Source organism: Pseudomonas sp., from assembly GCF_035554175.1.
Lineage (GTDB): Bacteria > Pseudomonadota > Gammaproteobacteria > Pseudomonadales > Pseudomonadaceae > Aquipseudomonas.
This window is the reverse complement of sequence record NZ_DATMIV010000010.1, coordinates 279786-337456: the sequence shown is the minus strand read 5'-3', so window position 1 is coordinate 337456 and position 57671 is coordinate 279786. Positions and strand designations below refer to the sequence as shown.

General features: G+C 60.6%; 43 protein-coding genes (1 of these 43 only partly in view). 18 read left to right on the top strand and 25 right to left on the bottom strand.

Annotated features, from left to right (window positions below; translation table 11 throughout):
• From zapE to VNV36_RS05080, 3 genes are all read right to left on the bottom strand, one after another.
• Positions 1-1000, bottom strand: the 5' portion of a protein-coding gene (gene zapE / locus VNV36_RS05090; protein ID WP_325716791.1) for a cell division protein ZapE. Its footprint begins 131 nt before the window's first position; the window shows 1000 of its 1131 coding nt (coding positions 1-1000); its start codon is at positions 998-1000; the stop codon falls past the left edge of the window.
• Positions 1001-1208: 208 nt separating this feature from the next.
• Positions 1209-1964 carry an anti-sigma factor family protein gene (locus tag VNV36_RS05085; protein WP_325716790.1) on the bottom strand — a complete coding sequence of 252 codons (756 nt, stop codon included), beginning with the start codon at positions 1962-1964 and terminating at the stop codon, positions 1209-1211.
• Entirely contained in the window at positions 1961-2467 is a 507-nt protein-coding gene (locus VNV36_RS05080) for a sigma-70 family RNA polymerase sigma factor (protein WP_325716789.1), read from the bottom strand. Before VNV36_RS05080 ends, VNV36_RS05085 begins: the two co-directional genes overlap by 4 nt.
• 337 nt (positions 2468-2804) lie before the next feature.
• Between VNV36_RS05080 and VNV36_RS05075 the strand changes: the two genes are divergently transcribed.
• From VNV36_RS05075 to VNV36_RS05055, 5 genes are all read left to right on the top strand, one after another.
• A complete protein-coding gene (locus tag VNV36_RS05075; RefSeq protein ID WP_325716788.1) occupies positions 2805-4331 on the top strand; it encodes an amino acid adenylation domain-containing protein in 1527 nt (508 codons plus the stop codon).
• Positions 4328-5662, top strand: coding sequence for an FNR domain-containing protein (locus VNV36_RS05070; RefSeq protein ID WP_325716787.1), 1335 nt, complete (start codon positions 4328-4330; stop codon positions 5660-5662). Before VNV36_RS05075 ends, VNV36_RS05070 begins: the two co-directional genes overlap by 4 nt.
• Before the next feature lie 50 nt (positions 5663-5712).
• Positions 5713-6477: an enoyl-CoA hydratase-related protein gene (locus tag VNV36_RS05065; RefSeq protein WP_325716786.1), complete on the top strand. Its 765-nt coding sequence runs from the start codon at positions 5713-5715 to the stop codon at positions 6475-6477.
• 119 nt (positions 6478-6596) lie between these two features.
• On the top strand, positions 6597-7703 hold the full coding sequence (locus VNV36_RS05060; protein WP_325716785.1) for a catalase family peroxidase: 1107 nt from the start codon (positions 6597-6599) through the stop codon (positions 7701-7703).
• The gene (locus VNV36_RS05055) at positions 7700-8245 is read left to right on the top strand and encodes a cytochrome b (protein WP_325716784.1); all 546 of its coding nucleotides are present in this window, start codon (positions 7700-7702) and stop codon (positions 8243-8245) included. The genes VNV36_RS05060 and VNV36_RS05055 overlap by 4 nt, the downstream gene beginning before the upstream one ends.
• A 59-nt stretch (positions 8246-8304) precedes the next feature.
• On the opposite strand, the gene VNV36_RS05050 is transcribed toward VNV36_RS05055, so the two are convergent.
• Positions 8305-9456, bottom strand: coding sequence for a M14 family metallopeptidase (locus VNV36_RS05050; protein WP_325716783.1), 1152 nt, complete (start codon positions 9454-9456; stop codon positions 8305-8307).
• Positions 9457-9550: 94 nt separating this feature from the next.
• Between VNV36_RS05050 and VNV36_RS05045 the strand changes: the two genes are divergently transcribed.
• A complete protein-coding gene (locus VNV36_RS05045; protein ID WP_325716782.1) occupies positions 9551-9769 on the top strand; it encodes a hypothetical protein in 219 nt (72 codons plus the stop codon).
• Positions 9770-9873: 104 nt separating this feature from the next.
• Here VNV36_RS05045 and VNV36_RS05040 read toward each other — a convergent pair whose 3' ends face one another.
• A complete protein-coding gene (locus tag VNV36_RS05040) occupies positions 9874-10272 on the bottom strand; it encodes a DUF6124 family protein (protein ID WP_325716781.1) in 399 nt (132 codons plus the stop codon).
• 130 nt (positions 10273-10402) lie between these two features.
• On the opposite strand from VNV36_RS05040, the gene VNV36_RS05035 reads away from it, so the two are divergent.
• Complete coding sequence (locus tag VNV36_RS05035; RefSeq protein WP_325716780.1) at positions 10403-11059, top strand: LexA family protein; 657 nt, start codon at positions 10403-10405, stop codon at positions 11057-11059.
• A gap of 42 nt (positions 11060-11101) precedes the next feature.
• On the opposite strand, the gene VNV36_RS05030 is transcribed toward VNV36_RS05035, so the two are convergent.
• The 4 genes from VNV36_RS05030 to VNV36_RS05015 all read right to left on the bottom strand — a co-directional run bounded on the left by VNV36_RS05030 (position 11102) and on the right by VNV36_RS05015 (position 16838).
• Positions 11102-13051 carry an acetyl/propionyl/methylcrotonyl-CoA carboxylase subunit alpha gene (locus VNV36_RS05030; RefSeq protein ID WP_325716779.1) on the bottom strand — a complete coding sequence of 650 codons (1950 nt, stop codon included), beginning with the start codon at positions 13049-13051 and terminating at the stop codon, positions 11102-11104.
• Positions 13051-13863 (bottom strand): gamma-carboxygeranoyl-CoA hydratase, encoded by an 813-nt coding sequence (locus VNV36_RS05025; RefSeq protein ID WP_325716778.1) that lies wholly within the window; start codon positions 13861-13863, stop codon positions 13051-13053. Before VNV36_RS05025 ends, VNV36_RS05030 begins: the two co-directional genes overlap by 1 nt.
• Before the next feature lie 107 nt (positions 13864-13970).
• A complete protein-coding gene (locus VNV36_RS05020; RefSeq protein WP_325716777.1) occupies positions 13971-15575 on the bottom strand; it encodes a carboxyl transferase domain-containing protein in 1605 nt (534 codons plus the stop codon).
• Positions 15576-15674: 99 nt separating this feature from the next.
• The gene (locus VNV36_RS05015) at positions 15675-16838 is read right to left on the bottom strand and encodes an isovaleryl-CoA dehydrogenase (RefSeq protein ID WP_325716776.1); all 1164 of its coding nucleotides are present in this window, start codon (positions 16836-16838) and stop codon (positions 15675-15677) included.
• A gap of 299 nt (positions 16839-17137) precedes the next feature.
• On the opposite strand from VNV36_RS05015, the gene VNV36_RS05010 reads away from it, so the two are divergent.
• The gene (locus VNV36_RS05010; RefSeq protein WP_325716775.1) at positions 17138-18835 is read left to right on the top strand and encodes an AMP-binding protein; all 1698 of its coding nucleotides are present in this window, start codon (positions 17138-17140) and stop codon (positions 18833-18835) included.
• Between the two features lie 656 nt (positions 18836-19491).
• On the opposite strand, the gene VNV36_RS05005 is transcribed toward VNV36_RS05010, so the two are convergent.
• From VNV36_RS05005 to VNV36_RS04995, 3 genes are all read right to left on the bottom strand, one after another.
• Positions 19492-20391: a hydroxymethylglutaryl-CoA lyase gene (locus tag VNV36_RS05005; protein ID WP_325716774.1), complete on the bottom strand. Its 900-nt coding sequence runs from the start codon at positions 20389-20391 to the stop codon at positions 19492-19494.
• 146 nt (positions 20392-20537) lie between these two features.
• Entirely contained in the window at positions 20538-20936 is a 399-nt protein-coding gene (locus VNV36_RS05000) for a MerR family transcriptional regulator (protein WP_101159136.1), read from the bottom strand.
• A gap of 199 nt (positions 20937-21135) precedes the next feature.
• On the bottom strand, positions 21136-22065 hold the full coding sequence (locus VNV36_RS04995; protein WP_325716773.1) for a LysR family transcriptional regulator: 930 nt from the start codon (positions 22063-22065) through the stop codon (positions 21136-21138).
• A 171-nt stretch (positions 22066-22236) separates the two neighbouring features.
• Here VNV36_RS04995 and VNV36_RS04990 point away from each other — a divergent pair, with 171 nt between their 5' ends.
• Positions 22237-23466, top strand: coding sequence for an acyl-CoA dehydrogenase (locus VNV36_RS04990; RefSeq protein ID WP_186622458.1), 1230 nt, complete (start codon positions 22237-22239; stop codon positions 23464-23466).
• Between the two features lie 183 nt (positions 23467-23649).
• On the opposite strand, the gene VNV36_RS04985 is transcribed toward VNV36_RS04990, so the two are convergent.
• Entirely contained in the window at positions 23650-24984 is a 1335-nt protein-coding gene (locus tag VNV36_RS04985) for a substrate-binding domain-containing protein (protein WP_325716772.1), read from the bottom strand.
• A 153-nt stretch (positions 24985-25137) separates the two neighbouring features.
• On the bottom strand, positions 25138-25950 hold the full coding sequence (gene xthA, locus VNV36_RS04980) for an exodeoxyribonuclease III (RefSeq protein ID WP_325716771.1): 813 nt from the start codon (positions 25948-25950) through the stop codon (positions 25138-25140).
• Between the two features lie 297 nt (positions 25951-26247).
• On the opposite strand from xthA, the gene VNV36_RS04975 reads away from it, so the two are divergent.
• The 3 genes from VNV36_RS04975 (at position 26248) to VNV36_RS04965 (ending at position 32363) form a co-directional block, all read left to right on the top strand.
• Complete coding sequence (locus VNV36_RS04975) at positions 26248-26898, top strand: GNAT family N-acetyltransferase (protein WP_325716770.1); 651 nt, start codon at positions 26248-26250, stop codon at positions 26896-26898.
• A gap of 66 nt (positions 26899-26964) precedes the next feature.
• Positions 26965-28692, top strand: a complete 1728-nt coding sequence (locus tag VNV36_RS04970) for an autotransporter assembly complex protein TamA (RefSeq protein ID WP_325716769.1) — start codon at positions 26965-26967, stop codon at positions 28690-28692.
• The gene (locus VNV36_RS04965; RefSeq protein WP_325716768.1) at positions 28689-32363 is read left to right on the top strand and encodes a translocation/assembly module TamB domain-containing protein; all 3675 of its coding nucleotides are present in this window, start codon (positions 28689-28691) and stop codon (positions 32361-32363) included. Before VNV36_RS04970 ends, VNV36_RS04965 begins: the two co-directional genes overlap by 4 nt.
• A 185-nt stretch (positions 32364-32548) precedes the next feature.
• Here VNV36_RS04965 and VNV36_RS04960 read toward each other — a convergent pair whose 3' ends face one another.
• The 8 genes from VNV36_RS04960 to VNV36_RS04925 all read right to left on the bottom strand — a co-directional run bounded on the left by VNV36_RS04960 (position 32549) and on the right by VNV36_RS04925 (position 45642).
• On the bottom strand, positions 32549-35038 hold the full coding sequence (locus tag VNV36_RS04960; RefSeq protein ID WP_325716767.1) for a fimbria/pilus outer membrane usher protein: 2490 nt from the start codon (positions 35036-35038) through the stop codon (positions 32549-32551).
• Between the two features lie 85 nt (positions 35039-35123).
• The gene (locus tag VNV36_RS04955; RefSeq protein ID WP_325716766.1) at positions 35124-35873 is read right to left on the bottom strand and encodes a fimbrial biogenesis chaperone; all 750 of its coding nucleotides are present in this window, start codon (positions 35871-35873) and stop codon (positions 35124-35126) included.
• 72 nt (positions 35874-35945) lie between these two features.
• The gene (locus VNV36_RS04950; protein ID WP_325716765.1) at positions 35946-36533 is read right to left on the bottom strand and encodes a fimbrial protein; all 588 of its coding nucleotides are present in this window, start codon (positions 36531-36533) and stop codon (positions 35946-35948) included.
• 109 nt (positions 36534-36642) lie between these two features.
• Positions 36643-37290, bottom strand: a complete 648-nt coding sequence (locus VNV36_RS04945; RefSeq protein WP_325716764.1) for a response regulator — start codon at positions 37288-37290, stop codon at positions 36643-36645.
• 22 nt (positions 37291-37312) lie between these two features.
• Positions 37313-40474 (bottom strand): hybrid sensor histidine kinase/response regulator, encoded by a 3162-nt coding sequence (locus tag VNV36_RS04940; RefSeq protein ID WP_325716763.1) that lies wholly within the window; start codon positions 40472-40474, stop codon positions 37313-37315.
• 87 nt (positions 40475-40561) lie between these two features.
• On the bottom strand, positions 40562-41749 hold the full coding sequence (gene pvrR / locus VNV36_RS04935; protein WP_011334436.1) for a response regulator cyclic di-GMP phosphodiesterase PvrR: 1188 nt from the start codon (positions 41747-41749) through the stop codon (positions 40562-40564).
• Positions 41736-44546, bottom strand: coding sequence for an ATP-binding protein (locus tag VNV36_RS04930; RefSeq protein ID WP_325716762.1), 2811 nt, complete (start codon positions 44544-44546; stop codon positions 41736-41738). The genes pvrR and VNV36_RS04930 overlap by 14 nt, the downstream gene beginning before the upstream one ends.
• Positions 44547-44640: 94 nt before the next feature.
• On the bottom strand, positions 44641-45642 hold the full coding sequence (locus VNV36_RS04925) for a fimbrial protein (protein ID WP_325716761.1): 1002 nt from the start codon (positions 45640-45642) through the stop codon (positions 44641-44643).
• A gap of 354 nt (positions 45643-45996) precedes the next feature.
• Between VNV36_RS04925 and VNV36_RS04920 the strand changes: the two genes are divergently transcribed.
• From VNV36_RS04920 to VNV36_RS04905, 4 genes are all read left to right on the top strand, one after another.
• Positions 45997-46479, top strand: a complete 483-nt coding sequence (locus VNV36_RS04920) for a MarR family winged helix-turn-helix transcriptional regulator (protein ID WP_325716760.1) — start codon at positions 45997-45999, stop codon at positions 46477-46479.
• Complete coding sequence (locus VNV36_RS04915) at positions 46469-47938, top strand: efflux transporter outer membrane subunit (protein ID WP_325716759.1); 1470 nt, start codon at positions 46469-46471, stop codon at positions 47936-47938. Before VNV36_RS04920 ends, VNV36_RS04915 begins: the two co-directional genes overlap by 11 nt.
• Before the next feature lie 15 nt (positions 47939-47953).
• Positions 47954-49156, top strand: coding sequence for an HlyD family secretion protein (locus VNV36_RS04910; RefSeq protein ID WP_325716758.1), 1203 nt, complete (start codon positions 47954-47956; stop codon positions 49154-49156).
• 182 nt (positions 49157-49338) lie between these two features.
• Positions 49339-50868: a DHA2 family efflux MFS transporter permease subunit gene (locus VNV36_RS04905; protein ID WP_325716757.1), complete on the top strand. Its 1530-nt coding sequence runs from the start codon at positions 49339-49341 to the stop codon at positions 50866-50868.
• Between the two features lie 102 nt (positions 50869-50970).
• Here VNV36_RS04905 and lpxH read toward each other — a convergent pair whose 3' ends face one another.
• Together lpxH and VNV36_RS04895 are read right to left on the bottom strand one after the other, a co-directional pair.
• Positions 50971-51723, bottom strand: coding sequence for a UDP-2,3-diacylglucosamine diphosphatase (gene lpxH, locus VNV36_RS04900; protein ID WP_325716756.1), 753 nt, complete (start codon positions 51721-51723; stop codon positions 50971-50973).
• Positions 51720-52226 carry a peptidylprolyl isomerase gene (locus VNV36_RS04895; RefSeq protein ID WP_253503322.1) on the bottom strand — a complete coding sequence of 169 codons (507 nt, stop codon included), beginning with the start codon at positions 52224-52226 and terminating at the stop codon, positions 51720-51722. Before VNV36_RS04895 ends, lpxH begins: the two co-directional genes overlap by 4 nt.
• A 251-nt stretch (positions 52227-52477) precedes the next feature.
• On the opposite strand from VNV36_RS04895, the gene VNV36_RS04890 reads away from it, so the two are divergent.
• A complete protein-coding gene (locus tag VNV36_RS04890) occupies positions 52478-54175 on the top strand; it encodes a glutamine--tRNA ligase/YqeY domain fusion protein (RefSeq protein WP_325716755.1) in 1698 nt (565 codons plus the stop codon).
• An 18-nt stretch (positions 54176-54193) separates the two neighbouring features.
• Positions 54194-55576 carry a cysteine--tRNA ligase gene (gene cysS, locus VNV36_RS04885; protein ID WP_325716754.1) on the top strand — a complete coding sequence of 461 codons (1383 nt, stop codon included), beginning with the start codon at positions 54194-54196 and terminating at the stop codon, positions 55574-55576.
• 129 nt (positions 55577-55705) lie between these two features.
• On the opposite strand, the gene VNV36_RS04880 is transcribed toward cysS, so the two are convergent.
• On the bottom strand, positions 55706-57544 hold the full coding sequence (locus tag VNV36_RS04880) for a sigma-54-dependent Fis family transcriptional regulator (RefSeq protein WP_325716753.1): 1839 nt from the start codon (positions 57542-57544) through the stop codon (positions 55706-55708).
• Positions 57545-57671 lie beyond the last annotated feature (127 nt).

The following is a 57671-nucleotide window of genomic DNA, read 5'->3' as shown; positions in this document are numbered from 1 at the left end:
AAAGCACGTCGATCAGGTTGATGAACCGCTGTTGCACGGCGATCGGACACTCGCCCAGTAGCGGCAGCTCATCGATGACCCACTGGTCGAAGCGCTGGCATAGCTGCAGGTAATCCATGACTGCCGTCGGCTGTTCGCACAGGTCGTTGAAGGTGAAAGCGACTCGCCGGCCTTCGCACAACCGCGCCTGAAGCTGGCGGTTACCCACCTCCAGGGGCAGCGCTGGCGTACCTTGCGCCGGCAGGTTCAGAGCCTGACGCTGGGCGTGTGTGGCCGGCCATACGTAGTGCCCTTGCGTGAACACTTGATGCGTGTGCTTTCGGTTGAGCGTGCGGTAATCGTGCGCGCCACCGACTTCCATCACTTGCATGCGCGTGTTGATCAGCTCGATCACTGGTTTGAAGCGAGCGTGATACAGGGGATTGGGCAGCAACCCTTCAGGCGCATAGTTGGATGTCACCAGCAGCATGATCCGGCGTTTGAACAGGGCCTTGAACAAGCGCGTGATGAGCATCGCGTCGCCGATGTCATTTACATGAAATTCGTCGAAACACAGCACCTGACAATCTTCGAGCAACTCGTCGAGGGTGATTTCAAGGGCGTCTTCCTGCTGACGATGACGGAACATGCCTTCGTGCAACCGGGCGAAGAACTGATGGAAATGCAGGCGACGTTTGCGCGTGATGGGCAGCGCCTGGAAAAAACCGTCGAGCAACCAGCTCTTGCCCCGCCCGACGGCGCCGTACAGGTAGAGACTCGGGGCGGTGTGGCCGCTGTCGCCGAGCAGTACGCTGGCCTGCTGCGCCATGCAGTCGATCGCTTGCTGCTGGCTGTGACTGAGGGTGTAGCCCTGGCGGTGGGCCTTGTTGCGAAAGTAATCGCGGATTGTCGCGGCATGCACATCGTGCCCGACGCTGGCGGGCAGACCTTTGCCGAACAGGCGGCGCAGCACCGGCCAGCGTTGGCTCAGGCGTGATCGTTTCGGCGGTCGGGCGGGCACGCGGGACAGGCTCCTTGTGGGTTGAGCCGGCTCCACCGGGAGCGCGGCAGTCCAAGTTTAACCAGACCTCGGGCGCCGGCTCCATGAAATATGCACGATCCCCAATGTAGGAGCTGACGAGTGCAACGAGGCTGCGATCTTTTGATCTTGGGTTGGCCGCCAAAAGATCGCAGCCTCGTTGCACTCGTCAGCTCCTACAGGGCCGGTTTCAGAATGGTGGCGATTGCTTGAGCAACGGCGCCGCCGGTGAATCCTTCGGGCTGACCATCGCATAGTTATAGCCCGGCCTCGACCAGTAATCAGCCTGCAGATCGCCGTCGCTACGCGAACCGCGCGGCAGCAAGGTGTTTTTCGGCCCTGGCGGGCGTACGTAGAAACTCACTTTCTGGCCGTTGCCATCCTCATACATGACCATCGCCGCCGGTCCCTCATCGGTGCTGAGCAAGCGCCCGCTGACCGGCTCGAACCCGGCAGCTTTCAGATCCGGCAAGCGCCCGGCGCGGGTGAAATACCGGTCAAGCCAACGCTGCATATCGCCTTCGCCGTCGACCGTGTAATCCGCTGGCAGCAAGCCTTGCTGGGCAATCAGGCGATAGGCTTGCAACGCGTCGGTCATCGGCAGCTGGGAGGGGCGCCCGAGGGTCATTTCCCGCGCCTGCCAGCCACTGAAACCACCGAGGCTCACGGCGATCAGCAACATCGCAGCGCTGGCCAGGTGCCGACGTGACCTGTGGCGACGACGCTGGCGAATCGTCGCCGGATCCAGTGCCGGATTGGCCGGTTGCTGCAATGCACCACTCAGCGCTGCGCGCAGCTGCTGGGCATCGCGTTGCCAGGCGCGAACCTGCGCCGCTTGCTCGGGGTGGCTGGCCAGCCAGGTCTCGAGCACGCGCCGGTCGGCGTCGCTGAGCTGGTGGTCGATGTAGGCGTGCAAGTCACGCTCGCTGGGAGGCAGACTGATCATTTGAGTATCCGCAAAGAAGGGCTGCTGATTTCGCCGTCGCTGAGTTGCCGCAGCGCCTGGCGGGCGCGAGACAGGCGCGACATCACGGTGCCGATCGGGGCGCCGAGGATCTCGGCGACCTCTTTATAGGACAGGCCTTCAACCGAAATCATCAGCAGCAGGGCGCGCTGTTCGGTGGGCAAGCGTTCGAAGGCTTGCAGAGTCGACTGGGCGATCACGGCGCGTTCCACCGACGGTTCGGCGTCGTCGCGCCCGCTGAAAAATTCCAGCATCCGCGCGTAGCGCCGCGAGCGCCGGTGCGCGTCGAGAAATTGCCGGTAGAGGATCGCGAACAGCCAGGCACGCAAATCGCCCTCGGCGCGTTTCTCACCCCACGCCGACAGTGCCCGTTCAAGGCTGGCCTGGACCAGATCGTCAGCGCTGCTGCTGTTACGCGTCAGTGACACGGCGAAGCGGCGCATTCGGGGGATCAGTTCGCGCAATTGTTCATCGAGAATGCTCATGCACAGGTCTTCAAAAAGTGGGAGACGCTCAGAACCGCCATTCAGCGTTCACAGGCGAGACGCTGCTCAAGGCAGGTTATTCCCTGCGCAAAGCTGAAAGTCTTTATACCCTTGCTCGTAGGATAGTTCGCTGCAATTTGTAGGTCGTGTAACGGATTCGGTTTTCCCAGCTCAACCCGATTGTCCAGAGCGTTTGCTGACCGGCCTTGCCGAGGCAACAGAGTTACAACGCGAATGGAAAAATTCTTTGAGTGCAAGAAAGGGAAATTCCATGCAAGCATGCGTAAACACAGCGCGCAGAACATCGACTGTAAAACCTGCCAGCGTTGCTCAAACCATGGCGTGGCAACATTTCGGCTGCGGTCCACAGGTCGCGCCGGACGCGACATTGATCCACCGTGCGATCGAAGCGCAGGCCGCCGCCCGGCCTCAGGCCACTGCGGCCGAACATCAGGGCGAATTCATCACGTACGGCGAGTTGAATCGTCAGGCCAATCGGCTCGCCGCCACACTACTCAGTCACGGTGTAGTCCCGGGCGATCACGTCGCGCTGTTCGTGGAGCGTTCGATTCCGATGCTGGTGGGCATGCTCGCGGTACTGAAAATCGGGGCAGCCTACATTCCACAGCACGTCGGTATTACCCCAGCGGCGCAACTGCGTCACATCATGGACATCGCCCGGGTGCGAGTCGTTCTGACCTTGTCGGAACTGGCTCCACGCTTGCCGCTGACGGCGGAGCAACAATGCATCCACCTCGATGCATTTATCCGTGACCAAAGTGTCATCGGCGACGATTCGAACGTTGGCAGCATGGATGCATCGCCTGATTCAGTGTGTTTCGTACTGTTCACCTCCGGAACTACCGGGCTGCCAAACGGCGTGCGCGTGACTCAGCGAAATCTGTGCAACATCTTGTTGACTGCGCCCGGAGATCTCGGCATGAAGCCGGGATTGAAGGTCGGCCAGATACTCAACATCGCATTTGATATGTCGGCGTGGGAGGTGCTGGGATGCCTCACGCACGGTGCCACGCTGCTGATTCGCGGCAAGGATATCGCGCAGACCGCCGAGCGCTGCGATGTGCTCATCGCCACGCCATCGATTCTCGCGACGCTGGATCCGGCCCGCTGCAGTCGGGTGCAAGTGGTAGCGCTGGCCGGTGAGCCATGCCCGCAACCACTGGCCGAGCGCTGGTCGGCATTCTGCACGTTTTATAATGCCTGCGGGCCGACCGAGACCACCATTGTCAACACCATGCAGCACTATCATGGCAGCGGGCCGTTGACGATTGGCAAGCCGACCCCCAACAACACGGTTTATGTGCTCGACGAGGCGGGGCAACTCTGTGCGCCGGGTGAGCAGGGCGAGATGTGGGCCGGAGGCGAATGCGTCACGGCGGGTTATCTGGGCAACCCCGAACTGACCGCTGAACGCTATCAGCCCGATCCGTTTCTTGGAAACGGGCGTCTGATGTTTCGCACGCGTGATCTGGGGCGCTGGACGACGCAGGGGGAGCTTGAGCATCTAGGCCGCGTCGATGATCAGGTCAAGGTTCGCGGCTTCCGGGTTGAGCTCGATTCAGTGTCAGCGGCGCTGGAAGCTGCCCCGAACTGCCAGCGCGCAGTGACGCTGAAGCTCGATAACCGAAATCTGGTGGCATTCGTCTATCCCGCTTGCACCGACATCGAAGTGGCGCGCGCCTGTTGTGAAGAGCGACTCGCTTACTATTGCGTGCCATCACTGATCCTCGCTGTGGATCACATTCCACTGACGTCGCGAGGCAAGATCGACAAGCGCTTGTTGCTCGAATGGGCGCTGGCGCATCAGGCGCCAATCGCCAATGCCGAGCAGGTGATGGCATGAACCGCGCCGAATCAAACGTCGAGTTGCCGGCCAAACGTGCATGGTGGCGGCGACTGGGGACGCTGCCGATATGCTCGCATTACAACCGCCTGGTGGTTCTGGTGTTTGTCGCCAACATCGCGATGCTGGGGTACGGCTTAAACGCCGGTCAGTGGTGGACTTCGTCCGGTATCGATCTGTCGGCCTTGTCCGCGATGGTGGTGGCGAACCTGTCGATGGCGATCCTGATACGCCAGCAGTACCTGATTAACCTGTTGTTCTGGCTGGTGACCCGCGTCCCCACTACGTGGCCGCTGTCGATTCGCCGTTCGCTGGCCAAGGTCTATCACTTCGGCGGGCTGCACAGCGGTGGCGCAATGGCAGCCATTGCCTGGTTTGCGGTGTTGCTCGGGTCGATGATCTGGCAGCGTTACGCAGGTCGCGGGGGGATTTCCCTGGCACTGATCGGCCTTGGCAGCGGTTTGTTCGGCTTGCTGTTGCTGGTTGCCATCATGGCGCTTCCCGGTATACGTGCGCGGTTTCACAACGCATTCGAGCGCACGCACCGGTTCGCCGGTTGGGCGGCGCTGGCGATGTTCTGGGCGATGACACTGTTGTTCGCTATTGAGCTCAATCCCGGTCAGGCCCTGACGGATGTACTGTCGCGCTCGGCCTCGCTCTGGATGTTGCCGGTTTTGACCTTGAGCATCGCAGCGCCGTGGCTGTTCTTGCGCAAGGTAGCGGTGAGCGTGGTCACACCGTCTTCTCATGCGGCGATTGTTCGCTTCACCCACCACACGCCTTTTGCCGGTTCGTCCACGGCGGTCAGTCTCCGTCCACTGTGGGAGTGGCACTCGTTCGCCAATATCCCCGCACCTGGCCAAGAGGGGTTTCGCTTGATCATTTCCCGGGCAGGTGACTGGACTGGCGCATTCATCGAACAGCCGCCGACCCACGTCTGGGTCAAGGGCATCACAACTGCGGGCGTCGCGCACATCGAAACATTGTTCAAATCCGTGGTGTACGTCGCCACGGGCAGTGGCATCGGCCCGGTCCTGCCGCATCTTTTGGCGGCGCAGGTGCCGATTCGGTTGATCTGGTCAACTCGCAGCCCGCGAGACACCTATGGCGATTCATTGGTGGATGAAATTCTCGCGGCGCAGCCCGACGCCCTGATCTGGGACACCGCCGTGTCAGGCAAGCCTGATCTGGTGAAGCTGGCGTATGCGGCGGTCCGATCATCGGGGGCGGAAGCAGTGATCTGCATTTCCAATCAGACGCTGACCCGGCACGTCGTTGAAGAGATGGAAGGGCGGGGCATCGCGGCCTATGGCGCGATCTGGGATTCCTGAGTTGGCGCTTCGGCTCTGCAATAAATATTTTACTCAAGGAAGGTGATGACATGAATTTGTTGGTTGAACGACTGGGACGCGTGGTGGTGATACGGTTGAACCGCCCGCACGCACGCAATGCGTTGAGTACGCAATTGATGACCGAGTTGCTGGACACCTTGCGACGGCTTGATAACGACCCGGGCATCGGTTGTTTCGTCATCACCGGGACGGCGGAGTATTTCGCCGCCGGTGCCGATATCAAGGAAATGTACGCAAAAACCTGCCATGAAATGATCGAGCAGGATTATTTCGCCGGGTGGGATGCTTTCGCCGCATTCAAGACGCCAAAAGTGGCGGCCGTTGCAGGGTACGCCTTTGGCGGCGGTTGTGAGTTGGCAATGATGTGCGACGTGATCGTGGCTGCAGAGGACGCCCGGTTTGCCTTACCGGAAATCACCTTGGGGGTAATGCCCGGGATGGGCGGAACCCAGCGCCTGACACGCGCGATCGGTCGAGCCAAAGCCATGGACATGATCCTGACCGGGCGCTCGATCTGTGCCCGGGAAGCCGAGCAGGCCGGACTCGTGTCGCGAGTGACCGCCGCCGGGCAACTGATGGAACACGCATTGGCTGTTGCCCAGCGCATTTCCGAATTCCCGCGCAGCGCAGCATTGGCCGCCCGCGAAGCAGTGGACCGTGCCATGGAAACCGGGTTGCGCGAAGGCATTCTGTTCGAGCGTCGTGTGTTCCATGGCTTGTTTGCCACCCCGGGGCAAAAGGAAGGGATGGGGGCATTTCTGGAAAAGCGGGCACCGCGTTTTGAGCTGACCTGATCGGCTCAATGCGACTTGCTCCATGTGTGGTGAAAGAAACTACAGTACAGGGGGAATAATCCTACGAGGCGTGCGTCTCATAGCACCTTTCCCTACGGCCGATGGCCCTGGAGTCTTTCATGGTTGATCGCTCATCTCTCGACACTGCGCCGCCCGGCAGATCGCCGCGCCCGCCCCTGAGCGCTGCGAGTCTGGTTTTACGTCTGGGCGGCATTGGCGTGATTGTCGCCGCCGTGGCCGGGGCGTTTGCCTACGTGCATGGCAACCTCGACCCACAACGCCTGACGCCAAAAGCGCTGGTCGATGTGCTGGAAAAGAACAACGGCGTGCATCCCGGTTTTCGGCGCAATCACGCCAAGGGTGTCTGCGTGATCGGCCATTTCGAGAGCAGCGGCGAGGCGCGAGCGTTTTCCACCGCACAGGTGTTCAGTCAGCCGCAAACCCCGGTGGTGGGGCGTTTCGCGTTGCCGGCAGGCAGCCCCTACGCGCCGGACAGCGCCGTGCCGATCCGCAGTCTGGCGCTGCGCTTCACTCAGGCTGACGGCCAGCAGTGGCGCACCGGGATGAACAGCATGCCGGTGTTCCCGGTTGGCACGCCTGAAGCGTTCTATCAGTTGCAGCAGGCGCAGTCGCCGGATCCGGCCACGGGCAAGCCTGATCCGACGAAGGTGCCGGCGTTCTTTGCTGCGCACCCCGAAGCCGTGCCATTTTTGACCTGGATTAAAACTGCCAGGCCTTCAGCCAGCTACGCCACTGAAACCTATAACAGCGTCAATGCGTTCTATCTGGTTGATGGCAACGGTAAAAAACAGGCCGTACGCTGGAGCATGACGCCGCTGGCCCGGGACGCCGCAGGGGCAACGGCAGCGGAAGGCGCCGATTTTCTCGAGAAAGATCTGGTGCAACGCCTCGCCGCCGCACCATTGCGCTTTCAATTGAATATCACCCTGGCCAACGCCGACGACCCGGTAAACGATGCGAGCAAATCCTGGCCCACAGAGCGCAAGGTGTTGAACGCCGGTACGCTGGTGCTGGAGCGAACCCAGCCGCAACTCAGTGGCGAGTGCCGCGATATCAACTATGACCCGCTGGTGCTGCCGGCCGGGATTCAAGGCTCGGAAGATCCTTTACTGGCCGCGCGTTCTGCCGGTTACGCCGATTCCTACCTGCGGCGCACCAGCGAAGTCAGCCAGTTGCCCGCCGCCCGACAGGAGGCTCGCCCATGAGCACTCGACCGACTCATTTCGTTCTACTGGCGCGTCTGCTGCATTGGCTGATGGCGCTGATGATCATCGCCATGCTGTTTATCGGCGCGGGCATGGTGACCTCGGTGTCCTCTCGCCATGAATGGCTGATTCATCTGCACAAGCCGCTGGGCATCGCGATTCTGGCGCTGGTGATCGTGCGCCTGCTGGTGCGCTTTACCACGCGCCAGCCGCCGCTGCCGGACGATTTACCGGGCTGGCAGGTGCTGGCGGCGAAAGCGTCCCATGTGCTGTTATATGCGTTGATGCTGGTGTTGCCGCTGCTCGGCTGGGCCATGATCAGCGCGTCGGGCGAGCCAGTGATGCTCACGGCTTCGCTGCATTTGCCGGCGATTGTGCCGGCCGATGCGCAACTGTTTGCGTTTTTGCGCAAAGCCCATGGATATCTGGCGTATCTGCTGTTTCTGACGGTGCTGCTGCATCTGGCGGCAGCGCTGTTTCATGGCTGGGTACGTCGTGATGAGGTGCTCGACAGCATGTTGCGCGGGCGCGATCGCGGCTGACCGTGCAAGGCAAAGGATCGCAGGCGGGCTGCGATCCTTTGTCGGAACGGGCGAGGGGATCAGCGCAGGCTGTCGACCATGTCAGCCAAGGTGGTCAGCACGTCCTTGCCCAATTGCTTCGAACGTTTGCCCGACCAACCGGTGATCTTGTCCGGATGATCGTCGTGATCCTTGAAGGGCATCTCCAGGGTCAGCGACAGGCAGTCGTATTTCTGCCCGACACTGTTGCAGGCCAGCGTCATGTTGGCCTGACCCGGTTCGTCTCGGGTGTAGCCGTACTGGGTCTGGAAGTCCTTGGTGGTGTGTTTCAAATGGCTGCGGAAATGCTCTTCGAGCTTTTCGATGCGCGTCGTGAAGCCAGGGTTGCCCTCGCAACCCGCGGTGAAGACGTGGGGTATTTCCTCGTCGCCGTGTACGTCAATAAATGCATCGACACCGTACTTTTCCATCTGCTGCTGAACGAAAAGCACTTCGGGACTGATTTCCTGACTCGCGCTCTGCCAGGCGCGGTTCAGGTCCTGACCCATGGCATTGGTGCGCAAGTGGCCGTGGAAAGCGCCGTCCGGGTTCATGTTCGGCACCAGGTAGAGGTCGGCGCTGGCCAACAGTTTGTTCAATACCGGGTCGTCCTGGCGTTCCAGACGTTCGATCACACCCTCCATGAACCATTCGGCCATGTGCTCGCCCGGATGCTGCTGGGCGATGATCCAGATTTTGCGCTGGCCTTCGGCGCCGCTGCCTTTGCGCAGCAATTGAATGTCGCGGCCTTCGACGCTTTTACCGGTCGCGAGCAGTTCGGTGCCCGCCTTGGTCAGCGCCTGCTCGATCAGCCAGTCGTGACGGCCACGGCTGTAGGGTTCGAAATAGGCGAACCAGGCGTGGGTCTGTTCGGCTTCGAGGCAGAAACGCAGGCTGTCGCCTTCGAAACTGGTGGGAATGCGGAACCAGTTGACGTGGTCGTAGGAAGCGACTGCCTGATAGCCGGTCCAGGCTTTGTTATAGGAGGATTGGCTGGCGTTGACCAGGCGAAACCAGTGTTCCTGATGAACATGCAGACCGCTGGCCTTGAAGTGGAACCACTGAAAATGGGCGCTGCGGGTGTCCGGGCGGATGGCCAGAACCGGATTGAGCGGGTTGCTGATGTCGATGACTTGGATATTGCCGCTGTCGAAATTGGCGCTGATGTCGAACGAAGATTTGGCCACGGTCATAATCGCTTCCTGAACATGATTTTTATGACCGGTACTTTACACGCAGGCAGGGGCGAAACCGAGGGGAATTGCGGGTGTAGCGGGGGCGTCTTCCGTGACGCGTCAGCAGCTTAGAGAGTGTGCGATTGATTCTCAAGTGCTGATTGCCAATGGTTTGGCCAGATGTGGCCGGGCCCGGCTTGCCAATCGCTATCCTTTTGATATGATCCGCGCCATCGAATTTGCAGCACCCAAAGACTTCATTAGCCTGAAGATACAAGCCCGAAAAACGGGCAAAAAAAGACCCGGCGAAAAGCCGGGTCAAAAACCGTGATTAGCCTGATGAGGAGATAGTCCAGAAGACCGACCTAAGGTCTCTGGTCCATCGACTGATCTCGCGACCAGTTGCTTGCAATGATAATCATTATCATTTGCAAGTCAAATGTTTTTATCTGCGCGATGGGAAAATTCTTTCCTGTCCGCGCGCACCTTCCTCGCCGTGACTTCATCGTTGTCGATCGAATGGTCGACCATCGCCCGTGCCATATCCACCATGTGCACCACTGAGAACGCCAGGTCGCGATTGGTGCCTTGCAGGTTTTCTGCAGCCTTGAACGCCGTAGCGGCTGCACATCGCAGCAAATCCGAGGCATGTACCAGTGCCTCCTCACCGCTGAGATGGCCTTTTACATCAAAGAAACGTTCATCCGGCTCGGTCGCCGAAACAGCCGGTTTCAGGTAGTAGTCCAGCGCCCGCTGTGCGGCGGCATTGCCTTGGGGCGAAGTGAAGCTGGTATCGATCTGCAGATCGGGCAAGTCTTTGCTACTGATATTCATGACGAAAAGCCACTCCATGTTCGATTGAAAGTCCGTTTCCCTAGGATAGTACCGCCTGTATTTGTGACGAGGATTTAAATACTACAATATGTGTTTTGCTGGTCGAAGACGTCCGCGTAAGGTGCGGCACATGGATAAATGGATTGAGTTGGTCAAGGCCAAGATGAGTGAACTCAAAATCACTCAAACAGAGCTCGGAGAGCGCGTCGGCATGTCCCAGGGTGGGATCGGTCATTGGCTGAACAAACGTCGCGAGCCCGGGGTAACGGAAATGAACCGCGTGCTCAAGGCGCTGGGGATGGACTTCCTCGAAGTCGTCCTGGTGATCCGCGAACCTGAGCCCACGCCGGACGACGACATGCCGCTGGCGCAGAAGTACAACCCGTACTTCCGCTACCCGGTTTGCGACTGGCGCACGCCCTGCGAGGTGCGCGACGATCCGGCGAGCTATGCCGGAACAGCGGCGAAGCAGCGTTTCGAACTGACGGATTACCACGCCCGGGGTGCGGCATTCTGGCTAACGGTGACGGGCGATTCGATGACCGCGCCCAGCGGCCAGAGCATTGCCGAAGGCATGTTGATTCTGGTCGATCCGGAATTGGAGGCGGTGCCTGGCAAGCTGGTGATCGCCCAGTGGCCGGACAGCGAAGAAGCGATTTTCCGCAAACTCGATGAACAGGGCGGTCAGCGTTATCTGGTGCCGCTCAATCCGACCTGGCCGAAAACCCTGCTCACCGAGGAATGCCGGATTATCGGCGTGGTGGTTCAGGCTACGGCGCGTTATTGATCGGATCGATCCTCGCTCAAGGCCAGGATCGATCCTCTGATTTCACACTTCTTCCAGTTCAACCAAAGCGCTGCCTTCGCTGACCATATCGCCTTCCTGGCAATACAGCGCTTTGACCACCCCGGCCTGCGGCGCGCGGATGCTGTGCTCCATCTTCATGGCTTCGAGCACCACCAGTTGCGCCCCTGCTTCAACCGATTGCCCGGTTTCTACCAGTACGCGCACGATGCTGCCGTTCATTGGCGCGGTCAGTCCGCCCTGATGACTGTGACTGGCTTCGACGGCGGTGATCGGATCGAACGCCTCGATCCGCCGCAACTCGCCTTCCCACTCCAGATACAACGCGCCGCCCTGGCGAATCGCCCGCAATGTGCGGCGCACGCCCTCATGTTCGACGACCAGTGCTTCGCCGAGCAGTTTAGCCTGGCCTGCCGCGCCCAACGTCAGTGCTCGATCCTGTCCCTCACAGCTCAAATGCAAGGTGATTTGCGCGGGCAAGCCTGCTCGTAAACCATTGGCGCAAGACCACGGTGAACCAGGATCATCCACCCGCACACGCGTCGGCAAACCTTGCGCAAATGCCTGCGCAGCCGTCTCCCAAAAGCCGTCGCTCAACGCGCAAGGCGCTGGCAACAATTGTTCCTGATAACGCGGAATAAACCCGGTATCCAGCTCTGCCGCAGCAAACGCCGGATGGGCGATGATCCGCCGCAGAAAGTTGATATTGGTCTTCAGGCCGCCAATCGCGAACTCGTCCAGCATGCTCAACAGACGCAAGCGTGCCTGCTCGCGATCTTCGCCCCAGGCAATCAGTTTGCCGAGCATCGGATCGTAGAACGGCGAAATCTCGTCACCTTCCTCGACTCCGCTGTCCACGCGCCGCCCTGGCCCTTGTGCCGATTCGCGGTACAAGTCGAGCCGCCCGGTGGCCGGCAGGAATTCATTCGCCGGATCTTCGGCATACAAGCGCACTTCAATCGCGTGGCCGTTGAGCGGTACCTGTGCCTGGGTGATCGGCAGCGCTTCGCCACGAGCGACGCGAATCTGCCAGGCGACCAGATCAAGCCCGGTGATCGCCTCGGTCACCGGGTGCTCGACCTGCAGCCGGGTGTTCATTTCCATGAAGAAGAACTCGCCGCGCGCGTCCAGCAGAAACTCTACGGTGCCGGCACCGACATAGCCGATCGCTTGGGCCGAGCGCACGGCGGCTTCGCCCATCGCTCGGCGCAATTGCGGCGTGAGGCCCGGCGCCGGAGCTTCTTCGACAACTTTTTGGTGCCGACGCTGAATCGAGCAATCGCGCTCGTTGAGATACAGGCAGTTGCCGTGCTGATCGGCGAATACCTGAATCTCCACATGACGTGGTTTTAGCAAGTACTTCTCGACCAGCATGCGCGAGTCGCCGAACGACGATTGCGCTTCACGCTGCGCCGAGGCGAGGGCTTCAGCCAGCTGGCTGACGTCCTCGACCACCTTCATGCCCTTGCCACCGCCACCGGCCGTGGCCTTGAGCAGCACCGGGTAACCGATGCGCTCACAGGCTTCGCGGAAGGTCTCCAGATCCTGCGCCTCGCCGTGATAACCCGGCACCAATGGCACGCCGGCCTTTTCCATCAGGGCTTTGGCGGCGGATTTGCTGCCCATCGCATCGATGGCAGAGGCGGGCGGGCCGAGGAAGATCAGCCCGGCGGCTTCGATGGCGCGGGCGAACCCGGCGTTTTCCGACAGAAAACCGTAGCCCGGATGAATCGCCTCGGCGCCGCTGGCCTTGGCTGCGGCGATCAGTTTGTCGATCTGCAGGTAACTGTCGGCCGCTTTGCTGCCGCCCAGATCAACGCGAATATCAGCTTCACGGCTGTGCCGCGCATCGCGATCAGTGGCGCTGTGCACGGCCACGGTGGTCAGGCCCAGGGCCTTGGCGGTGCGCATGACCCGGCAGGCGATTTCGCCGCGGTTGGCCACCAGCAGGGTGGTAATCACAGGTGCGCTCATCAATGCGACTCCTTGGTGGATGCGGCTTGCCAGTTCGGCGCGCGTTTTTGCAGAAAGGCGCGCAAACCTTCCTGGCCTTCGGCGCTGACGCGAATTCGCGCGATGGCATTTTCGGTGTAGCGGCGCAGTGCCGGGGTCAGTGCGCCGTTGCCGACTTCACGCAGCAAGTCCTTGCTGGCGCGCATGGCGGCGGGGCTGTTGAGCAAGAGATTGTCGATCCACTGTTCGACCTGTTGCTCCAGTTCCGCGGCGGGATAGCTCTCGGCGAGCAAGCCGATACGCCATGCCTGCTGACCATCGAAGCGCTCGGCCGTCAGCGCATAACGCCGTGCCGCGCGTTCGCCGATCGCCTGCACCACGAACGGACTGATCACTGCAGGCGCCAGGCCGATGCGCACTTCCGACAGGCAGAATTGCGCGTCATCGGCGCCAATCGCCATGTCGCAGCAACTGATCAACCCCAGCGCGCCACCGAACGCCGCGCCTTGTACCACCGCCAGGGTCGGGATTTTCAGCTTGGCGAGGTTGTACATCAGCTCAGCCAGTTCACGGGCGTCGTCGAGGTTGGTGTGGTAATCGAGCTCCGCCGATTGCTGCATCCACGCCAGGTCGGCGCCGGCACTGAAATGCCTGCCACGCCCGCGCAGCAGCAGGAAACGCAGGCTTGAATCGCTGGCCACCTTGTCGAGAGCAAGGATCAGCTCGCGGATCATCTCGGCGTTGAACGCGTTGTTTTTCTCGGCGCGGTTGAGCCACAGGGTAGCGAAACCGCGTGGATCGGTTTGCAGTTCGAGGGTATTGAAGTCGTTCATTTCATCCGTCTCCACAGTTCTTGTGGGAGCGAGCCCGGTTTCGATTGCTGCGCAATCGAGCGGGAGCAAGCTCCCTCGCCACATAGGCTCGCTCCCACAAAAAAGCATCACATCCGGAACACGCCGAAGCGGCTCGGTTCGATTGGCGCGTTCAGCGACGCGGACAGGGCCAGCGCCAGCACGTCGCGGGTCTGCGCCGGGTCGACGACGCCGTCGTCCCACAGCCGCGCGCTGGAGTAGTAGGGATGACCCTGCTCTTCGTACTGGTCGAGAATCGGCTGCTTGATCTCGGTCTCCTGCTCGGCAGTGAACGGCTGACCGCTGCGTTCGGCCTGTTCGCGCTTGACCTGCACCAAGACGCCTGCGGCCTGTTCGGCGCCCATCACGCCGATCCGCGCGTTCGGCCACATCCACAAAAAACGCGGATCGTAAGCGCGACCGCACATGCCGTAATTGCCGGCACCGAAGCTGCCGCCGATGATCACGGTGAATTTCGGCACCTTGGCGCAGGCCACTGCGGTGACCAGTTTGGCGCCGTGCTTGGCGATGCCTCCGGCCTCGTACTTTTGGCCGACCATGAAGCCGGTGATGTTTTGCAGAAACAGCAGTGGAATGCCGCGTTGGCAGGCCAGTTCGATGAAGTGCGCGCCTTTCTGCGCGGCTTCGGCGAAAAGGATGCCGTTGTTCGCCAGAATCGCGATCGGATAGCCGTGCAAATGAGCGAAACCGCAGACCAGCGTGGTGCCGAACAGCGCTTTGAATTCATCGAACACCGAGCCGTCGACCAGCCGCGCAATCACTTCGCGCACATCGAATGGCTGCTTGGCGTCAGCCGGAACCACGCCGTACAACTCGTCGCTGGCGTACAGCGGCGCAATTGGCGTGCGCTGCTGCACCTCGCCGAGCTTGCGCCAGTTGAGGTTGGCAACGCTGCGGCGGGCGAGGGCGAGGGCGTGTTCGTCGTTCTCGGCGTAATGGTCGGCCACGCCGGAGGTTTTGCAATGTACGTCGGCCCCGCCCAGTTCTTCGGCGCTGACCACTTCGCCGGTCGCGGCTTTCACCAGAGGCGGGCCGGCGAGGAAAATCGTCGCCTGGTTGCGCACCATGATCGCTTCGTCCGCCATCGCCGGCACATAAGCGCCGCCAGCGGTGCACGAACCCATGACCACGGCAATCTGCGGGATGCCCATGGCGCTCATGTTGGCCTGATTGAAAAAGATCCGCCCGAAATGCTCGCGATCCGGAAACACTTCGTCCTGACGGGGCAGGTTGGCGCCGCCCGAATCCACCAGATAAATGCACGGCAGGCGATTCTGCTGGGCGATGGTCTGCGCGCGCAGATGTTTCTTCACGGTCAGCGGGTAGTACGAGCCACCTTTTACCGTTGCGTCATTGGCGACGATCATGCATTCCACGCCTTCGACGCGACCGATCCCGGCAATCACCCCGGCGGCCGGTACGTCTTCGCCGTACACCGCATGGGCGGCGAGTTGGCTGATTTCGAGAAACGGTGAGCCTAGATCAAGCAAGCGATTGATGCGCTCGCGCGGCAGCAATTTACCGCGCGAGGTGTGGCGTTCCTGAGCTTTGGCACCGCCACCCTGGGCCACTTGGGCAAGCAGGGTGTGCAGCGCGTCGACCTGCTTGAGCATCGCCGCGCTGTTGGCGGCGAACTCTGCTGAACGTGGGTTGAGCTGAGTGTGCAGAATCATGGGGCTTACTCCGTAAGCAGCTTCTAGCTACAAGCTACAAGCGGCAAGCTACTGCTGTTCTCTTGCAGCTTGAAGCTTGCGGCTTGCGGCTGACGAAATTCATTTCGTCTCGTTGAACAGTTCGCGACCGATCAGCATGCGCCGGATTTCGCTGGTGCCGGCGCCGATCTCGTAGAGCTTGGCGTCGCGCAGCAGGCGGCCAGCGGGGAATTCGTTGATGTAGCCGTTACCGCCGAGAATCTGGATGGCGTCGAGGGCCATTTGCGTCGCGCGTTCGGCTGTGTAGAGGATCACCCCGGCAGCATCCTTGCGCGTGGTTTCGCCGCGCTCGCAGGCCTGGGCTACCGCATAGAGGTACGCTCGGCTGGCGTTGAGCTGGGTGTACATGTCGGCGACTTTGCCCTGGATCAGCTGGAATTCACCGATGCTCTGGCCGAACTGCTTGCGGTCGTGGATGTACGGCACGATCAGGTCCATGCACGACTGCATGATCCCGGTCGGGCCGCCCGAAAGCACCACGCGCTCGTAATCGAGGCCGCTCATCAGCACTTTCACGCCACCATTGAGCACGCCGAGAATGTTCTCTTCCGGCACTTCGACGTCGTCGAAAAACAGCTCGCAGGTGTTGGAGCCGCGCATGCCGAGTTTGTCGAACTTGTTGCTGCGGCTGAAGCCTTTCCAGTCGCGCTCGACGATGAACGCGGTGATGCCATGGGGACCTTTTTCCAGATCGGTCTTGGCGTAGATCACGTAAGTGTTGGCGTCAGGGCCGTTGGTGATCCAGGTCTTGCTGCCGTTGAGTACGAAACGGTCGCCGCGTTTGTCGGCACGCAGCTTCATCGAGACCACGTCGGAACCGGCGTTGGGCTCGCTCATCGCCAGGGCGCCGACGTGCTCGCCGCTGATCAGTTTGGGCAGGTATTTGGTTTTCTGTTGGTGATTGCCGTTGCGGTTGATCTGGTTGACGCAAAGGTTGGAGTGCGCGCCGTAGGACAACGCCACCGAGGCCGAACCACGGCTGATTTCTTCCATCGCCACCACGTGCGCCAGATAACCCAGGCCGGCGCCGCCGTACTCCTCCGGTACGGTAATGCCGAGCAGACCCATGTCACCGAATTTGCGCCACATGTCGGCCGGGAACAGATTGTCCTGATCGATCTGCGCGGCACGGGGTGCGATCTGGTCGGCGACAAAGGACTGAACCTGATCGCGCAGCATGTCGATGGTTTCACCGAGGGCGAAGTTCAGGGATGGATAGCTCATGGGGCACCTTTTGGCTTTTTTGTCGGGTGGAGCGCACGACGAATCGGCGCTCAGCTTTACGTTAACGTAAAGCTTCCCGAGTTCGACTGTCAATCGGCTTTACGTAAACGTCAACTTGGGCGAGAGTAATAACAGTTCAGGATCGGAGTCGGAGGGTTTTTGGTGGGAGCGAGCCTGCTCGCGAAAGCGCTGTATCAGTCGCCATTGGATGTGAGTGACGCTTCGTATTCGCGAGCAGGCTCGCTCCCACAGGGAATCAAAACCGGCAAAACCCACTAATAAAGATAAAAGGGGTCGTCATGGATCAACCCAGTGCAAACCCGCAGCGCAGCTATACACGTGGTGTTCAAGACAAAGCCCTGTTGGCGATGACCATCGGTCAGCGCTTCGATCAGACCGTTGCGCAATACCCGGACGGTGAAGCGCTGGTGGTGCGCCATCAGCAGTTGCGCTACTCCTGGCGGCAGCTTGCCGAGGCGGTGGATGAGCAGGCCAGAGCCTTGCTCGCCCTGGGTTTGCAGGCGGGCGAGCGCCTCGGCATCTGGGCGCCGAATTGCGGGCAGTGGTGCATCACCCAATTTGCTACGGCGAAGATCGGCGTGATCCTCGTCAACATCAATCCCGCCTATCGCAGTTCCGAACTCGAATACGTGCTCAAGCAATCCGGCTGTCAGTGGCTGGTCTGTGCTGGAGCGTTCAAAACCTCGAATTACCATGAAATGCTCCAGGGCCTGGCGCCGGAGCTGGCCGGGCAGGCCAGCGGTCAGCTGCGCAGCGAACGTCTGCCGGACTTGCGCGGCGTGATCAGCCTCGACGCCAATCCGCCGGCCGGCTTTCTGCCGTGGTCGCAACTGAGCGATCTGGCTGCCGGCGTTTCGCCCGAGCAGCTTCGCCAACGCAGCGACAGCCTGCATTTCGATCAACCGGTGAACATCCAGTACACCTCCGGCACCACCGGTTTCCCCAAGGGCGCCACCCTCAGTCACTACAACATTCTCAACAACGGTTACATGGTCGGCGAAAGCCTCTGCCTGACGCCTGCCGATCGCTTGGTGATTCCGGTGCCGCTGTATCACTGCTTCGGCATGGTCATGGGCAACCTCGGCTGCGTCACCCACGCCAGTACCATGATTTACCCCAGCGACGCTTTCGATGCCGCGCTGACGTTGCAAGCCGTAGCGGAAGAAAAAGCCACAGGGTTGTACGGCGTACCGACCATGTTCATCGCCATGCTCGATCAACCGCAGCGGCAGACGTTCGATTTGTCGAGCCTGCGTACCGGGATCATGGCTGGCGCCACCTGTCCGATCGAGGTCATGCGCCGGGTGATCAACGAAATGCACATGAGCGAAGTGCAGATTGCCTACGGCATGACCGAAACCAGCCCGGTGTCGTTACAGACCGGGCCGACGGACGAACTGGAGTTACGCGTGACCACCGTCGGCCGCACCCAGCCGCAACTGGAAAGCAAGATCATCGATGAGGCCGGCAACCTGGTCCCGCGCGGCACCATTGGCGAACTGTGCACGCGCGGTTACAGCGTAATGCTCGGTTACTGGAACAATCCGCAGGCCACCGCCGAAGCCATCGATGACGCCGGCTGGATGCACACCGGTGACCTGGCGAGCATGAACGAGGCGGGTTACGCCACTATCGCCGGACGCAACAAGGACATGATCATTCGTGGCGGCGAGAACGTTTATCCGCGTGAGCTGGAGGAATTTTTCTTCACCCATCCGGCAGTAGCTGATGTGCAAGTGATCGGCATTCCGTGCCCGCGCTACGGTGAGGAAATCGTCGCCTGGATCAAATTTCACCCCGGCCACAGCGCCTCCGAGCAGGAGCTGCAGGCCTGGTGCAAGACACGCATTGCACACTTCAAGACACCGCGTTACTTCAAGTTCGTTGACGCGTTTCCGATGACGGTGACGGGGAAGATTCAGAAATTCAGAATGCGTGAAATAAGCATTGAGGAACTGAAAACAATCGAGCGCTAACACAATCACTGTGGGAGCGAGCTTGCTCGCGAAGGCGTCAGGTCAGCCAATATCTTTGTTGATGACACACCGCATTCGCGAGCAAGCTCGCTCCCACAGGGGATAGGCGTTGAGGAAAACAGGAGTCACAGAAAGCACAAAGGGGAGCCGAAGCTCCCCTTTAATTTGTCGTTGCGTGCTCTTTTTATTATTGAGGGGCGGTCTGTTGTTGTTTTTGGCAACCGTGGCCCTGTACAGCTTTTGGCGACCCCCATCCGGGGTCAAGAGCAAACGTATTTTTTTGAGCGCTGATCTGCTTTCTCGTCAAACGATCCAACCGATTCGGGAGCTACCTGAAGGTAGTTTTATTGTTCTCTGCCCGGTTGCGGGTCACTCCTGAGAGCACCCTGAAAAGCACACCTTCTCCAAAAAAATCTGTTAGCTGCGTCTCTGCCGTGTTGTTCTTGTTATGTCAGAGTCGTTTCGTCTTGTTTTTATTGGTTTGCGGCTTTTTATTCTTGTTATGCGATAGAGATAGCAGGTGTCGTGCCAACTTTTAAAAACCCTTATAAATCAGCGAATTAGATTTTTCAGGTTTTATCGGCTCTGAACAAAGCCAGACAATTTGTTTCCGTGTTACTCGCTTTTGCCCACATCGCCGACGCAGCGGTAACACCTCACTGGGCGCTGCGTGCCTTGGCCACTCGAGAACCGGTCGGGCGACCGAGCACTGCGCTGATCTGCTGGCCCGCGGCGATCAAGGCGTCCAGGTCGATACCGGTCTCGATCCCCAGGCCATTGAGCAGGTACACCACATCTTCGGTCGCCACGTTACCGCTTGCGCCTTTGGCGTACGGGCAGCCGCCGAGGCCGGCGATAGAGCTGTCGAACACTGCGATGCCTTCGAGCAGGCTGGCGTAGATATTGGCCATCGCCTGGCCATAGGTGTCATGGAAATGCCCGGCGAGTCTGTTCCGTGGCACTTGCGCCGAAACCACCTCGAACAGGCGCCGGGTCGCTCCGGCCGTACCGGTGCCGATGGTGTCGCCCAGTGAAACCTCGTAGCAGCCCATCGCATACAGCTCGCGCGCAATCATCGCCACTTGCTCCGGTGCGACCGTGCCTTCATAGGGGCAGCCCAACACGCAGGAGACGTAACCGCGCACGGTAACGCCATGCTGTTTCGCCGCCTCCATGATCGGCGCAAACCGCGCCAGGCTTTCGCTGATCGAGCAATTGATGTTGCGTTGCGAGAACGCCTCGGAGGCCGCGGCGAACACTGCAACTTCCTTGACCCCGGCGGCGATCGCATCTTCGAAACCGCGCAGGTTCGGCGCCAGCGCGCCATAGGTCACGCCAGGCTTGCGCTGAATCTGCGCGAACACCTCGGCCGACCCGGCCATCTGCGGCACCCACTTGGGCGAGACGAAACTGCCGACTTCGATATAGCCAAGACCTGCGGCACTGAGGGCGTCGACCAGTTGCACCTTGTCGGCCACGCTGATCGGTTGGGCTTCGTTCTGCAGGCCGTCGCGCGGGCCGACTTCGATCAGGCGTACTTGGGAGGGGAGGGACATGGGCGGGACCTGCCTGTTTTTTGAGTTCACGAAGAACCCTGTGGGAGCGAGCCTGCTCGCGAAAAGCGTAGGGTCAGTGACAGATATTCTGAATGTCAGACCGTATTCGCGAGCAAGCTCGCTCCCACAGGGGAAGTGGTGATTCTTTAGATCGCCTGCTGGCTTTTGAGCGTCTGCTCCAGCGCCTGCACGCAGCGCTCTTCGGCGGTATCCAGTTCCAGCTTCATCTGCTCGATATCCAGCAGTTGCTGTTCAAGCTGTTCGCGGCGTTCGCTGATTTTCGCCAGCATGCTGTTGAGTTGCCTGGTGTTACCGCTGGACGGGTCGTAAAGTTCGATCAGCTCGCGGCATTCAGCCAGTGAAAAACCGATGCGCTTGCCGCGCAGGATCAGCTTCAGCGTGACCTTGTCACGCGGTGAATAAATGCGTTCCTGGCCACGGCGCTCGGGGCTGAGCAGGCCTTGCTCTTCATAAAAGCGGATCGCCCGGGTGGTGATGTCCAACTCGCGGGCGAGGTCGGAAATGCTGTAGGTCTGACTGCTCATGAAAGCGCTCGGAAAAGGGGCATGGCGCTAAGCTAATCGGTGGTTTACGTTTACGTCAAGCGGGATGGTTTTGGGTTGTCTGTGCAGGCCTCTTCGCGAGCAGGCTCGCTCCCACATTCGACCGCGTTCCTTCAGATGAAATGCAATCCAATGTGGGAGCGAGCCTGCTCGCGAAGAACGAATAACGCGGTAAAAAGCCCTACACTTTATCGAGCTTCTTCTCCTGCGCCGTCACCTGCTGGCACAACTCGATCATCTGCTCGCGCATCCAGCGATTGGCCGGGTCCTGGTCGGTGCTTTCATGCCAGTACAGGTGCGTTTCCACCGATGGCACATCGTTTACCGGCAAATTGAACGCCTGCAGATCATGGCGGCGGGCGAAGCGTTCCGGCACGGTCATGACCATGTCGGTCTGCTGCATCACTTGCGAGGCCATCAGATAGTGCTGCGAGCGCAGGGCGATCTTGCGCTGGATGCCCATTTTGCCCAGCGCCAGATCGACATAACCCAGACCACTGCGGCGGCTGGAAATATGGATGTGAGTCAGCGACAAATAGTCATCGAGACTGAGTTTTTCCTTGCCCGCCAGCGGATGGCCCTTGCGCATGGCGCAGACGTAACGGTCATCCATCAGCTTGACGTGGCGCACCTGCGGGTCGGTATTGAGCGGCGCATCGACGGCAAAATCCAGACGCCCGGCGGCCAGTTCCTTGGTGGTTTCCCGACGTTTCGACAGAAAGCTTTCAATAATCACCGTCGGCGCCAGGCGGCGCAGGCGCTGGAACAAGGGTGGCAGGATGATCGCTTCCGTGAGGTCGGTCATGCTGATGCGATAGGTCTTGACTGCCTGCGCCGGATTGAAGATGCGGCTTTCCTGCACCGACACGCGCAGCAGCGACAGGGCATTGCGCACCGGGCCGATGATGTTCTGCGCCATCGGCGTTGGCACCATGCCTTGCGCGGTGCGTACGAAGAGCGGGTCGTTGAAGGTCTCGCGCAACCGCGCCAGGGCGTTGGACACCGCCGGCTGGGTGATGCCGACAATCTGCCCGGCGCGGGTCAGGTTGGCTTCGGTGTAGATCGCGTCGAAGACGATGAAAAGGTTGAGGTCGACCTTGCTCAGATTCATAACGCGGTTTCTCTTGTTATTGAGGACGGTGTTTCAAGGGCTGGCAATCAGCCGATCATATATCGGTGATGAATGTTTATACACGCCGAGAATAGGCTAGGTAAATTATCGGCGCTGTTCTAGCATCGATTGCATGACTTGAACAACCTCTGCCCGAGAAGGTAAATACCCATGGATTTCGCTTATTCGCCCAAGGTGCAAGAACTGCGTGAGCGCGTGACCGCGTTCATGGACACTTACGTTTACCCGGCTGAAGCCGTGTTCGAACGCCAGGTCGCCGAGGGCGATCGCTGGCAGCCGACCGCGATCATGGAAGAGCTCAAAGCCAAGGCGAAGGCTGAAGGTCTGTGGAATCTGTTTCTGCCCGAGTCGGAACTGGGCGCCGGGCTGAGCAACCTCGAATACGCGCCGCTGGCGGAAATCATGGGCCGCTCCCTGTTGGGGCCGGAGCCGTTCAACTGCTCGGCGCCGGACACCGGCAACATGGAAGTGCTGGTGCGTTACGCCAATGAAGAACAGAAGCAACGCTGGCTCGAACCGTTGCTGCGCGGCGAGATCCGCTCGGCGTTCGCCATGACCGAGCCTGACGTGGCTTCTTCCGATGCGACCAATATGGCCGCCAGCGCCGTGCGCGATGGCGACCAGTGGGTAATCAACGGCAAGAAGTGGTGGACCTCCGGCGCCTGCGATCCGCGCTGCAAGATTCTGATCTTCATGGGCTTGAGCAACCCGGACGCGCCGCGTCACGCCCAGCATTCGATGATCCTCGTGCCGGTGGACACACCCGGGGTGAAAATTGTCCGTCCGCTGCCGGTATTCGGTTACGACGATGCACCGCACGGTCATGCCGAAGTGCTGTTCGATAACGTGCGGGTGCCGTACGAAAACGTCCTGCTTGGCGAAGGACGCGGCTTCGAAATCGCCCAGGGTCGCCTTGGCCCGGGCCGGATTCATCACTGCATGCGTTCGATCGGCATGGCCGAGCGGGCGCTGGAACTGATGTGCAAACGCTCGGTGAGCCGCACCGCATTCGGCAAACCGCTGGCCCGTCTGGGCGGCAACGTCGACAAGATCGCCGACTCGCGGATGGAGATCGACATGGCGCGCCTGCTGACCCTGAAAGCGGCGTACATGATGGACACCGTCGGTAACAAAGTGGCGAAAAGCGAGATTGCGCAGATTAAAGTCGTGGCGCCGAATGTAGCCCTGCGGGTGATCGACCGCGCTATCCAGATGCATGGCGGAGCAGGGGTGTCGAACGATTTCCCGCTGGCTTACATGTACGCCATGCAACGCACCCTGCGCCTGGCCGATGGCCCGGACGAAGTGCACCGCGCGGCGATCGGCAAGTTCGAGATCGGCAAGTATGTGCCGAAGGAGATGTTGCGTAGCGAGCGCTGATTTCACACAGATTCATGTGAACTCTGACTGTGGCGAGGGAGCTTGCTCCCGCTGGGCTGCGCAGCGGCCCGCCAACCAGACAACCCGGTCTCACAGGCGTACTGGGTTAGCCGGATTTACGACTGCTGCGCAGCCGAGCGGGAGCAAGCTCCCTCGCCACAACAGCGGTTCAGGCGTGGAGATTCAATAGACCCAAACCTCAACCCGCCGATTCTTGATTCGTCCCTCGTCCGCACTGTTCGTCGCCACCGGCATCAGCGCGCCGAACCCGCGCACCTCGCGCATGACCACGCCGTTCCTGACCAGTTCGCGGCGCACCGCCATCGCTCGCAACTTCGACAGCAGATCGGCCCGCGCCGGGTCGTCCTTCAGGTCACCAAAGCCCACCAGTGTCACCGCGCGGTCGGTCTTGTCGTGACGCTTTATATAGTCGAGTACCCGCGCCAGATCCTGCCGCGCCTTGTTGTCCAGGCTGGCGCTGCCCTCGGCAAAACGGAAGTTCACCGTAAGACGCTGGGCGTGCCGGCTGAGGGCTTGATAACCCTCGGGCATCAGGGCATTCGGCGCCACGCGCATGGCCCGCACCGTCTGGCTGACAAAACCGCTGGCCGCGACGATCGCCTGGCCCTGTGGGCTTTGGGCAAACCTGGTCAATGCCTGCGCCCACGGATTCTGGCTGTCCGGCGGCAGGTAAAAAAACAGGCGCCGCGACAACGGATAGTCCTCGGTGGCGATCAGATTGTTGAGCGGCAACATCGCTTGCGAAGCACCGTCGGCAATGGCTACGGCTTTGGCCTGACGTACGTAGGGCAGGCCGATGAAGCCGATGCCTTGCGGATCGGCACTGACCGCATCGGACAATTGCTCGCTGGATTCAAAGCGTTTCGCTGCGCTACTGAGACTTTTCCCACGACGGCTCAGGACCAGTTCTTTAAACGTGTCGTATGTCCCCGACTGATCATCCCGCGCATATAAATGGATGGCGCCGCCACGACCACCGAGGTCTTCCCAGCGCTTCACCTCACCGGCAAAGATCCGCGCCAGTTGCTCGGTGTCGAGTTGCTGCAGCGCATTGGCCGGGTTGAGGATGATCGCCAGGCCGTCGATGGCAATGACTTGCTCGGCCGGCGGGCTTTTCAGATCGCCGAGGGTTTGCAAGGCCAGCAGTTCGCTGTCCTTGATCTCGCGGGAGGCGGCGGCCAGATCGGCGCTGGCATTTTTCAGTGCGGTAAAACCGGTGCTTGAACCGTGGGCGGCCACTTCAATGACCACGCGTTGCCCTTGGGTGGTCTGGCCAACGATGCGTTGTTCGTTGGCGGTGTCCGGGGTTTCGCGGTGGATTTTCAGCAGGCCTTGCTCCTGCAGCAGACCTTCGACCAGCGCCGGGCCGAGCTCGGCGCCGATGGTGTTGGAACCCTGAATGCCTAATGCCGGGCCGTTTTCGGGGATCGGCAGGGCGGCGGCGAACACCGACAGCCAGCCACTCAATAGGAAAACGCAGAGAACACGCAGGGTCATGCCGGCACCGAATCAGGCCAAGGGGATTGCCGGGGAGATTAAGTCAGGCGCGTGACCGAAATATGACAAGCCAAAAGATCGCAGCCTTCGGCAGCTCCTACAGGAAAATGCATTCCACATGCACGAGCTGCCGAAGGCTGCGATCTTTTGCTTTTAGCTCAGTTCAAGCCAGATCGGCGCATGGTCCGATGGTTTTTCCATGCCGCGCAGTTCGTAGTCCACGCCCGCGTCCTTGACCCGTGGCAGCAAGCCATGGGAGGCAAGGATCACGTCAATCCGCAGGCCGCGCTTGGGTTCGTCTTCAAAACCACGGCTACGGTAGTCGAACCAGCTGAACATGTCGGTCACGTCGGGGTTGAGGTGGCGATAGCTGTCGGTCAGGCCCCAATTCTTCAGGCGCGCCATCCACTCGCGTTCTTCCGGGAGGAAGCTGCATTTGCCGGTTTTCAGCCAGCGCTTCATGTTGTCCGGGCCGATGCCGATGTCGCAGTCTTCCGGGGATATGTTCACATCGCCCATCACCACCAGCGGCTGTTCGTTGTGGAACTGGCTTTCCAGCAGCGCTTGCAAATCACTGTAGAAACGCTGCTTGGCGGGGAATTTGGTCGGGTGGTCACGGCTTTCACCCTGGGGAAAATAGCCGTTCATGATCGTCACCGGCACGCCATGGGCGTCGGCGAAGGTGCCCCAGATGAAGCGGCGCTGGGCATCTTCTTCATCGGTGGCGAAGCCTTTGTGGATGGCGATTGGCTCGTTGCGCGAGAGCAGGGCGACACCGTAATGGCCTTTCTGGCCATGGAAGTGCACGTGGTAGCCGAGGGCGCGGATCTCTTCGTGGGGGAACTGGTCGTCGTGAACCTTGGTTTCCTGCAGCCCGATCACGTCGGGCTGATGTTTTTCGATCAGCGCTGCCAGCTGATGCGGACGGGCACGCAGTCCGTTGATGTTGAAGGAAACGATCTTCATGGTCGGCAGTCCTGGCAAAAGGGCGATGCTAGCTGACATGGGGGAGATGGGCCAGTGTGGGAGAAATCATTTTGGCCTGTGGGATTTGTAGCGCCTGTTCCGCCGCCTTCGCGAGCAGGCTCGCTCCCTCATTGACACCGCACACTCCTGTGGGAGCGAGCCCGCTCGCGAAGAGGCCGGCAAGATCGATGAAGATCCCGACTTGGTCTATACCTGTGAGGGAACCACACCACCCGCCCAAGGTTCGTACCAACAAGCGCGCCAGCCTCCGAGCGCGTCCCGGGGAGAATCACCGTCATGCCTGAAACCCAGTTCGCCGTCGCCGACGTTCATATGCTCGACCGCGGCTACTCGCGTGAAGCCCGCTCTTTGCTGTATCAGGCCTATCGCCACGAGCCGACCTTTGGCTATCTGTTCGAAGCCGAGCGCCCTGGCTACGAACAACGCGTGCGCGCCACCGTACGTGAACTGGTCAAACAGCATTTCCTTCAGGATCTGCCGGCGATCGGCCTGTTGGTCAACGATCGCTTGATCGGCATCGCCCTGATCGCACCGCCGCAACGGCGTCTGGGCGTCACCGAAAGTTGGGCGTGGCGCTTGCGCATGGTGCTCAGCACCGGTTTTCGCTGCAACCGGCGTTATCTGGAATATCACGATGCGGTGGCAGCATGCGTGCCCGGCGACTCGGTGCATATGCTGCCGTTGCTCGGCGTGCATCCGCAGTTTCAGGGCAAGCATTACGGCGAGCAATTGCTCACTGCCGTGCACAACTGGTGCGCGGTCGACGAAACATCCCAAGGCGTGGTGCTCGACACGGGCAACCCGCGCTACCTGGAATTCTATAAAAGGCAGGGTTATCAGGAGATCGGCGAGGTTGCCGTCGGGCCTGTGCGCGAACACGTATTTTTTCACGCCAATCCGCAGGTGTTACAAACAGCAACGGGGTAATCATCGAACTTCTTCACAAATTACCTGTTCTATCAGGCTCCCAAGCCCGTGATAGCATCCGCGCCTATGAAGTTTCCACGAAGATTTACCAGCGGCGTGCTGATGCTGTTATCCAGCTGCGCGGCGCTGGCGCAAAGCGAATTGGATGTACGGATCAAACCGTCCCACGATGAACTCAAGGCCAATATAGAAGGCTATATCGGCAGCCTTGGCGATCGCGACGAAGAAGCCTTGCTGCGCTTCACTCGCGGCGCCGAAGAGCAGGCGCGCAAAGCGGCCCAGGCACTGGGCTACTATCAGCCGCAGATCGACAGTGACGTCAAGGGCGGGGAAAAACCGCGTCTGGTGCTGAACATCGATCCCGGCGAGCCGATTCGCCTGCGCAATGTCACCGTGCGTGTCGACGGCCCGGCGGCCTCGCTGAAATCCTTTCGCGTGCCGAAAGGCGACCTGCTCAAGTCCGGCGCGGTACTCAACCATGGCCGTTACGAAGACGCCAAACGGGTGATCCAGAATCAGGCCTCGCGCTACGGTTACTTCAGTGGCCATTTCACCAGCCAGAAACTGCTGGTCGATCCGCGCGCGGGTGTGGCCGATATCGAATTGATCTACGACAGTGGCCCGCGTTATGCGCTGGGCAAAGTCAGTTTCGAGGGCGACACGCCGTTCGACGAAGAGCTGCTGCAACGCATGGTGCCGTTCAGGGAAGGCGAGCCGTACGACTCCGAGTTGATCGCCGAACTCAATCGCGACCTGCAATCGAGCGGTTACTTCGAAGGCGTGCGCGTCGACGCGGCACCGACGGCGGCAAAGAACGATGTGATCCCGGTCGACGTCAAACTCGACACGCGCAAGCCACGCACCATGGGCCTGGGCCTCGGCTACTCGACCGACGTCGGACCGCGCGTCAAGGCCAACTGGACGCGCCACTGGGTCAACCCGCAGGGCGACAGTTATGGCTGGGAAGCCGAACTCTCGGCGCCCCGGCAGAACGTCGGGCTGTTCTACGACATCCCGCTCGACCCGCCATTGACCGACAAATTGCGCTGGGCCGGCGGCTATCAGTTCGAAGACATCGAAGGCTCCGACACCCTGAGCAAGCTGCTGACCTTCGGCCCGGAATGGCACAGCAAGTTGCCCAGCGGCTGGCAGCGGGTGATCTCGCTGAAATGGCAGCGCGAAGAATACGAACTCGGCGACGACTCGGGCCTGAGTACCTTGCTGATGCCCGGCATCAGTTATTCGTATCTGAAAAGCGACAACCGCATCGACCCGCGCAACGGCTATCGCCTGAGCTTCGAAAGCAAAGTGGCGAAAGAAGGTCTGGGCTCCGACAACAACCTTTTATATGGCACTGCGTTGGTCAAAGGCCTGACCACGGTGTTCGACAAGCACCGCTTGCTCGGCCGCGTGCAGGTCGGTGGCAGCGCCACCAATGGCTACAAATCGGTGCCGCCGTCGCTGCGTTTCTTTGCCGGTGGCGATCAGAGCGTGCGCGGTTACGACTACCAGAGCCTGTCGCCGAAAAACTCCGACGGCGACCGCATCGGTGGCCGCTACATGATTGCCGGCAGTGTCGAATATCAGTATTCGATCGCCGAGAAGTGGCGGGTCGCGACCTTCGTCGACCAGGGCAACTCTTTCAACAAACTCGAACTGCCCGACCTCAAGACCGGGGTCGGTGTGGGCGTGCGCTGGGTCTCGCCGGTGGGGCCGATCCGCCTCGACCTCGCTCGTGCGCTGGACGATGACGGCGGCTTTCGGTTGCACTTTTCCATGGGGCCTGAGCTGTGAAGCGTGGTGTGAAAATAACGGCGCTGGCCCTGTTGGCGCTGGTCTTGTTGCTGGTCTTGAGCCTCGCTGCCTTGCTTGGCACGCAGGCGGGCAGTCGCTGGGCACTAGGCTTGGTGCCGGGCCTGAGCGTGGAGAATTTCCACGGTCGCCTCGCTGGCCAATGGAGCGCAGATCACCTGCTCTGGCAGCAGGACACAAGTCGCGTCGAGCTGAGCAAGGCGATCTTCGCCTGGTCGCCGCTGTGCCTGACGCGTATGACCTTGTGCATCGATCAGCTCAAGGCCGAGCAGGTGGTCCTGCAATTTCCGCCGAGCGAGGAAACTACCGAGAGCGGCCCGATCAAACTGCCCGATCTGCAGTTGCCGCTGGCCATCGAACTCGGCGACGTTCAGGTGGGCAGCCTGTTGTTCAACGGCAGCGAACAGCTCAAGGGCCTGCAACTGGCGGCACACTGGACCGCTCAGGGCTTGCAGATCGACAGCGTGAAACTGCAGCGCGATGAACTCAGCGTGAACCTGTCCGGCCTGCTGCAACCCACCGGCGACTGGCCGCTGAACATTCAGGGCGATCTGACCTTGCCCGCACCGGGCACTGCGCCGTGGACGCTGGCCCTGAAGGTCGAAGGCGATCTGCTGAAAACCCTCAACCTGCATGCCGACAGCCGTGGCTACCTCGACGGCCAGCTGAGCGGTGAACTGCAAGCGCTGGCGGAAAACCTCCCGGCCAAGGTGCGCATCACCAGCGAGGCGTTCAAACCGAGCGCCGATCTGCCTGACACCCTGCAATTCAACCAGTTGGTGTTGACCGGCGAAGGCGACCTGAAAAACGGTTATCAACTGCTCGGCAACGCCACGCTGCCCGCCGAAAAATCGCCGGTGGCGCTGCTACTCAAAGGCAAGGTCGACGCCAACGGCGCGCAGATCGCCGGCCTCGACCTCAACGCCAACGACAAGCAAAGCGTCAAGCTCACCGGCCATGTCGACTGGAGCAAGGGCCTCAGCGCCCAGGCCAATATCAATTGGCAAGACTTCCCGTGGCACCGGCTCTATCCGGAGATCGATGAGCCGCAAGTGACGTTGCGTACTTTCACTGGCGAAGTGTCCTACACCGACGGTCAGTATCTGGGCAACTTCGACGCTGCGCTGGATGGCCCGGCGGGGGCGTTCACTTTAAGCAGTCCGTTCAGCGGCAGTCTGGAACAGATTGCTTTGCCGCAACTGGTCATGCAGGCCGGGCAGGGCAAGGCCGAAGGGCACGTCAACGTGCGCTTCGGCGACGGCATCGCCTGGGACACGGCACTGGATCTGTCGGCGCTCAACCCGGCGTACTGGGTCGCGGAACTGCCGGGCACTCTGGCCGGGCCGTTGAAGAGCAAAGGCGAGATGAAGAACGATCGCCTGAGCCTCAGCGCCGACCTCGACCTCAAAGGCAAACTGCGCGGCCAGCCGGCAATTCTGCAAGCCAAGGCCGATGGTGCCGGTGAACGCTGGAACCTCAACGCCCTGCAAATCCGCCTCGGCGACAACAGCATCAACGGCAAGGGGAGTCTGCAGGACAAACTCAATGGCCAGATCGATATCAAGCTGCCGCGTCTGGCCCAGCTGTGGCCGCAATTGCGCGGGCAGGTCAACGGTCAGGTCAATGTCGCCGGTACGCTGAAGGCGCCGCAGGGCAAGTTCGATCTGCAGGGTTCGCAACTGGCCTTCCAGGACAACCGCCTGCAAAGCCTCAACCTCGACGCCACCCTCGACAGTGCGCAACGAGCGAAGATCAATCTCAAAGGCAGCGGCATTCAGACCGGCGACACCGCGCTGGGCACCCTGACCGCCAGTGCTCAGGGCGATATCAAGAGCCAGAAACTCAACCTCGACCTGATCGGGCCGAAGCTGAAGCTGGCGCTGGGTCTGGATGGCAATCTCGACAAGGGCAACTGGCGCGGACGTCTTGCCAGTGGTGACATTCAGGCCGGTGGCCAGGACTGGAAGCTACAAAGCCCGGCCAGGCTGGAGCGTCTGGCGAACGGCCAGATCAATTTCGGCGCGCATTGCTGGCTGTCCGGCAATGCCAGCCTGTGTGGTGAAGATCAGCGCCTGATGCCCGAGCCAAAATTGCGCTATCACCTCAAGCAATTCCCCATCGAAAGCCTCGCGCAATGGCTGCCCAAGGACTTCGCCTGGCAGGGCCGGCTCAACGCCGATCTGCAACTGGACCTGCCGGCCAGCGGCCCGAATGGTGTGGTCAGTGTCGATGCCAGCGGCGGCACCTTGCGCGTGCGCGACAAGGATCAGTGGCTGGATTTCCCGTACCAGACGCTCAAGCTCAGCAGCAAGCTCACGCCCAAACGCGTCGACACCGAACTGAATTTCGTCGGCGGCAAGCTCGGCGAATTGATGGTTCAGACGCAGCTCAATCCGCTGCCGAAAAACAAACCGCTGAGCGGCTCGTTCCGCCTCACTGGTCTGGATTTGTCAGTGGCGCGGCCGTTTGTGCCGATGGTCGAGAAACTCAGCGGGCGCCTCAACGGCAGCGGCACGATCTCCGGTGGTTTGCTGGCGCCACTGGTCAACGGCACTGTGCAACTGAGCGACGGTGAAGTGTCCGGCGCCGAACTGCCGATGGAGTTGCAGAACCTGCAACTGACCGCGGCGATTGCCGGCGAGTCGGTGCGTCTGGACGGCGGCTGGAGAAGCGGCAAGACCGGCCAGGGCAGCCTCAACGGCAACGTCGCCTGGGGGCAGGCGCTGGTGGTCGATCTGGCGCTTAAGGGGACGCAGTTGCCTGTCAGCGTCGAACCCTACGCCAAACTTGAAATGGCGCCGGATCTGAAGATTTCCATGGCCGGCGATGAGCTGAAAATCGCCGGCAAGGTGCTGGTGCCCAAAGGCGAAATCATCGTGCGTGAACTGCCGCCGTCGACGGTAAAAGTCTCCGACGACACGATCATCGTTGGCGCACAGACCGAGGAGGGCAAACCACCGATCGCCATGAAGATGGACATCGACGTGATCGTCGGCCAGGACAAGCTGAGCTTCGCCGGTTTCGGCCTGACCGCCAATCTGCAGGGGCAGGTGCACATCGGCGACAACATGGACACCCGTGGCGAACTGTGGCTCAACGACGGCCGCTATCGCGCCTACGGCCAGCGCCTCACAGTGCGACGTGCGCGTCTGTTGTTCGCCGGCCCCATTGATCAGCCGTATCTGGACATCGAAGCGATCCGCCAGACCGACGACGTCATTGCTGGTATTCGCCTGAGCGGCAGCGCCGAACAGCCGACCACGCAGATCTTCTCCGAACCGGCGATGAGTCAGGAACAGGCGCTGTCGTACCTGGTGCTGGGCCGTCCGCTGAGCACCAATGGCGAAGACAACAACATGCTCGCGCAAGCCGCGCTAGGCCTGGGCCTGATGGGCAGTGCCGGGGTGACCAGTGGCCTGGCCAAGGATCTGGGCATTCAGGATTTCCAACTCGACACCCAAGGCAGCGGCAACGACACCAGCGTCGTCGCCAGCGGCAACATCTCCGAAAAACTCAGCCTGCGCTACGGCGTTGGCGTCTTCGAACCGGCCAGCACCATCGCTCTGCGTTACAAGCTGAGCAAGAAGGTCTATGTCGAAGCGGCGAGCGGCGTGGCGAGTTCGCTGGATATTTTCTACAAGCGCGATTTCTAGCGCGCATCTGTTCATCCACACCGAGGCGCATCCTTCGCGAGCAGGCTCGCTCCCACAGGGGATCTCCAGCGGACACGAATGTCTGCCTGCCACAGGTCAATGTGGGAGCGAGCCTGCTCGCGAAGGCGGCTTACCGGTCAGTAGAGAGGGTGCGGCTGAAGCCCCCATCGCGAGCAGGCTCGCTCCTACAGGGGAGTCGGGCGGCATACCAGTGAGGCGCGTTCGTAGTTCAACGCCTTGTCGCGCTCCGGCAGCGCATAGGGTGCCTCGCAATGCTGGCCTTGCCAGTTGATGGTCAAGGTGCCGGCGTCGTCTTCGACCAGGGCCAGGGCCTTGCCGCTCGGGTCGGAGATTGCCAGTTGCTTGCCGGCAGCGTCTTCCAGCGCGGCGCCAAACGGTATCGGTTGGTGTTTTGCGTCAAACAGGGAAAACTGCACGCGACGTCCGCTCTTGCTCGCATAGCGCGCCAGCACCACTGCACCCCGGCGTGGCACTACTTGCTGAGTAGCGTTTTCGATTTCCAGATCGCCGCCCAGATCGCGGGTGTCGAGGCTGATCCAGTTGACCCGATACGGCTGCGCGTTGGATACCACCGCATAACCGTTGCCGGCGGTTTTTGCCCCGGAGAAGCTGGCGATCTTCACACCTTCAACACCCTCGACCTGTGCCAGCGCGAACGTCTCGCCGACGGTCTGACCGAGGTTGATGCCGCCCGCGTGGCCGACAATCGAACCGGCCACATTGAGGTTCTGCGAGTTGTAGCCGCGGCCCTGGCTGTAGCCAGCGCTGATGTCCATCACCGACGTTCGCGTGCTGATGTTGGCCGAGCCGGTGCTGCCGCCGGTGCGGCTGTTGCCGCCTTGTACCGAGTAGTAAGTGTCGCTGTCTTCGGACAGATAGCCGTTGATGCCGACCTGGGTGCTGCTGGTGTCCTTCTGCGAGCTGGCCGAGACGAAGGCGCGTGGCGCGCGCGGTTTCGAGCCCAGCGGGAACGACAGCGACAGGTTGAACAGGGTGTCGTTGTTCGCCGGACCGTAGTTGCCGACATCCTTGGTATAGGTCGCACTGAGGTTATAGCTGACGTCACCCCAATAGTTGCTGTAACCGGCCGCCAGGCTTTGCGAACCGCCACGTCCCCAGTAGCGCTGGTCACTGGCATTGAGGTAAATGCTGCCGAACTGCTGATTGCGTCCAAGGCTCTGGTTGACGGTCAGGTCAGTGCGGGTTTTCGAGTTGCCGGTGCGCTGCTGGCCCTCGCTGCTCAGTTCCTCGACGTGTTCGCTGAAGGTTCGATAGCCCTCGGTCGAATAGCGGTAAGCGGCGAGGGTGAAGTTGGTGTCGGTGCCGGTGAACGTCTTGGCGTACAGCGCGCGCAGGCTGTTGCCCTTGACGGTCTGGCCAAATGTGCGGCTGCTGGAGTGGGTCAGGTCCAGCGAGATAGCACCGATCGCGGTGTTGCGACCGGCGCCAACGGAAAACGCCTGGAAATTTTCGCTGGCCTGAGTGCCCACGATCGCCGACAAATTGCTGCTGACACCGTAAGCCACCGTGCTACTGACGAACTCCGGCGATTGCTGATCATCGCTGTTGCTGTTGTAGCGGCCCGCCGAGACGCTGTACTTGAGTTGCCCTTCGCGAACCATGATCGGCAGGCTGGAAAACGCCTGCACGGTCACCCGGCGCCGACCGTCGGCCTCGATCACAGTGATTTCCAGATCGCCGTTGGAGCCGCTGGGATAGATGTCGCTGATTTCGAACGGCCCCGGCGGCACGTTGGCGGTGTACAGAATGTAATTGTTCTGGCGAATCTCCACGGTTGCGCTCGATTGTGCGATACCGCGAATCACCGGCGCATAACCGCGCTCGCTATCGGCACGCATGCCGTCGTCGGAGGCCAGTTTCAGGCCGCGATAGCGTACGCTGTCGAACAGGTCGGCGTCGGAGAAGATATCGCCGGCACTGAACTGGCCCTTCAACGCGGTGACGTCGTGTTGCAGATAGCTGCGATTGCTCTTGAACGTGCTTGGCCGTCCAGTGCTGCTGTTGAAATTGGACTCGTTGCGCAAGCGCCAGCCGCCGAGGTTGATGCCGTTGCGCAGGCCGACGTTATTGGCAAACGTGGTATCAGCGTCGGTGCTGTTGCGGTTGCTGCTCACTTGATAGTTGATGAACGCTGCGGGTACCCCTTCGTCCCACAGCGCCGGATCGACATAACCACGGCGGCCGCGCTCCATGGCGCTTTGCGGCACGCTGACCAACAAGCGCAGGCGCGGCACGTCGTAGCGCACGGTGGCCTGATCGATCAGCGCGGGCAGATCAAGGCAGGTGTCGGCGGCGGCGCTGTCCAGTTTGCCGCTGGCCTGCAGCTTGCCAAGATCCACACCCAGTTGCTTGAGCATGTCCAGCGTCAGGCAGGCTTCGACCTTGTGGCTGTCGGGCTGGCGACGAAAATCGATATCGCGACGGCCAACCAAGGTGTCATTGCCATACAGGTCGACCCGATAAGTGCCGGGGAGAACCTGGCTGCCGGCGAGCAGGGTCTGCAGATCGACCGCAGACGTCGCGCCTTGCAGAAACGATGTATTGAATTGTTCATCGCCGTCGGCCAGGCAAGTTGTGCTGACGATCAATGCAACCGAAAACGGCGCTAATCCATCGCGCTTGAAAAAAAACATGCAGGAACCCTATATCACCTCCGATACGAACTAACGGAGCGAAGAGAAATACAGTGAAAGTGCGGCTGATAAAGCGGCACGCGAGTTATGGCGATTCTTTATCGAGGCTGGCGCTAACTTCGGCGTTGCTGGAAAGTTGCGCGACATAACGGTCTCGAGCGCCGTAGTCGTTGATGCTGCTGAATGACAGTCGCGCAGAACCGGCCGCGTGGAGTTGTTTGAGTGCAAACTCTTTTTGTTCGCCGGGCGCAATCATCATTGAATCGAATGGCTTCTCGATGCTGGCGCCCGCTTGCATCGTTATGTCGGCAATCGATACGTGATAGAGGCCTGGATTGTTCACCACCAGCGTGCTTTTGCCGGCGCGCTCGATCAGTCGCCAGCGCAGCTCGGTTGGCGCTTGATAGGCATTGTCTGGCAAACCGGCGGGGCGAAAGAACACCTTGATGCGCTGACGTACCGCCAGTTGCAGGGTGTTCGCGGTTTTCGCCGATTGAGGGATTTCCTGCACATTCAGCCACACCACCGACTCGCGGTCGCTGGGCATACCGGTGCCTTCGTAGATAACCCGCAGAATCTGCTGTTGATCGCCGCTGACCCGCACCAGAGGCGGGGTGACGGCGAAGGGCGCTGAACCTGCTTCGTCGCTGTCTGTGTCGACCCAGGACTGAACCAATACGTCTGCACCGCTGTTGCGCACGGTGATGCTGGCTTCTTTATGCTTGCCATCGAAAATCAGCCGGGTGCTGCTCAACGAAATACCGGCCATGGCCTGATTAACGGCGAACAGGCCCAGGAGGCCGACGCACAGGGATAAGGAATGACGTAAGAACATGAACCATTACCGTGCAAAGTGAAGGGAAGTGCAGGGCCGTTGCGCCCCGCACTGGCTCGATGAATCGCGCGTTTATTCGTATTGCAGGGTGAACGGCAGGGTCGCGTCGCCACGACCGGCTACCGCCAGCTTCGGATCGACGGTGGTCACGTAGGCGGCCGAGAATTTCAGCGTGGTGTTGCTGTCCTGCAGGGTGTTTTCAATCCGCGCGGTGGTTGGCGAAGTCAGGTCGATCACGGCGCCGTTGGAATCAAGCAGGGCGATACCGATGCCTTTTGCCGAACCCAGGCCGTCGATCAGTTTCAAGACCTTGGTACCGGTTTCGATGCCCGAACCTGCGCCCTTGGTTGGTTCGAAGATCATGGCCACCTTGGTCCCGGCATTGCAGTTGATCTTCATGTCGAAGTTTTCGACGCTCAGGGTGCCGTTGCCTTTCGGCGCGGTGGCGGTGCCCATGTCCTTGATCGACACTTCGCCCATGTTGACCGAGATGGTCTTGTCCTTGCCGGCGCCCTCCACCGAGCAAGCATCGTTGTTGATGGTGCCGGTGAAATTGATGGTGCCGCTGCCCGCCTTGATTGGCGAAACAGGATCGGCCGCCAGAACATTACCGGCAGCGAAGATCGACAAGGCGAGAAGCGTGCGTGACAGCTTTTTCATGTTGCTTTTCCATTGGTGGGGTTAAAGCAACACAATAAATCGCGTACTTGCGCTGGAACATCAGACGATTCCTAGATGCGCGGAAAGTCATACTGAAGTGCGCAATTGTCTAGTTGAACAAGTTTCGCTCGATACAATAAGCCAGTAACTCCTGATCGCTGTTTACTTCAAGTTTGCGCATGGCGGAAACTTTCTGCGTACTGATCGTCTTGGCACTTCGGTTAAGTCCCCGGGCTATTTCATTGACGCCTTGTCCTTGCACAAACAAGCGCAGAATTTCATGTTCCTTGGGCGACAGACGAGCAAAACGTTCATCGAGGTCAGCGCTATTGTCCAGCACCGAAGTGGGTGCGGGTTGTTTGCTGCGAACCGTATTGCCTTTGGCAATGGCTTTGAGCGCCACTTCTATTTCAACGTGCAACTGGTTTTTCTGAATCACCGCCAGTACACCGAGTTCCTGCAGACGAGTCAGGATCAACGGGTTGGAAATCATGGTCAGAACCAGCACCCGCACCTGGGGGAAATGCCGGGTCACGTATTCCACCAGTTTCAGCCCGTCGCCGTAGCGCGAGTCACCGGGCATGTTGAAATCGGTGATCAACAGGTCTACCGGCCAGGTCTTCAGCAAATCGATCAGCTCATCGGGGCAAACGGCTTCGCCCACTACGCTGAAGCGGCGATCACGCTCGACCAGTTCCCGCACCCCCAGCAGGACGATGGGATGATCATCGGCGATGACAACGTTGAAGGTTTCCATGGGTGCTTTATCCAGAGTGAAATTATTCAAGGGCGTCGAGCAGGTCGCTCAGGCGCGCCAGTTGTTGACGCACCTCCACGGCCAGCGCCGGGGTGACGGCCATGCCGGTCAGGCGACATTCCAGTTCGACAAATGCGCTGGCCAGTGTCGCGACTTGCACCGCGCCCAGTGCCCCGGCCATGCTGTGCAGTTGCTGCGCGACGCTGTCGGCGTTGGCCGCGTCCAGCGCGCTGAGGGTGCTTTGAATGTCGCGGCGCAGGGTCACGACAAACAGCTCGCGCATTTTCGGCGAGAGCGTCGGGGGAGCATCGGCAATCGGTGCGATGGTGGTCTGGCAATGGCTTTGCAGTTGCGCACGCAGCGTCGCCAGGTTCAACGGTTTGACCATCCACGCGTTCATGCCGACGGCGGCGCAGCGCTCGCCTTCTTCGCGCAGGGCATTGGCGGTGACGCCGATGATCGGCAGCGTCGCATCCTGCTCGCGCAGTGCTGCGGCCAGTTGATAGCCGTTCATGACCGGCATGTTGACGTCGGTCAGCAGCAAATCGAAGCGCCCCGGTGCCCAGTGCGCCAAAGCCTGTTCGCCATCGGCCGCGACGACCACCGAGCAGCCCAGCGCCTCCAGTTGTTCCTTGATGATCGCCGCGTTGATCGCATTGTCCTCGGCCACCAGCACGCGCAGGTTCAGCGCTCGGGTGCCTGCCTGCCGTGACGGCGCGCGCTGCTGACCGGCGCCGTGCACGGCGAGGGCAATCGCCCAGCCGATCGCGCGCACGTCGTCGGCATCGACCTGCCAACCATTGCCGCTCACCTGCGCCGGGTTGGGGCCAGCGGCAATGGCGACGATTCGCTGGCCAGCGAAAGCTGTAGCGCTGGCCAGTGGAGCAAGATCGACCAGCAGCGCCGAAGGCGGCGGCAGCTCGTTGGTCACCAGTCGACAGTCGAGGCCAAAGCGGTTGAGCCACGCCATCAGATGTTGCGCCAGTTCAGCGACTGGCGCACGCACGTAGACAGCGGGGCTGTCGGCGCCGAACGCCGGGCAATCGGCGAGGCTGCCCGGTGCGCAATCGAGCATCAGTTGCAAGTTGAAGCAGCTGCCCAGTCCCGGTTCACTGACCACGTTCAACTGGCCGTGCATCAACTCGCACAGCCATTTGCAAATGGCCAGACCGAGACCCGCGCCGGCATGACTGTCGGCTTCGTTGACTTGATAGAAAGGGTCGAACAATTGCTGTTGCTGCGCCTGGGAAATGCCCACGCCCGAGTCGCTGACCTGCCACTGCACCCGGGCGTGACCGCCTGAGTTTTGCAGCACGCGAACACGCACGACCACACGGCCGTTGTCGGTGAACTTGATCGCGTTGCTCAGCAGGTTGTTGAGGATCTGGCGAATGCGCTGCGCATCACCGAGCAGTTGATCCGGCAGTGCTGCATCGATGCAGGCATACAATTGCAATCCTTTGCCGCGGGCAAACGCGCCGTAGCTGCGCACCACGTCTTCGGTCAGCTCCAGCGGGCAGAACGGCTGAAGCTCGAGGTTCATCTGCCCGGCTTCGATCTTCGACACATCCAGCACATCGCTGATCAGCTTGAACAGACTGGCCGACGAGCGCTGAATGGTCTCCAGATAATCCTGTTGGCGCGGAGCGAGGGCGGTCAGGCCAAGCAGCTCCAGAGTGCCGAGCACGCCATACAGCGGCGTGCGGATTTCATGACTCATGGTCGCCAGAAAGCGGCTCTTGGCCTGATTCGCCGAGTCGGCGGCCTGACGCGCGACTTCCAGCGCCGCGGCGTCTTCCACATGGCGGGTGACGTCGTGCAGCGCACACAGCCAGGCATCCTGGCCCTGATAACGGGTGGCGACGAAGGCGACATGCAAATGCCGGCCGTCTATCTCCAGTTCGGCATGGCCATGGCCAGTCGCCGCCTGCTGGTCAAGCAGGCTGATCAGTTCGCCAGTGTCGTGCCATTGCTGGGCGAGCTGGTTTTCCAGCAACACCTGATGATCGCGGCGGCTGATCACGCACAGGCCGGTCGGCGCGGTGTCGATGACCGCACGGCTGAAGGCTTCGCTTTCGGCGATGCTGGCGTGGGCACTTTGTGCGGGGAGGATAACGCGGTCGGTGTACCAGCGATTGAGCGCGCGGCCACTGCCAAGCAGGGCCAGCACCAGAGCCAGCAGGCACAGCAGTGGCCACAACGCGTAATCGAGAAAACTCTGCACGCTGATCACATAGATCGCCGTCCAGCGTTGGTCGCCGGGGCTGGTCAGCTTGAACACCAGGCCGTCGCGGGTCAGGTTCGCGCCGTCATCGAGCGCTTGATCTGGCTTAAGCGCACCGATCAACACCGTGCCGTTGGGCGTGATCAGGGTGAAATCGTCGTAAATCGACCACTCCATCAAGCGCTCGATATTGTTGACCTGCGACAGTTTCAACAGTGAGCCGAGCAGCACCCAGGAGTTCGCCCCCTCAATCCTCAGCGTCGGTTTGCTCAGGTTGATCCGCACGTAGGCCAGCAGGCTCGGGGTGCCATCGTTTTCCTGCTCGAACGGGTAGGGCGCCCAGTGCACTTGCTCTGAAGTCTGTGCGTGGCGCTGCATGTTCATTTGGGTCATGAGCTCGACGAACCGGCCGACCTGCGTTGGCCCGGCGCCGCGCAAACGGCCGGTGGCAGGCACGGCGATATCGTAATTGTCCGGCCCGTTGAGCAGGATCACCTGCGGCGACTGGTAATGCGATGCCGCCCAGAAGGCGCTGTAATACGCCGCCAGATAACTGCCCAGCGCAAACACCTTGGGATATTGGTCGGGGGCAATTCGCTGCGGATCAATCTTCACGCTGAACGGTAACGAAAACGGCAACCCGCGGCCTTGATAAATGTTCGGGCCTTCCTCGGGCAACAGTTTTTGCACCACCGGCGACGCCACGGTAACCGGCAAGTAATCACCGCTGGCGCCGGCCCGTGAGATGTCACCGAGAAAGGCCTCCTGCTCACGAATGTTTTCCATCAGGCGGGCGAAGTGAAACTGCAGAGTATCGCGCTGCTCTTCCACCATGCGCTGCACGCCCAGATAACTGATACCCAGCAACAGCAGCGCAAGCGCGCCGAGGATCAGCAAGCCCTTGTTCAGGCGCTGCGAGCTGTTGGCAAGTTTTTCCAGCAGGGCATTGGGGTGCGGCATCAATACGCTCGGTCGATAAAAGTGGATAAGCGTTTGAACACGGCTGACCTCGATGGCAAGTGGCGGTCGTCCACCGCGTGCTGCGGATCACCAGACATTCGCCGGTCCGTCATGACAGAGCAACTGCTGGAACTGCTCCGAAGACACAGCGTGGGAGATCAGGAAACCCTGGACCTGAGTGCAGTCGATTTTACGCAACAGAGCAAGTTCCTGCGCAGTTTCCACGCCTTCGGCGACCACCGTCAGACCCAGTTGCCGGCCCAACGTGACAATGCTGGTCAGCGCCTGCGCCAGTTCGGCGTTGCGGTTGCAACCCTGCACCAGCGCGCGGTCGATTTTCAGTTCGGTGAAAGGGGCAGAGACCAGGTTCATGTAGGAACTGTAGCCCTTGCCGAAATCATCCTGTGACAGGCCGAAACCCTTGATTCGCAAGCGGCAGGCACCGGCGTAGAAATTGCTGATGTCATCGGGCACCGAGCACTCCATCAACTCGAAACAGATCCGCGCCGGCAGCCCGTTGTGTTGCAGGACAAAAGCGAGGATGCGATCCGGCAGGTCGTGACTGTTGAGCAGGTGCGTCGGCAGGTTGATCGACACTGGAATGTCATAGCCCTGCTGACGCCATACCGCTTGGGCGGCCATTGCCTGTTCCAGTACCCGCCAGAGCAGGTGCTCTTCGAGATCGCAGGCGATCAGCGCCGGTAGAAAGGCGCCGGGCAACAACGTGCCGTGTTCCGGGTGAGCCCAGCGCACCAGTGCTTCGGCGGCGACGATGCGACCGTTGTCCAGGGCCTTCTTTGGTTGAAACCAGGCTTGCAGCTCACCGTTATCCAACGCCCGGACAAGGCTCTGGCGGTCGATGCCAGCCTGCGCGGCGATCGGCACGTCCTGACGCAGCGCCTGCAACTGGTCGATCAGGCAACGCAGGGCGGCGCTGTTGACCGGTTTGGAAATCAGCCCGATAACTTTGACCTGCAGATTGCTCGCCACCAGGCTCGCGCCCATCAGCATGCGCCGTGAGGCGGCGCTCATGATCGCCAGTGCCGGGCGGGAGGGCTGCGCGGCCAGGCCCTGAATGAACTGCACACCGTCCATGCCTGGCATCAACAGGTCAGTGAGCACCAGGTCGAACTCGCGGTTTTTCAGGCGCCGCAAGGCTTCTTCGCCGTCCCTGGCAAACTCCAGATCGAAGACGCCCAGCTCGTTGAACAGGTTCTGCAAGTACAGATGCTGGAACGGGTGATCTTCGACAATCAGCAGGCTAGGGGACTTCATGGGCGACTCGTTGGTAGGGAGCCAGGACGATCGACAAGGCTCTTAGCGTAAAAGGTTTGATCAGGCAGTGATTCATCCCGGCGGCCAGACACAGCGCCTCTTCGCCGCGCAGGGCGTTGGCGGTGGCGCCGATGATCGGCGTGGTGCAGCCCAGTCTGCGCAGGGCCTTGGCCAGTTCATAGCCATTGAGGCGCGGCATGTTGACGTCGCTGAGCACGACATCAAAGGTGTTGGCCTGCCACAGCGACAAGGCCTCTTCGCCATCGCTGGCCAGCGCCACCGTGCAGCCGAGTTCCTGCAACTGGTCGCGCAGAATCAACTGGTTGATCGCATTGTCTTCGGCGACGAGGATGTGCAGGTGCAGCGGCGTCAACGACTGGGTCTGTGTCTGCTGATGCTCGATAACGGCGCCGCCCTGAGCCTGGCGCACGGCCTGGCGGATTGCGGCCAGATCGTTCAGATTCGCTATCCAGCCGTCGACTGTGCATTGCGGCTCACAGGCACCCGCGCCGCTGGCCAGCACACGTGGCCCTGACCAGCGCAGTTCGCTGCGCTGGTCCATCGGCGCCGGGTACAGCTCAAGCAATACGCCGCCGTCGGCAGGTGCGTGACTGGCCGGCGCGCCGACGTGCGGGCGGGCGCCCCAGCGGCGCAGCCAGCCAGCGAGGCTGTCGGCCAGTTCGCGTACTGGCGACACCACGTAAATGATGTCCCCCGCCAGCTTCGGTTGTGTGTCAGGCGGCGTGTTGCCCGAGCGCTGCTCAAGCGGCAAGGTCAGGGAAAAACTGCTGCCCAGCCCCGGTTCGCTGACCATCCGCAGGGTGCCGTTCATCAAATTCGTCAGCCGCAGACAGATCGGCAGGCCCAGCCCGGTACCCGCAATGACGTGGCTGTTGCCTTGGGTCTGGTAGAACGGCTCGAATATAAACGCCTGATCATCGTGGGCAATGCCGCGCCCGGTGTCCGATACCTGCCATTGCACGCAGACGCGCTCGCCTTCGCGCGACAGCACGTTGACCCGCAGCACCACGCGTCCGGAATCGGTGAACTTGACCGCATTGCTCAGCAGATTGTTGAGAATCTGCCGGACACGACTGATGTCGCCAATCAGGCTGTCGGGCAGTTGCGGATCGAAGCAGGCATACAGCTGCAAACCTTTGCTCTGCGCCGCCGCCGCGTAGCCCTGCACAACCTCTTGGGCCAGGGCGACGATGGAAAAGTCACTGAGTTCCAGCGCCAGTTGCCCGGCCTCGATTTTCGACACGTCGAGCACGTCGCAGATCAATTGCAGCAGGGTCGCGGACGAGCCTTCGAGCGCGCGCAAGTAGCTTTTCTGCTGAGTGTCGAGCTGGGTGCGGGCGAGCAGTTCGAGAGTGCCGAGTACGCCATACAGCGGCGTGCGGATTTCATGGCTCATGGTCGCCAGGAACAGGGTTTTCGCTTCGTTGGCAGCATCGGCCGACTGGCGCGCCTGCTCCAGCGCCGCTTCGATTTGCCGGCGTGCGCTGATGTCGCTGAAGGCGCACAGCAACACGTCTTCGCCCTTGTAGCGGGTCGGCGCGCAGCTCAGGTACAGGTGGCGGCCGTCGGCGGTCTCGAAATAGTCGGTCAGACACGGCGCGAGTTCAGCAAATGCCGCGTGGATCCAGCCGCGACCCAGTTGCTCAGTGCACGTGCCCAGCCATTGCTGCGCGAGGGTGTTTTCCAGTACCACCTGAGCGTCGCTGCGACGCAACACACAGAGCGCCACCGGAGCGGTCTGGATCACATCGCGGCTGAACAGCTCGCTTTCTACCAGCGCCTGAATCCGGTGCAGGGCCGGGGTGATGAAGCGATGCTCCAGGCGCCGGATCAGCAGCCACACCAGGCTGATGCTCGCCAGACAGAACGCCAGCGCACCGAGCAACTGCGGCCACAAGGCCCACAGCACGGCGAGCAAGTCGATGGAGTAGGTCAGTTGCCAGTCCGACGACTTGAGCTGTTTGCGCAATACCAGTTGCTCGGGCAGCCAGCCGTCGCCGACGAAACCGAAGAAATCCTGCTGACGCAGCAGCGGCAGATTCTGCCCGGGCGGCGGCTTGTGGCTGTTGCTGAATAACGGCATGCCCTGAGAATTGAACATGGTGAACTCGCCGGCGCTGTGGTCGCTCAGCGCATTGGAGACTTCGCGGTCATCCATCTCCAGACCGAGCCAGCCAGAATCGAGGTCGCGCTCATCCAGACGAATGAAGATGTACAGCTGCGAGTGCCCTTGCCAGTTGTGGGTCAGCCAGATCTCTTTCAGGGCACCGTTGTTGTCGCGCTTGAGGGTTTCCAGACGATCAAGCATCTCATGCGGAAAGTCGTCGGCCATGGGCGTCGTGTTGTACAAGCGCCAGACCTGGGCATCGGCGCCGCTGCTGACGTACAGCAGATTCAATTTGCGCGCTTGCAGGAAGTCGCGCATGCGCTGGGTCAGCCAGATGCTCCATTGCTTGCCGGGGGTTTGTCCGAGCAGCAGACGGATCTCCTCTTCGGACAGCGGCGCGCTCAGCGCGGTCTGTCGGGTCGCCGACAGACTCAGGCTTTCGAGCAGCGCTTCCCGGGTGGTGAAAAACGTATGCGCCTCGGCGATGGCGCTGCTCATGTAGCTGCGCCGCTGGGAAATTTCATTGTTGAAGGTAAACAGCAGAAAGCTGTACACGCCGCCGAGGATGCCCACCAGCAATACCAACGCAAAAATGCGCAACAAGCGTCGCGCCGCGTGAGGCGTGGACAGGACAGGGCTGATCTGGTGGAGGTAGTTCTTCAAGCGCATCCCGGCACAGTAGGGCGGGCCGGGCACGACGAAAATCAGACGATTCCTAAAGAGGGGGGCGCGAACAATCGGCTGTGGCAACGCGTTAATGGATTCACAGGTAACTCATGACAAAGGCAATTGTTGCGTTGGCTGTTCCGGCGCGCATGCCCTTGTCAAACCCGCCATTGCCAGCTGTTTCAGCGACGCGAAAGTATCGGGCACTGAGGGGGATTTTCAAGTTGCCTCCCGCAGCGGGATAGTCCGTGAACACATAGCTTTGATGTAAAACCAAGGGCGTTCCATCCGTGTTGAGTATTTGCAAAGCCAAACCCTCAGCAGTCGAATCGGCACTCAGTTTTACGATGCCCCTTGTAGAATCTTGCGAGGGAGAAGTTGAGGTAGGCTTGAGTGTATAAGTTACTTTGTTAATGCCGGGCGGACAGTTGTTGAGGCTTATGTCGAATTTGACCGGTTCGGAATAGGCGCCGTTATTGGCGAATATACTGATGTCGTGTGATCCCATATCTACCTGGATATCAGGTGTTTCACAGGATTGAGGTACGATCGTTACGCCGTTGGTCGCCATTGCCAGTGGCGATAAGTCGTCTATATGGAAAAATCCCAGTGTTCCTGCAGGGATTTTCTGTACGTCTGCCAAATCCGCTATTTTAATCAATCGCAGTCTATGGTTTGTTTGGCCAAATCCGTACGTACCCGCGGCTCCCCGTTCTGATGGATAGATGGCAAGATTCAGGTCGCTGAAGACCCACTGCCATGCGAGCCCAGTGTTTCCAATTGGATACAGTTCGTCGCCCTGTTTCGACGTTCCGACATTGTTTTGAGCACCATATGAATAGTTATTGATACATGTATAAGAGCTAGGTGTAGCCCCAAGAGTTATTACGGGGGTCTCATATATAACGGCGCCGTTAGGGGTGTCACGCGGAATCGAAAGTGTAGCCGGAACTTTCATGTTGAGAATAGTTTGATGATGGCCCGCGACGAATGAACAATTTACCGCGCCCGCGTAGCTTGAAACGAAGAGCAGCGTCAGACATAGCGTGTGAATCAATTTCGCGATCGGGATAGCGCGCTGGGGTTGGAAACGCTTCATAAAGAGGGCTTTACGTATCGGCCAATGAGCGGCATACGTTAACCATGCTCAATGGTCTTGGGCATCAGGCGATTCCTAGAAAGCACCGGCGCTCTCACATTGGAATGCATTCCCCTGTAGGAGTGAGCCTGCTCGCGATGAGGCCATCAGCCGCACCGTTGATGGTGAATGAAAGGTCACCATCGCGAGCAGGCTCACTCCTACAGGGGATGCATGCCAAGGCCTACCCATCGCAACAACCACCCCCACTCGTCAACTGATTACCAAGCCCCCTAACTATTGCATTGACATTCGCTGCCTAAGCAGTAACATCTCGACATACATTCACTGCCTAGGCAGTTATCAGGTCGACACATGAAGCATTTCACCCCGGAAGAATTCAAACACTGCCACCTCGGCCTGTTGCTCGGTCGTGCCGCGTTGCTCAAGGACCGCATCATCGACACCCACATGGAACCCCACGGCATCACTGCCGCGCAGTTCAAGGTGTTGATCATCATGGCCCAGTTCGGCGTCGACACCCCGGCGGAGCTGTGCCGGCACCTGTCGCTGGACAGTGGCTCGATGACGCGCATGCTCGATCGTCTCGAACAGAAAGCTTTTCTGATCCGCCAACGCAGCGAAGGCGATCGCCGTCAGGTGCAACTGAAGCTGACCGAGCAGGGCCAGCAACTGGCCGATCGCCTGCCGCACATCGGTGCCGATGCGATGAATGAACTGGCCGGCGCCATCTCCCGCGACGAGCTGAAGACCCTGGAATACATCCTCAAGAAAATCCTGCTGGCCGCCGGTGACCCGATCACCGTCCAGCGTTTGGGTGAACACAATGAGCGCTAAAACCTTGCGCAGCAGCCTGACGCTGTTGCTGTCGGCGATGATCCTCGCCGGTTGTGCCAATTACAGCGGCCTCGACACCGAAGGCCAGCGCCTCGACGCGAAGGACCTCAAGACAGCGCAGTCTCTGCAAGGCGTCACCCTGTCGCCGGCGGCGTGGCCGAAAAGTGACTGGTGGAGCAGCCTCGGCGATCCGCAGCTCGACGGCTTGATCCGCGAAGCCTTGCGCGATAGCCCCGACATGCAGATCGCCGAAGCCCGCGCCCATCAGGCCAGCGCCGCCGCGTATGCCGCCGATGCCGAGCGTTATCCGACCCTCGACGCCAGCGCCGGCATCAGCCGTTCGCGGCTGGCCCGCGATCAGGATCCGCGCGGGCAGGGCGGTGCCTATGCGACGGTGCGCAATGTCAGCGCCGGCTTCAATTACAACTTCGACTTGTGGGGTGGCCAGCGCGATGCCTGGGAAGCCGCACTCGGCGAGGCCCGCGCTGCTGAAGTCGACCGTCAGGCCGCCCAGCTGACCCTCGCCGCTGACGTCGCCCGTGCCTACAGCGATCTCGGGCAGGCGCACATCGTTTACGACCTCGCCAGCGAAGACCTCAAGCGCACCCGGCAAATGCTCGACCTCAGCCAGCGCCGCTTGAGTTCGGGGATCGATAGCCAGTACCAGTTCCAGCAAACCCAGAGTCTGGAGGCCAGCTCTCAGGCCAGCCTGATCGACGCGGAAAAACGCCTGAACAGCGCGAAAATCGCCTTGGCGGTATTGCTCGGCAAAGGCCCGGATCGCGGCAACGAGATCGCCCGGCCGAAAGTCCTGCAAGCCGGTGCCGTAGCGGTGCCGTCGGTGTTGCCGGCGGAACTGCTCGGCCGGCGCCCGGATCTGGTCGCGGCGCGCTGGCGTGTCGAAGCGGCGAGCAAGGACATCGATGCGGCAAAAACCCGTTTCTACCCCAACCTCAATCTGTCGGCCTCGGCCGGCGCCGAGTCGTTGCTCGGGGATGCGATGTTCGGTTCCGCCAGCCGTTTCTTCAACATTGCGCCGACCGTGTCGCTGCCGATCTTCGATGGCGGACGCCTGCGCGCCAGCCTCGATGCGCGCGACGCCGATTACGATCTGGCGGTGGCGCAGTACAACAAGAGTCTGGTGAAAGCCCTCGGCGATGTCGGCGACACGATCAACCAGTTGCGTGACATCGGTCGGCAGATCGGCGCGCAGCAGCACGCCACCGACATCGCCCAGGATTCTTACAACACCGTGGTCCAGCGTTACGGTTCCGGCATCGGCAACTACCTGGACGTGCTCAGCATCGAGCAGCAATTGCTCCAGGCCCAGCGTCAACTGGCCAACCTCAATGCCGAGCAGATCGACCTGTCGATTCAACTGATGCAAGCGCTGGGCGGCGGCTTCCAGGGGGAAACCCTGACCGCAGCCAACGCCAGCCCAGCCCCGTCGCACCCATAATTCAAGGTATTAGTCATGGCCACTGCCGAAAACACCCAAGCTCAAGACAACAATCCGGATACCGGCAACCCGCGCAAACGCAAGGTCATGCTGGTGACGCTGGCCGTGATCGTCCTGCTCGCCATTGCCGGCGTCTGGGCTTATCACGAGTTCATCGGGCGCTTCAACGAAAGCACCGATGATGCCTACGTCAACGGCAACGTCGTGGAAATCACCCCGCTGGTCACCGGCACCGTGGTCAGCATCGGCGCCGACGACGGTGATCTGGTCCATGAAGGCCAGGTGCTGGTCAACTTCGACCCTAACGATGCCGAGGTTGGCCTGCAAAGTGCCAAGGCCAAACTGGCGCGCACCGTGCGCCAGGTGCGCGGTTTGTACAGCAACGTCGATGGCATGAAAGCCCAGGTCAACGCGCAGCAGGCCGAAGTGCAAAAGGCGCAGGACAACTACAACCGGCGGAAAAATCTGGCCCAGGGCGGAGCGATTTCCCAGGAAGAGCTGTCCCACGCTCGCGACGACCTGACCTCGGCGCAGAACGCCTTGGCCAATGCGAAACAGCAACTGAAAACCACCAGCGCACTGGTCGACGACACCGTGGTGTCGTCGCACCCGGACGTGATGTCGGCGGCTGCCGATCTGCGTCAGGCTTACCTGACCAATGCTCGCAGCACCTTGATTGCGCCGGTCACCGGTTACGTCGCCAAGCGCACCGTGCAGCTCGGTCAGCGCGTACAGCCGGGCACCGCGCTGATGGCGGTGATTCCGCTGGATCAACTGTGGATCGACGCCAACTTCAAGGAAACCCAACTGCGTGACATGCGCATCGGTCAGCCGGTGGATATCGAGGCCGACATTTACGGCAGCGATGTGAAATACAGCGGCACCGTCGACAGCCTCGGTGCCGGCACCGGCAGCGCGTTTGCCTTGCTGCCGGCGCAGAACGCCACCGGTAACTGGATCAAGATCGTCCAGCGCGTACCAGTGCGTATCCACATCAATGCCGAAGAGCTGGCCAAGCACCCGCTGCGTGTCGGTCTGTCGACCAATGTCGAGGTCAATCTGCACGATCAGAGCGGCCCGGTGCTGGCCCAGCAACCACCGCAAAAAGCCTCGTTCAGCACCAACGTCTACGAGCGCCAATTGGCTGAAGCGGACGCAATGATTGCCCAACTGATTCACGACAACAGCGCAGCGGCGGGCAAGACCGCACAGCGCTGAGATCAGATGCGTTCCACTGTGGCGAGGGAGCTTGCTCCCGCTCGGCTGCGAAGCAGTCGTAGATTTTTTGGGGCCGCTTCGCGACCCAGCGGGAGCAAGCTCCCTCGCCACAAAAAACTGCTTCCACAAGGCCGGCTGTGTTCATCAGGCCATAGCGCCAACCCTGCTTCATAGGATTCACAATGAGCAATAACGCTTCTTTCACGCCGCCCAGCCTGTTGCTCAGCACCATCGGGCTGTCGCTGGCGACGTTCATGCAAGTGCTCGACACCACCATCGCCAACGTGGCACTGCCGACGATTTCCGGCAACCTCGGAGTGAGTTCCGAGCAGGGCACCTGGGTTATCACGTCCTTCGCCGTGAGCAACGCAATCGCGCTGCCGCTGACCGGTTGGCTGAGCCGCCGCTTCGGCGAAGTGAAGCTGTTTCTGTGGGCGACGATGCTGTTTGTGCTGGCGTCGTTTCTCTGCGGCATCTCGACGTCGATGCCAGAGTTGATCGGCTTTCGTGTGCTGCAAGGCCTTGTCGCCGGGCCACTGTATCCGATGACGCAGACCCTGCTGATTGCCGTGTACCCACCGGCGAAACGCGGGATGGCCCTGGCGTTGCTGGCGATGGTCACGGTGGTCGCGCCAATTGCCGGGCCGATTCTCGGTGGCTGGATCACCGACAGCTACAGCTGGCCATGGATCTTCTTCATCAACGTACCGATCGGCATCTTTGCGGTGATGGTAGTGCGTTCGCAACTGGCGAAGCGGCCGGTGGTCACCAGTCGCCAGCCGATGGACTACGTCGGCCTGATCACGCTGATCATCGGCGTCGGCGCATTGCAGGTGATCCTCGACAAGGGCAATGACCTGGACTGGTTCGAATCGAACTTCATCATTGTCGGTGCGGCGATTTCCGTGGTGGCGCTGGCGGTGTTCGTGATCTGGGAAATGACCGACCGCCATCCGGTGGTCAACCTGCGCCTGTTCGCCTATCGCAACTTCCGCATCGGCACGCTGGTGTTGGTGCTGGGTTACGCCGGGTTCTTCGGCATCAACCTGATCCTGCCGCAGTGGCTGCAAACGCAAATGGGCTACACCGCGACCTGGGCCGGTCTGGCAGTGGCGCCGATCGGGATTTTGCCGGTGCTGCTGTCGCCCTTCGTCGGCAAGTACGCGCACAAGTTCGACCTGCGCCTGCTCGCCGGCATCGCATTCCTGGCGATTGGCCTGAGCTGCTTCATGCGCGCCGAGTTCACCAACGAGGTCGACTTCCAGCACATCGCCCTGGTGCAGTTGTTCATGGGTATCGGCGTGGCGCTGTTCTTCATGCCGACCCTGAGCATTCTGATGTCGGACTTGCCGCCGAGTCAGATTGCCGACGGTGCTGGTCTGGCGACTTTCCTGCGGACGTTGGGCGGTAGTTTTGCCGCGTCGCTGACCACGTGGATCTGGATTCGCCGTGCCGATCAGCATCATGCGTACATGAGCGAGAGCATCAGCACCTTTGAGCCGGCCACGCGCGAGACCTTGAATGCGCTGGGCGGGGCGAGTCAGTCGGCGTATGCGCAGATGGACCGGATTCTGACCAGCCAGGCGTACATGCTTTCCACCGTGGACTACTTCACGCTGTTGGGCTGGGGCTTTATGGGGTTGATTCTGATCGTGTGGCTGGCGAAACCGCCGTTTGCCGCGAAGGCCGGGCCGGCTGCGTCCGGTCATTGATGGTGCGTTGATTGCTAAAAGATCGCAGCCTTCGGCAGCTCCTACTTTGGAATGTATTCTCCTGTAGGAGCTGCCGAAGGCTGCGATCTTTTGATCTTCGCTTTAAATCGTTGGGGCGGGCAGGGCGGGTGGCGGGGCAAAGTCGAACGGCGCCAGGGCGTAGCCGCTTTCATCCACCTGCAGCGCCCAACCCTGGCGATCCCAATCTCCGAGCACAATCCGCTTTGCCGCTTGCTCTCCGAGCTGCAACTTGTGAATCGCCGGGCGGTGGGTGTGGCCGTGGATCAGGGTTTTCACCCCCAATTGCTGCATGATCCGCGGAACCTCTTGCGGCGTGACATCGACGATGTCATTGGCCTTCATCCGCACCTGCGTCTTGCTCTCGCTGCGCAGTTTGCGCGCCAGTTTCTGGCGGCTGCGCAAGGGCAGGTGGCGCAGGATGAACAGGGTGATCGGGTTACGCAGATAGCGGCGCAGTTTCATGTAGCCGACGTCGCGGGTGCACAGGCTGTCGCCGTGCATCAGCAGCACCGGCTCGCCGTAGAACTGCACTACACTCGGGTCCTTCAGCAATGTGCAGCCGGCCTGTTTGCAGAAAGCCTTGCCGAGCATGAAGTCGCGATTGCCGTGCATGAGAAAAATCGCCGTGCCGCTGTCGCTCAAGTCGCGCAGGGCCTGGCAGATGGAACGCTGAAAGGGCGTCATGGCGTCGTCGCCAATCCACGCTTCGAAGAAGTCGCCGAGGATGTACAACGCACTCGCCGAGCGGGCGCGTCCGGCGAGCAAATCCAGAAACGCCCGGGTAATGTCCGGGCGCTCCTCTTCCAGATGCAAGTCTGAAATCAGCAATATCACGCTGCGATGATCTCGGCTTTCTCGATGATCACGTCGTCTGCGGGTACGTCCTGGTGGCCGGCCTTGGAAGTGGTCGACACGCCTTTGATCTTGTCGACAACGTCGGTGCCTTGGGTGACTTTACCGAATACCGCGTAGCCCCAGCCCTGCACATTCTTGCCGCTGTGGTTGAGGAAGGTGTTGTCGGCGACGTTGATGAAGAACTGCGCCGAAGCCGAATGCGGCTCCATGGTGCGGGCCATGGCGACGGTGTATTTGTCGTTGGAAAGACCGTTGTCCGCTTCGTTCTGGATGCTTGGGCGCTTGTCTTTCTTTTCTTTCATGCCAGGCTCGAAACCGCCGCCCTGGATCATGAAGTTACCGATGACGCGGTGGAATACGGTGTTGGTGTAGTGACCGGCGTTGACGTACTCGATGAAGTTGGCAACGGTGATCGGCGCCTTTTCAGCGTTCAGTTCGATGACGATGTCGCCATGGTTGGTGGTCAGTTTGACTTGAGTCATGGTCATTACTCTTTATAGGGAATTCGTGGTTTTCGGACAGCTGTGCCGAAAACCGGTTCAGCCTGCTTCGGCCAAGGTGCGCAGTTTAGCGTGACAGGCGCGAATTTCGAGGCGGTTTTTCAAATCGCTGCGATTAAATGCATGCCTTTATCGGGCCTGCTCTGTCAGGCCCTTGACAGCATCGGCTATGATAGCGGCTTTGTTTTGTCTGGCCCCTCTTTGCGGCCGCGCACCTGTACGTCAAGGATCCTATGAGCAAGCCCACTGTCGACCCTACCTCGAATGCCAAGTCCGGCCCTGCCGTGCCGGTCAACTTCCTGCGGCCGATCATCCAGGCAGACCTGGACTCGGGCAAGCACACCCGGATCGTGACTCGTTTCCCGCCGGAGCCCAACGGCTACCTGCACATCGGCCACGCCAAGTCGATCTGCGTCAACTTCGGTCTGGCCCAGGAGTTCGGCGGCGTCACGCACCTGCGTTTCGACGACACCAACCCGGCCAAGGAAGACCAGGAATACATCGACGCGATCGAAAGCGATGTCAAATGGCTGGGTTTCGAGTGGTCGGGTGAAGTGCGCTATGCCTCGCAGTATTTCGACCAGTTGCACGACTGGGCCGTCGAGCTGATCAAGGCCGGCAAGGCCTACGTCGACGACCTGACCCCCGAGCAGGCCAAGGAATACCGTGGCAGCCTGACCGAGCCGGGCAAGAACAGCCCGTTCCGCGACCGCTCCGTGGAAGAAAACCTCGACCTGTTCGCCCGCATGAAGGCCGGTGAATTCGCCGACGGCGCCCGCGTGCTGCGCGCGAAGATCGACATGGCTTCGCCGAACATGAACCTGCGCGACCCGATCATGTATCGCATCCGCCACGCCCATCACCACCAGACCGGTGACAAATGGTGCATCTACCCGAACTACGACTTCACTCACGGTCAGTCGGACGCCATCGAAGGCATTACCCACTCGATCTGCACGCTTGAGTTCGAAAGCCATCGTCCGCTGTACGAGTGGTTCCTGGAAAACCTGCCGGTGCCGGCGAACCCGCGTCAGTACGAGTTCAGCCGCCTGAACCTCAACTACACGATCACCAGCAAGCGCAAGCTCAAGCAACTGGTTGACGAGAAGCACGTCAACGGCTGGGACGATCCGCGCATGTCCACCCTCTCGGGCTTCCGCCGCCGTGGCTACACGCCGAAATCGATCCGCAACTTCTGCGAAATGATCGGCACCAACCGTTCCGACGGCGTGGTCGATTTCGGCATGCTCGAATTCAGCATCCGCGACGACCTCGACCAGAGCGCACCGCGCGCGATGTGCGTACTGCGTCCGCTGAAAGTGGTGATCACCAACTACCCGGAAGGCCAGGTCGAAAACCTCGAACTGCCACGCCACCCGAAAGAAGACATGGGCGTGCGCGCGCTGCCGTTCGCCCGGGAAATCTATATCGACCGTGAAGACTTCATGGAAGAGCCGCCGAAGGGCTACAAGCGCCTGGAACCGGGCGGTGAAGTGCGTCTGCGCGGCAGCTACGTGATCCGTGCCGACGAAGCGATCAAGGACGCCGATGGCAATATCGTCGAACTGCGTTGCTCGTATGACCCGGACACCCTCGGCAAGAACCCGGAAGGGCGCAAGGTCAAAGGCGTGATTCACTGGGTGCCGGCCGCTGCCAGCGTCGAGTGCGAAGTGCGCCTGTACGATCGCCTGTTCCGTTCGCCGAACCCGGAGAAGGCTGAAGACAGCGCCAGTTTCCTCGACAACATCAACCCTGACTCGCTGCAAGTACTCACCGGTTGTCGCGCCGAGCCATCGCTCGGCAATGCCCAGCCGGAAGACCGTTTCCAGTTCGAGCGCGAAGGTTACTTCGTCGCGGACCTGAAGGACTCGAAACCCGGTCAGCCGGTATTCAACCGTACCGTGACCCTGCGTGATTCGTGGGGCCAGTGAGTGAGTCAAGGAACTAACGTGCTAACGATCTACAACACGCTCAGCAAGAGCAAAGAAATCTTCAAGCCGCTGGATGGCAACAAGGTGCGCATGTACGTCTGCGGGATGACCGTGTACGACTACTGCCACCTCGGCCACGGCCGCAGCATGGTCGCGTTCGACCTGGTGACGCGCTGGTTGCGCTTCAGCGGCTACGACCTGACTTACGTGCGCAACATCACTGACATCGACGACAAGATCATCAATCGCGCCCGCGAGAACGGCGAGTCGTTCGAAGCGCTGACCGAGCGCATGATCGCCGCGATGCACGAAGACGAAGCGCGCCTGAACATCCAGAAGCCGGACATGGAACCGCGCGCCACCGATCACATCGCCGGCATGCACGCGATGATCCAGACCCTGATCGACAAGGGCTACGCCTACGCCCCGGGCAATGGCGACGTGTACTACCGCGTCGCCAGGTTCATGGGCTACGGCAAGCTGTCGCGCAAGAAGATCGAAGACCTGCGCATCGGTGCGCGCATCGAAGTTGACGAGTCGAAGGAAGACCCGCTCGACTTCGTGCTGTGGAAAGCCGCCAAGCCGGGCGAGCCGAGCTGGGAATCGCCATGGGGCGCCGGGCGTCCGGGCTGGCACATCGAGTGCTCGGTGATGTCGACCTGCTGCCTCGGCGAGACGTTCGACATCCATGGCGGCGGCAGCGATCTGGAGTTCCCGCACCACGAAAACGAAATCGCCCAGAGCGAAGCGGCCACCGGCAAGACCTACGCCAACGCGTGGATGCATTGCGGCATGATCCGCATCAATGGCGAGAAGATGTCCAAGTCGTTGAACAACTTCTTCACCATCCGCGACGTGCTCGACAAGTACCACCCGGAAGTCGTGCGTTACCTGTTGGTGTCGAGCCACTACCGCAGCGCGATCAACTACTCGGAAGACAACCTCAAGGACGCCAAGGGTGCACTGGAGCGTTTCTACCACGCGTTGAAAGGCCTGCCGGCCGTGGCGCCCGCGGGCGGCGAAGCGTTCGTCGAGCGTTTTACCACGGTGATGAACGACGACTTCGGCACCCCTGAAGCCTGCGCCGTGCTGTTCGAGATGGTTCGCGAGATCAACCGCCTGCGCGAGAGCGATCTCGATGCAGCGGCGGGTCTGGCGGCGCGCCTGAAAGAGCTGGCCAGCGTTTTGGGTGTGTTGCAGCTGGAGGCCGATGATTTCCTGCAGGCAGGCGCTGAAGGGCGTGTCGATGCGGCCCAGGTTGATGCGCTGATTGCCGCGCGTCTGGCGGCACGTGCGGGGAAGGATTGGGCTGAGTCCGATCGTATCCGTGATCAGCTGACGGCGATGGGCGTTGTGTTGGAAGACGGCAAGGGTGGGACTACCTGGCGTCTGGCTGACTGAGCAGGCGCCGGCGTTGATCGTTCCCATACGGGGTGGGAACGATCAAAGGATCGCAGGCTTCGGCAGCCCCTACATGGAAACGCGATCCCTGTAGGAGCTGCCGAAGGCTGCGATCTTTTGATCTGGCTTTCAATTGCCAATCTGCCGCAACCGCTTGTAAAGCGTATTGCGGCTCACCCCCAACCGCCGTGCCAGATGGGAAATATTCCCTCCGGAAGCTTTCAACTCCCGGTTCAACGCTTCAACATCATTCAAATCCAGCCCCAATGGCGCCGCCGTTTCTACCGGCTCCATCTCCAGATCGACAAAAAAATCATCCGGCAAATGCTCCGGCCGCACCGGTTGTTCCTCGGCCATGGCCAGCGCCACCTGCATCACGCTGCTGACCTGACGCAAATTCCCCGGCCACGGATGCCGTTCAAACAGCTCCAATACCTCTGGGCTCAACCCCGCCCATTGCGTCGGCTCGCGATGCTGTTCCCATAACCGTTTAAACAATGCCTGCTTGTCACTGCGTTCGCGCAACGGCGGCAGTTCCAGGGTCAGACCACCGATGCGGTAATACAGATCCTCACGAAAGCGGCCCAGTTGCACCTGCTCGCGCAACGATCGGTTAGTCGCGGAAATAATCCGTAGATCCACCGGGAACAACTCGCTGCTGCCCACCGGTTGCACGCAGCGTTCCTGCAGCACCCGCAACAAGCGCGCCTGGGTGGGCAGCGGCATATCACCGATTTCATCGAGGAAGAGGGTGCCTTTGTCAGCCTTGCGGATAAGGCCGATGCTGCCTTTCTGGTTGGCGCCGGTGAACGCGCCTTTCTCATAGCCGAATAATTCCGACTCAACCAGTTCAGCGGGGATCGCCGCACAGTTCACCGCAATAAATGCCTGTTTGCTCCGCGAGCTGGCGTGATGCAGGGCCTTGACGAAGACTTCCTTGCCGACGCCGGTTTCACCATGGATCAACAACGGAATGTCTTTTTCCAGCAAACGCTCGGCCTGGCGCACGGCTTTTTCCACGCGGCTGTCGCCAAAGTGCAGGGTGTTGAGGCTGATCGCGCTGGCGGGCGCAGGCTTGTCTTCAGCCACGAACACCCGCGCTTGCACCGGCGCCTGTTTCGGCCGCTTCAACAAACACTGAAAACGGTTGCGGCCGGAAGTCTGCAAGGCGAACGGCAGTCCCTCGGGCTGATTGATCAGCTCCAGCAGTGACACCTTGAACAGGCTCTCGACACTGACCCGCGACAAACGCACGCCAAGCAGATTGTCGGCGCGACGGTTGGCCGAGAGCACCTGACCGCTCTCATCGAAAATCAACAACCCGGCCCACTGGCTGTCGAGGTTGTTCAAGCCGGTGTTGAAGGTCAGTTGAAAGTGTTGGCCATGGAACAGGTTGAGGATCAGCCGGTTCTCCACGGTCTGGCTCATCATCTTGACCATGCCGAGGGTGTGCGAGGGCGGCAGGTAGCTGTCGCTGGAAACGTCCAGTACGGCAATGACCTTGCGCTCGGCGTCGAAAATCGGTGCGGCGGAGCCGGTCATGAAGCGGTTGGCCTTGAGAAAGTGTTCGTCGTGCTCGATGTGCACCGCCTGTTCACAGGCCAGCGCGGTGCCGATCGCATTGGTACCGCTGCTGCGTTCCATCCAGCTCGCCCCGGCCTGAAAGCCCCGGGCCAGATTCGGTTCGATAAAGCGTTGCGTGCCCCACGAGGTCAGCACCTGGCCCTGATTGTCGGCGAGCATGATCAGGCAGTTGGAATTGCTGAGGATGTTTTCGTAATAGGGCAGGACTTCCTGATGCGTGGTCTGCACCAGCGAATGATGGCTGTCGAGCAACCGCGCAATGCCGGCGGCGGGCAATTGGTCGAAGGCCGGAGTGCTCTGGTGGTCGAGGCCGAATGCACGGCAACGCTGCCAGGAGGTCTGGACGATCGCGTCATGAGACAGCGGCGAAGCAGGTGCGGCCATGGGGGCAAGCCTCTGAGTGCAGCGATTTTATTATTCTTATGAAGGCCACCATCCCCTGTAGGAGCTGCCGAAGGCTGCGATCTTTTAACTTTGATCCTGATCTTGAAAATCAAGATCAAAGTTAAAA

What these genes read in the sequence shown, in the direction of transcription:
- VNV36_RS05085 (WP_325716790.1), bottom strand. Translation starts at nt 1,964, where the DNA reads ATGATCAGTCTGCCTCCCAGCGAGCGTGACTTGCACGCCTACATCGAC.
- VNV36_RS05080 (WP_325716789.1), bottom strand. Translation starts at nt 2,467, where the DNA reads ATGAGCATTCTCGATGAACAATTGCGCGAACTGATCCCCCGAATGCGC.
- VNV36_RS05075 (WP_325716788.1), top strand. Translation starts at nt 2,805, where the DNA reads ATGGCGTGGCAACATTTCGGCTGCGGTCCACAGGTCGCGCCGGACGCG.
- VNV36_RS05070 (WP_325716787.1), top strand. Translation starts at nt 4,328, where the DNA reads ATGAACCGCGCCGAATCAAACGTCGAGTTGCCGGCCAAACGTGCATGG.
- VNV36_RS05065 (WP_325716786.1), top strand. Translation starts at nt 5,713, where the DNA reads ATGAATTTGTTGGTTGAACGACTGGGACGCGTGGTGGTGATACGGTTG.
- VNV36_RS05060 (WP_325716785.1), top strand. Translation starts at nt 6,597, where the DNA reads ATGGTTGATCGCTCATCTCTCGACACTGCGCCGCCCGGCAGATCGCCG.
- VNV36_RS05055 (WP_325716784.1), top strand. Translation starts at nt 7,700, where the DNA reads ATGAGCACTCGACCGACTCATTTCGTTCTACTGGCGCGTCTGCTGCAT.
- VNV36_RS05050 (WP_325716783.1), bottom strand. Translation starts at nt 9,456, where the DNA reads ATGACCGTGGCCAAATCTTCGTTCGACATCAGCGCCAATTTCGACAGC.
- VNV36_RS05040 (WP_325716781.1), bottom strand. Translation starts at nt 10,272, where the DNA reads ATGAATATCAGTAGCAAAGACTTGCCCGATCTGCAGATCGATACCAGC.
- VNV36_RS05035 (WP_325716780.1), top strand. Translation starts at nt 10,403, where the DNA reads ATGGATAAATGGATTGAGTTGGTCAAGGCCAAGATGAGTGAACTCAAA.
- VNV36_RS05030 (WP_325716779.1), bottom strand. Translation starts at nt 13,051, where the DNA reads ATGAGCGCACCTGTGATTACCACCCTGCTGGTGGCCAACCGCGGCGAA.
- VNV36_RS05025 (WP_325716778.1), bottom strand. Translation starts at nt 13,863, where the DNA reads ATGAACGACTTCAATACCCTCGAACTGCAAACCGATCCACGCGGTTTC.
- VNV36_RS05020 (WP_325716777.1), bottom strand. Translation starts at nt 15,575, where the DNA reads ATGATTCTGCACACTCAGCTCAACCCACGTTCAGCAGAGTTCGCCGCC.
- VNV36_RS05015 (WP_325716776.1), bottom strand. Translation starts at nt 16,838, where the DNA reads ATGAGCTATCCATCCCTGAACTTCGCCCTCGGTGAAACCATCGACATG.
- VNV36_RS05010 (WP_325716775.1), top strand. Translation starts at nt 17,138, where the DNA reads ATGGATCAACCCAGTGCAAACCCGCAGCGCAGCTATACACGTGGTGTT.
- VNV36_RS05005 (WP_325716774.1), bottom strand. Translation starts at nt 20,391, where the DNA reads ATGTCCCTCCCCTCCCAAGTACGCCTGATCGAAGTCGGCCCGCGCGAC.
- VNV36_RS05000 (WP_101159136.1), bottom strand. Translation starts at nt 20,936, where the DNA reads ATGAGCAGTCAGACCTACAGCATTTCCGACCTCGCCCGCGAGTTGGAC.
- VNV36_RS04995 (WP_325716773.1), bottom strand. Translation starts at nt 22,065, where the DNA reads ATGAATCTGAGCAAGGTCGACCTCAACCTTTTCATCGTCTTCGACGCG.
- VNV36_RS04990 (WP_186622458.1), top strand. Translation starts at nt 22,237, where the DNA reads ATGGATTTCGCTTATTCGCCCAAGGTGCAAGAACTGCGTGAGCGCGTG.
- VNV36_RS04985 (WP_325716772.1), bottom strand. Translation starts at nt 24,984, where the DNA reads ATGACCCTGCGTGTTCTCTGCGTTTTCCTATTGAGTGGCTGGCTGTCG.
- xthA (WP_325716771.1), bottom strand. Translation starts at nt 25,950, where the DNA reads ATGAAGATCGTTTCCTTCAACATCAACGGACTGCGTGCCCGTCCGCAT.
- VNV36_RS04975 (WP_325716770.1), top strand. Translation starts at nt 26,248, where the DNA reads ATGCCTGAAACCCAGTTCGCCGTCGCCGACGTTCATATGCTCGACCGC.
- VNV36_RS04970 (WP_325716769.1), top strand. Translation starts at nt 26,965, where the DNA reads ATGAAGTTTCCACGAAGATTTACCAGCGGCGTGCTGATGCTGTTATCC.
- VNV36_RS04960 (WP_325716767.1), bottom strand. Translation starts at nt 35,038, where the DNA reads ATGTTTTTTTTCAAGCGCGATGGATTAGCGCCGTTTTCGGTTGCATTG.
- VNV36_RS04955 (WP_325716766.1), bottom strand. Translation starts at nt 35,873, where the DNA reads ATGTTCTTACGTCATTCCTTATCCCTGTGCGTCGGCCTCCTGGGCCTG.
- VNV36_RS04950 (WP_325716765.1), bottom strand. Translation starts at nt 36,533, where the DNA reads ATGAAAAAGCTGTCACGCACGCTTCTCGCCTTGTCGATCTTCGCTGCC.
- VNV36_RS04945 (WP_325716764.1), bottom strand. Translation starts at nt 37,290, where the DNA reads ATGGAAACCTTCAACGTTGTCATCGCCGATGATCATCCCATCGTCCTG.
- VNV36_RS04940 (WP_325716763.1), bottom strand. Translation starts at nt 40,474, where the DNA reads ATGCCGCACCCCAATGCCCTGCTGGAAAAACTTGCCAACAGCTCGCAG.
- pvrR (WP_011334436.1), bottom strand. Translation starts at nt 41,749, where the DNA reads ATGAAGTCCCCTAGCCTGCTGATTGTCGAAGATCACCCGTTCCAGCAT.
- VNV36_RS04930 (WP_325716762.1), bottom strand. Translation starts at nt 44,546, where the DNA reads ATGCGCTTGAAGAACTACCTCCACCAGATCAGCCCTGTCCTGTCCACG.
- VNV36_RS04925 (WP_325716761.1), bottom strand. Translation starts at nt 45,642, where the DNA reads ATGAAGCGTTTCCAACCCCAGCGCGCTATCCCGATCGCGAAATTGATT.
- VNV36_RS04920 (WP_325716760.1), top strand. Translation starts at nt 45,997, where the DNA reads ATGAAGCATTTCACCCCGGAAGAATTCAAACACTGCCACCTCGGCCTG.
- VNV36_RS04915 (WP_325716759.1), top strand. Translation starts at nt 46,469, where the DNA reads ATGAGCGCTAAAACCTTGCGCAGCAGCCTGACGCTGTTGCTGTCGGCG.
- VNV36_RS04910 (WP_325716758.1), top strand. Translation starts at nt 47,954, where the DNA reads ATGGCCACTGCCGAAAACACCCAAGCTCAAGACAACAATCCGGATACC.
- VNV36_RS04905 (WP_325716757.1), top strand. Translation starts at nt 49,339, where the DNA reads ATGAGCAATAACGCTTCTTTCACGCCGCCCAGCCTGTTGCTCAGCACC.
- VNV36_RS04895 (WP_253503322.1), bottom strand. Translation starts at nt 52,226, where the DNA reads ATGACTCAAGTCAAACTGACCACCAACCATGGCGACATCGTCATCGAA.
- VNV36_RS04890 (WP_325716755.1), top strand. Translation starts at nt 52,478, where the DNA reads ATGAGCAAGCCCACTGTCGACCCTACCTCGAATGCCAAGTCCGGCCCT.
- VNV36_RS04880 (WP_325716753.1), bottom strand. Translation starts at nt 57,544, where the DNA reads ATGGCCGCACCTGCTTCGCCGCTGTCTCATGACGCGATCGTCCAGACC.